The organism is Clostridiales bacterium (assembly GCA_015243575.1).
GTDB classification, from domain to species: Bacteria; Bacillota; Clostridia; order Peptostreptococcales; family Anaerovoracaceae; genus Anoxybacterium; species Anoxybacterium hadale.
On record CP042469.1, the window covers coordinates 4440287 to 4497957 of the forward strand.

General features: G+C 45.0%; 54 protein-coding genes (2 of these 54 running past the window's edge). 48 read left to right on the forward strand and 6 right to left on the reverse strand.

Annotation, left to right across the window (positions count from 1 at the left end):
• The 20 genes from FRZ06_19460 to radA form a co-directional block, all read left to right on the forward strand.
• On the forward strand, positions 1-473 hold the 3' portion of the coding sequence (locus tag FRZ06_19460; protein QOX65376.1) for an ATP-dependent metallopeptidase FtsH/Yme1/Tma family protein. It extends 1540 nt beyond the left edge of the window; 473 of the gene's 2013 nt are visible here — the last part of the coding sequence; its start codon lies off the left edge, out of view; its stop codon occupies positions 471-473.
• 79 nt (positions 474-552) lie between these two features.
• Entirely contained in the window at positions 553-2118 is a 1566-nt protein-coding gene (locus tag FRZ06_19465; GenBank protein QOX65377.1) for a PucR family transcriptional regulator, read from the forward strand.
• Between the two features lie 43 nt (positions 2119-2161).
• Positions 2162-3850 carry a hypothetical protein gene (locus FRZ06_19470; protein QOX65378.1) on the forward strand — a complete coding sequence of 563 codons (1689 nt, stop codon included), beginning with the start codon at positions 2162-2164 and terminating at the stop codon, positions 3848-3850.
• A 266-nt stretch (positions 3851-4116) separates the two neighbouring features.
• On the forward strand, positions 4117-4542 hold the full coding sequence (locus tag FRZ06_19475) for an acyl-CoA thioesterase (protein ID QOX66020.1): 426 nt from the start codon (positions 4117-4119) through the stop codon (positions 4540-4542).
• A 189-nt stretch (positions 4543-4731) separates the two neighbouring features.
• Positions 4732-6273 carry a methylmalonyl-CoA carboxyltransferase gene (locus tag FRZ06_19480; GenBank protein ID QOX65379.1) on the forward strand — a complete coding sequence of 514 codons (1542 nt, stop codon included), beginning with the start codon at positions 4732-4734 and terminating at the stop codon, positions 6271-6273.
• A gap of 52 nt (positions 6274-6325) precedes the next feature.
• Complete coding sequence (locus FRZ06_19485) at positions 6326-6769, forward strand: hypothetical protein (GenBank protein ID QOX65380.1); 444 nt, start codon at positions 6326-6328, stop codon at positions 6767-6769.
• 20 nt (positions 6770-6789) lie between these two features.
• Complete coding sequence (locus FRZ06_19490) at positions 6790-7197, forward strand: biotin/lipoyl-binding protein (GenBank protein QOX65381.1); 408 nt, start codon at positions 6790-6792, stop codon at positions 7195-7197.
• A gap of 114 nt (positions 7198-7311) precedes the next feature.
• Positions 7312-8406: a sodium ion-translocating decarboxylase subunit beta gene (locus tag FRZ06_19495; GenBank protein QOX66021.1), complete on the forward strand. Its 1095-nt coding sequence runs from the start codon at positions 7312-7314 to the stop codon at positions 8404-8406.
• A 245-nt stretch (positions 8407-8651) separates the two neighbouring features.
• On the forward strand, positions 8652-9722 hold the full coding sequence (locus FRZ06_19500; GenBank protein ID QOX66022.1) for a sodium ion-translocating decarboxylase subunit beta: 1071 nt from the start codon (positions 8652-8654) through the stop codon (positions 9720-9722).
• An 18-nt stretch (positions 9723-9740) separates the two neighbouring features.
• Positions 9741-9881 carry an oxaloacetate decarboxylase gene (locus tag FRZ06_19505; GenBank protein QOX65382.1) on the forward strand — a complete coding sequence of 47 codons (141 nt, stop codon included), beginning with the start codon at positions 9741-9743 and terminating at the stop codon, positions 9879-9881.
• Between the two features lie 245 nt (positions 9882-10126).
• Entirely contained in the window at positions 10127-10921 is a 795-nt protein-coding gene (locus FRZ06_19510) for a type III pantothenate kinase (protein ID QOX65383.1), read from the forward strand.
• Positions 10918-11874: a tRNA dihydrouridine synthase DusB gene (gene dusB, locus FRZ06_19515; GenBank protein QOX65384.1), complete on the forward strand. Its 957-nt coding sequence runs from the start codon at positions 10918-10920 to the stop codon at positions 11872-11874. The genes FRZ06_19510 and dusB overlap by 4 nt, the downstream gene beginning before the upstream one ends.
• Positions 11875-12019: 145 nt before the next feature.
• A complete protein-coding gene (greA, locus tag FRZ06_19520; GenBank protein QOX65385.1) occupies positions 12020-12493 on the forward strand; it encodes a transcription elongation factor GreA in 474 nt (157 codons plus the stop codon).
• A gap of 60 nt (positions 12494-12553) precedes the next feature.
• Entirely contained in the window at positions 12554-14101 is a 1548-nt protein-coding gene (gene lysS, locus FRZ06_19525; protein QOX65386.1) for a lysine--tRNA ligase, read from the forward strand.
• Positions 14102-14552: 451 nt separating this feature from the next.
• Complete coding sequence (asnS, locus tag FRZ06_19530; protein QOX65387.1) at positions 14553-15947, forward strand: asparagine--tRNA ligase; 1395 nt, start codon at positions 14553-14555, stop codon at positions 15945-15947.
• A gap of 142 nt (positions 15948-16089) precedes the next feature.
• Entirely contained in the window at positions 16090-16524 is a 435-nt protein-coding gene (locus tag FRZ06_19535) for a hypothetical protein (protein QOX65388.1), read from the forward strand.
• Positions 16500-16979, forward strand: coding sequence for a hypothetical protein (locus FRZ06_19540; protein QOX65389.1), 480 nt, complete (start codon positions 16500-16502; stop codon positions 16977-16979). Before FRZ06_19535 ends, FRZ06_19540 begins: the two co-directional genes overlap by 25 nt.
• 140 nt (positions 16980-17119) lie before the next feature.
• Entirely contained in the window at positions 17120-19057 is a 1938-nt protein-coding gene (locus tag FRZ06_19545; protein QOX65390.1) for an elongation factor G, read from the forward strand.
• 338 nt (positions 19058-19395) lie between these two features.
• On the forward strand, positions 19396-21024 hold the full coding sequence (gene hcp / locus FRZ06_19550; protein ID QOX65391.1) for a hydroxylamine reductase: 1629 nt from the start codon (positions 19396-19398) through the stop codon (positions 21022-21024).
• 40 nt (positions 21025-21064) lie between these two features.
• Complete coding sequence (gene radA, locus FRZ06_19555; GenBank protein QOX65392.1) at positions 21065-22444, forward strand: DNA repair protein RadA; 1380 nt, start codon at positions 21065-21067, stop codon at positions 22442-22444.
• A 124-nt stretch (positions 22445-22568) separates the two neighbouring features.
• Here radA and FRZ06_19560 read toward each other — a convergent pair whose 3' ends face one another.
• Positions 22569-22931, reverse strand: a complete 363-nt coding sequence (locus FRZ06_19560) for a hypothetical protein (GenBank protein ID QOX65393.1) — start codon at positions 22929-22931, stop codon at positions 22569-22571.
• Positions 22932-23045: 114 nt separating this feature from the next.
• Here FRZ06_19560 and FRZ06_19565 point away from each other — a divergent pair, with 114 nt between their 5' ends.
• The gene (locus FRZ06_19565) at positions 23046-24068 is read left to right on the forward strand and encodes a GNAT family N-acetyltransferase (protein QOX65394.1); all 1023 of its coding nucleotides are present in this window, start codon (positions 23046-23048) and stop codon (positions 24066-24068) included.
• A 92-nt stretch (positions 24069-24160) separates the two neighbouring features.
• Here the strand turns inward: FRZ06_19565 and FRZ06_19570 are convergent, their stop codons facing one another.
• Entirely contained in the window at positions 24161-24919 is a 759-nt protein-coding gene (locus FRZ06_19570; protein QOX65395.1) for a hypothetical protein, read from the reverse strand.
• A gap of 326 nt (positions 24920-25245) precedes the next feature.
• Here FRZ06_19570 and FRZ06_19575 point away from each other — a divergent pair, with 326 nt between their 5' ends.
• From FRZ06_19575 to FRZ06_19585, 3 genes are all read left to right on the forward strand, one after another.
• Positions 25246-25866 carry an HDIG domain-containing protein gene (locus FRZ06_19575; protein QOX65396.1) on the forward strand — a complete coding sequence of 207 codons (621 nt, stop codon included), beginning with the start codon at positions 25246-25248 and terminating at the stop codon, positions 25864-25866.
• Between the two features lie 121 nt (positions 25867-25987).
• A complete protein-coding gene (locus FRZ06_19580) occupies positions 25988-26842 on the forward strand; it encodes a lytic transglycosylase domain-containing protein (GenBank protein ID QOX65397.1) in 855 nt (284 codons plus the stop codon).
• A gap of 31 nt (positions 26843-26873) precedes the next feature.
• Positions 26874-28175, forward strand: coding sequence for a diguanylate cyclase (locus FRZ06_19585; GenBank protein QOX65398.1), 1302 nt, complete (start codon positions 26874-26876; stop codon positions 28173-28175).
• 82 nt (positions 28176-28257) lie between these two features.
• On the opposite strand, the gene FRZ06_19590 is transcribed toward FRZ06_19585, so the two are convergent.
• The 3 genes from FRZ06_19590 to FRZ06_19600 form a co-directional block, all read right to left on the reverse strand.
• Positions 28258-29661, reverse strand: coding sequence for a HAMP domain-containing protein (locus FRZ06_19590; protein ID QOX65399.1), 1404 nt, complete (start codon positions 29659-29661; stop codon positions 28258-28260).
• 4 nt (positions 29662-29665) lie between these two features.
• The gene (locus FRZ06_19595; protein QOX65400.1) at positions 29666-30337 is read right to left on the reverse strand and encodes a response regulator transcription factor; all 672 of its coding nucleotides are present in this window, start codon (positions 30335-30337) and stop codon (positions 29666-29668) included.
• Positions 30338-30669: 332 nt separating this feature from the next.
• A complete protein-coding gene (locus tag FRZ06_19600; GenBank protein ID QOX65401.1) occupies positions 30670-31914 on the reverse strand; it encodes a 6-phosphofructokinase in 1245 nt (414 codons plus the stop codon).
• 678 nt (positions 31915-32592) lie between these two features.
• On the opposite strand from FRZ06_19600, the gene FRZ06_19605 reads away from it, so the two are divergent.
• The 15 genes from FRZ06_19605 to ptsP all read left to right on the forward strand — a co-directional run bounded on the left by FRZ06_19605 (position 32593) and on the right by ptsP (position 48152).
• On the forward strand, positions 32593-33573 hold the full coding sequence (locus tag FRZ06_19605) for a sugar-binding transcriptional regulator (GenBank protein ID QOX65402.1): 981 nt from the start codon (positions 32593-32595) through the stop codon (positions 33571-33573).
• A gap of 61 nt (positions 33574-33634) precedes the next feature.
• Positions 33635-34024 (forward strand): hypothetical protein, encoded by a 390-nt coding sequence (locus tag FRZ06_19610; protein QOX65403.1) that lies wholly within the window; start codon positions 33635-33637, stop codon positions 34022-34024.
• A gap of 191 nt (positions 34025-34215) precedes the next feature.
• Positions 34216-34746 carry a PTS sorbitol transporter subunit IIC gene (locus FRZ06_19615; protein QOX65404.1) on the forward strand — a complete coding sequence of 177 codons (531 nt, stop codon included), beginning with the start codon at positions 34216-34218 and terminating at the stop codon, positions 34744-34746.
• 15 nt (positions 34747-34761) lie between these two features.
• The gene (locus FRZ06_19620; GenBank protein ID QOX65405.1) at positions 34762-35751 is read left to right on the forward strand and encodes a PTS sorbitol transporter subunit IIB; all 990 of its coding nucleotides are present in this window, start codon (positions 34762-34764) and stop codon (positions 35749-35751) included.
• A gap of 159 nt (positions 35752-35910) precedes the next feature.
• Positions 35911-36270: a PTS sorbitol transporter subunit IIA gene (locus FRZ06_19625; GenBank protein ID QOX65406.1), complete on the forward strand. Its 360-nt coding sequence runs from the start codon at positions 35911-35913 to the stop codon at positions 36268-36270.
• Positions 36271-36621: 351 nt separating this feature from the next.
• Positions 36622-37914 (forward strand): NAD(P)-dependent oxidoreductase, encoded by a 1293-nt coding sequence (locus FRZ06_19630; GenBank protein ID QOX65407.1) that lies wholly within the window; start codon positions 36622-36624, stop codon positions 37912-37914.
• A gap of 96 nt (positions 37915-38010) precedes the next feature.
• A complete protein-coding gene (locus FRZ06_19635) occupies positions 38011-38859 on the forward strand; it encodes an HAD family phosphatase (GenBank protein QOX65408.1) in 849 nt (282 codons plus the stop codon).
• 69 nt (positions 38860-38928) lie between these two features.
• Positions 38929-39930: a thiamine pyrophosphate-dependent dehydrogenase E1 component subunit alpha gene (locus FRZ06_19640; GenBank protein QOX66023.1), complete on the forward strand. Its 1002-nt coding sequence runs from the start codon at positions 38929-38931 to the stop codon at positions 39928-39930.
• Between the two features lie 86 nt (positions 39931-40016).
• Positions 40017-41009, forward strand: coding sequence for an alpha-ketoacid dehydrogenase subunit beta (locus tag FRZ06_19645; GenBank protein ID QOX65409.1), 993 nt, complete (start codon positions 40017-40019; stop codon positions 41007-41009).
• 212 nt (positions 41010-41221) lie between these two features.
• On the forward strand, positions 41222-42829 hold the full coding sequence (locus FRZ06_19650; GenBank protein ID QOX65410.1) for a 2-oxo acid dehydrogenase subunit E2: 1608 nt from the start codon (positions 41222-41224) through the stop codon (positions 42827-42829).
• Positions 42830-42941: 112 nt separating this feature from the next.
• A complete protein-coding gene (lpdA, locus tag FRZ06_19655) occupies positions 42942-44717 on the forward strand; it encodes a dihydrolipoyl dehydrogenase (GenBank protein QOX65411.1) in 1776 nt (591 codons plus the stop codon).
• Between the two features lie 258 nt (positions 44718-44975).
• Positions 44976-45236, forward strand: coding sequence for an HPr family phosphocarrier protein (locus FRZ06_19660; protein ID QOX65412.1), 261 nt, complete (start codon positions 44976-44978; stop codon positions 45234-45236).
• 251 nt (positions 45237-45487) lie between these two features.
• On the forward strand, positions 45488-45814 hold the full coding sequence (locus FRZ06_19665; protein QOX65413.1) for a hypothetical protein: 327 nt from the start codon (positions 45488-45490) through the stop codon (positions 45812-45814).
• A gap of 324 nt (positions 45815-46138) precedes the next feature.
• A complete protein-coding gene (locus FRZ06_19670) occupies positions 46139-46399 on the forward strand; it encodes an HPr family phosphocarrier protein (protein ID QOX65414.1) in 261 nt (86 codons plus the stop codon).
• 10 nt (positions 46400-46409) lie between these two features.
• Positions 46410-48152, forward strand: coding sequence for a phosphoenolpyruvate--protein phosphotransferase (gene ptsP / locus FRZ06_19675; protein ID QOX65415.1), 1743 nt, complete (start codon positions 46410-46412; stop codon positions 48150-48152).
• Between the two features lie 114 nt (positions 48153-48266).
• Here ptsP and hprK read toward each other — a convergent pair whose 3' ends face one another.
• Positions 48267-49175: an HPr(Ser) kinase/phosphatase gene (gene hprK, locus FRZ06_19680; protein QOX65416.1), complete on the reverse strand. Its 909-nt coding sequence runs from the start codon at positions 49173-49175 to the stop codon at positions 48267-48269.
• A gap of 253 nt (positions 49176-49428) precedes the next feature.
• Between hprK and FRZ06_19685 the strand changes: the two genes are divergently transcribed.
• From FRZ06_19685 to araB, 9 genes are all read left to right on the forward strand, one after another.
• Positions 49429-49893, forward strand: coding sequence for a hypothetical protein (locus tag FRZ06_19685; GenBank protein ID QOX65417.1), 465 nt, complete (start codon positions 49429-49431; stop codon positions 49891-49893).
• Positions 49894-50171: 278 nt separating this feature from the next.
• On the forward strand, positions 50172-50645 hold the full coding sequence (locus FRZ06_19690) for a CarD family transcriptional regulator (GenBank protein QOX65418.1): 474 nt from the start codon (positions 50172-50174) through the stop codon (positions 50643-50645).
• A gap of 48 nt (positions 50646-50693) precedes the next feature.
• The gene (locus tag FRZ06_19695; protein QOX65419.1) at positions 50694-51794 is read left to right on the forward strand and encodes a PIN/TRAM domain-containing protein; all 1101 of its coding nucleotides are present in this window, start codon (positions 50694-50696) and stop codon (positions 51792-51794) included.
• Between the two features lie 36 nt (positions 51795-51830).
• On the forward strand, positions 51831-53108 hold the full coding sequence (locus FRZ06_19700) for a 2-C-methyl-D-erythritol 2,4-cyclodiphosphate synthase (GenBank protein ID QOX65420.1): 1278 nt from the start codon (positions 51831-51833) through the stop codon (positions 53106-53108).
• Positions 53109-53242: 134 nt separating this feature from the next.
• Positions 53243-54976: a proline--tRNA ligase gene (locus FRZ06_19705; protein QOX65421.1), complete on the forward strand. Its 1734-nt coding sequence runs from the start codon at positions 53243-53245 to the stop codon at positions 54974-54976.
• 334 nt (positions 54977-55310) lie between these two features.
• A complete protein-coding gene (locus FRZ06_19710; protein ID QOX65422.1) occupies positions 55311-55862 on the forward strand; it encodes a chromate transporter in 552 nt (183 codons plus the stop codon).
• Positions 55862-56431, forward strand: a complete 570-nt coding sequence (locus tag FRZ06_19715) for a chromate transporter (GenBank protein ID QOX65423.1) — start codon at positions 55862-55864, stop codon at positions 56429-56431. Before FRZ06_19710 ends, FRZ06_19715 begins: the two co-directional genes overlap by 1 nt.
• Positions 56432-56448: 17 nt before the next feature.
• The gene (locus FRZ06_19720) at positions 56449-56904 is read left to right on the forward strand and encodes an NUDIX hydrolase (GenBank protein QOX65424.1); all 456 of its coding nucleotides are present in this window, start codon (positions 56449-56451) and stop codon (positions 56902-56904) included.
• A gap of 209 nt (positions 56905-57113) precedes the next feature.
• Positions 57114-57671, forward strand: partial view of a ribulokinase gene (gene araB / locus FRZ06_19725; GenBank protein QOX65425.1) — the beginning only. The gene runs 1113 nt beyond the window's last position; only the first 558 of its 1671 coding nucleotides appear in the window; it begins with the start codon at positions 57114-57116; the stop codon falls past the right edge of the window.

The following is a 57671-nucleotide window of genomic DNA, read 5'->3' on the forward strand; positions in this document are numbered from 1 at the left end:
CGAAATACGGTTTCAGTGAAAGACTGGGTCCTGTGAATTACAGCTCATCGGATGAAGTGTTCCTGGGTAAGGATTTTTCCACGAGAAAGAACTACTCGGAAGAAATGGCATCGGAAATCGACGAAGAGATCCGTACCATTGTGGAAGATGCCTATTCGACAGCAGAAAAGCTGCTGACAGAAAATATCGATATGCTTCACACCATTGCCAAGACATTGCTCGAGATTGAGACTCTTGATGGAGAGCAGTTTGAAGCGCTGTTCACAGGTGCAAAAACATCTAAGCAGCTCATCGAGGAAGTTCACCATATGGAACGAGCCATTGAAGAAGCCAATGCTTTGGAAGCAGCCATGGAACTGGAAGACGAAGAGCCTGCAGATGAAGAAAATGATGAACAGGAAGAGAGCGAAGCGGCAGGTACCGACTCAGATGAGTCAGATCCTGGAAGCATAGGACCTGAAGGAAAACGATAACTGAATTTTGGGGCAGGTAATTTACCTGCCTCTTTTATAGGAAACGCTTCCGTTGGCGTTTGCAATGGTGAGGTATAGTATGAAGGTAACAGTGAAAGATTGCCTGGAGCTTCCCGTATTTCAAAAGGCTGTGTTGATTGCGGGCAATCAGGGTTTGGATAACAGAGTAACCGCAGTTTCCTTTTTTGAAGCAGGAAGCCTAAGCAATCATATGGCCGATTTTCATAAAAAGAACGAGCTGGTTCTTACAGCATCGTTTTTTGATGTTCTCGGAGAGGAAGCTCAAATTCAGACGGTGCGATCCCTTGCAGATCATGGTGAGGCGGCACTAATCCTGCTAGCGCCGGAAACAAAGCTGGAATCTATGCCCCGCAGAGTCCTTGCGCTTGCCAACGAGCTAAAACTTCCAATGCTTGTAGTACCTCCTGAGCCGACAACCACATACAGCGACATCGTCAATGAGGTAATGGAGAAGGTTCTTTATGGGGACAACTTTGCCAACAGACTCATCAGCAACACCATTTTTCACTTGTTGAACTTTGAAAAGCACAGTAATTTCCAGTCAGCGGCCAGGGAGGCTGCTATCAACAATAATTTTCAAATGGTGATTCTGAGTGAGGATTTTAATCCAATTTTTTCGGTGGAAACCAGGCACAGAACCACAATTGCCGAAGCCATTCGTGAAGGTATTGAGCGGGATGTAGATAAATCGGCAGTTTATACCAGGATTGATATCAATGGTGCCCTGACCTATTGGGGGCCGGTTACCATAAACGGTGAAAAACATTATATGTTTATTGTGGATAATGAGGACTCCTACTCGCCGGGCGAAATTACAAAATTGGCTGAGATTCTGGAAATTGCTATGGGAATGTGGAAGTACAGCCCTGTCAAGGATGCGAAGGCAGAGTTTATAAAAGCACTTAGGCGAGGCAATAAGAGCTTGGCATATTGTCTGAAAGACGAGGCTATGTCTGAAGGTGCAGAGATTCTTAGTGTCTTCTGCATCACGGGAGTCGAACGGGATGACAGCCTGAAAAAAATCACCTCCTTCGAAAAACGAACGGGCTATGAGGTTTTGAAAATTCACGAGGGAGATGAAATCTTTGGAATGATTTTGAAACGGGATCATACCAAGTCCAGGGTTTCTTGCACAGAACTCTATCAGGAGCTGCCATTGGGACAAGGCGCTATGATTTTTCATGTGACTGGTCTAGATGGAATGGAAGGCTGCTCGGATGCTTTTCAGCTGATCAATGAAGCCTGGCCTTTTATTCAATACATTTTCCCCCATATGAATGTTTTTACTAAGTATGAACTTGCCCTGGCCAGCAATTGTATCAATATTTCCATCAAGAGTGATACGGTTAAGAAGAATTACATGGATTTAATCGCACCCTTCAAGACCTCAAAAGAAGGTAAGAGCAAGCAGCTGCTTGAGACTCTGGAAATATTTGTGCTTGATGCTGGGATGAATACATCGAAGACCGCAAAGCTCATGAATATCCATACAAATACGGTACAATACCGCCTGAAACGGATCAGAGAGATCCTTCAGGCAGATATGATGGGGACTTCCATTATTCCGGGACTTACTGTAGCCTTGGCGGTGGAACGAATTGAAAAGATAACAAGAATGCTGTAACTGACGTGATTTCGGAGAAAGAAGAGCCTTGAATAACCCAGCTATGAAAAGAACAATTACTTCAAGAATACTTATCTTATTGATGATACAAATCATTTTGCCACTGATTCAAATCATCCCTGTCTTTGCAGACGATCCGGCAGAGGCCGTCCTCTATGAAAGAGTGATTGCTCATGGCGGCGGTTCATACAAAGGTTATGAAACCACCAATTCACTAGAAGCACTGAATCATTCCATACGAAGCGGGTATCAATACATAGAATTAGATATGGAGCTTTCCTCTGACGGTAAAATCATTATGCTTCATGACTGGGATCGAACAGCGCTGCATTATTATGGGATGACATTTGATCAAAAAATCTCCTTTCATGATTTTCTGGCACTGAAAGTTCATGGCGAGTTTGAGGTACTCACCTTCGATAAACTCGTTCCAATCTTGAAAGCCCATAGAGAAGTTCGCATTATTACCGATACAAAGGGTGACAATCTGAAACTCCTGCAGACCATAGCATCGAAATATCCTGAAGTAACGAATCAGATCATCACTCAGATTTACGATTACGATCAGTGGGATGGGGCCAAAGAACTTGGTTTCGATACCATTATTTTCACCTTGTATACGATGGATGAAATCGATACAAAGCGACTGTCTTCCTTTGTCAAGGAAAAGGATATCTATGCTGTTGCCATGCCGGACTACGTCGCAGAGAAAGGGTATTGCACTGCTTTAGCAAAAGAGGGAATTCGGGTTTATGTCCATCCCGTTTCTGTATATGAGGATGCCATGTTGTATCTGAAGCAAGGAGCCTGGGGTGTGTATTCGGGAACACTTCTTCCTGAAGAGTTCGAAGGAGCTGAAAGAGATTACTACCTGGCGGTCTCAGAAAACGGCAGGCTCAGAAAATTGACAGATGAGAGAATCAAAGGTCTGGAATCTATTGTGATATACGGGCTGAAAGCGGGTGAAACAGGTACATTCTATCTGAATGACTCACCGGTTGCGGCATCGGCCACGGATCTTCTTGCTCTTTCTGAGGGAAAGCACAAGCTGATCGTGGAGATTCGCCATGGGAAGGCCAATCTGCAAAATTACAGAGCAGGACAAACCACAGGCAATCCTGCTGAATCAGAAATTAAGCTGGAATATTTGCTTTGGAAAGATTCTGAGGGACTTAGAATCCTACATAAAAAATATGAATATCGCCTGGAATCCATAAAAAGTGGAAAAGATTTTGACTCCATTGTCGCCAAATCCGATCTTACGGATGAACTTCGTGAGGTCATGGAGCAATCACTGATTGCAAAAAAGGGGGAATATTTATTCTACTTTCAAGGTAAAGCAGATACTTTTATGAATGGTGATGAGATTCTTCCTGTGCAGCAAAACCGAAGCGGCAATCTATTGCTGCCTCTGAGCACCGCAGTAAAGCGTCTCGGTGCAGCTTCCGTATCAATGGACAATCGGAAGGATATCAGCATCGTCTTGGGCGAGACACGAAATTTAATTATGGCAGATACCAACTTGGTCCGAAATGGACCATGGATTACCAGATTGAATCAGCCGGTGGTTCTGTATATGAATAAGGCGATGGCTGGAGGGGAATTCTACCAACATATCGCAGGTGTAACGTACTTTGAAGAAGGTGATCTGATCCTATTAATTCCCGGAGAGATTCATCCGGATAAGAGAAGCAGAAATCAAATGGTCCAGACTGCAGAAAAATTATTCTGAAAAACGCTCCATTAAATCTGCGCTTCTCTAAGAAAGGATAAGATTTGAGCAAGAAACAAACCTCAGCCTCCAACGCAAAGGAGAGGCCGCCAGAACATATGGTTCCGGCAAAAGAAATACCAGTCACAGAAATGGCTGTCGATCGAAAAGTAACGGTAAAGGAAAAAGCAAGCGCAAGGGAAGAACGAACAGCAAATCAGGAAACAGCTATCGATCAAGAAATGACGGTAACTCACAAAACGGCAGAAAAGAAAGGAAGTACGAAAATGAAATACTACAAAATATCTCATCTTGTAAAGTCAGAGGATTTAAATCACCACGGAACTTTGTTCGCAGGGCGTTCCGCCGAGTGGCTTGTGGAAGCAGCCTTTGTTGCTGCCGCATCGCAGCATGGAAGACCTCAGGATGTACTTTGCGTAAACATACATGGCTTTACATTTACAAAACCGGTTCAAAAGGGCGATATCATCACATTTTATTCAAGGGTTGCAAAGGTTGGAACAACCAGTATCACCGTATATGTTAAAGTCATGTCTGAAATTCACGGAACAACTCATGTAGACGGATACCTAACCTTTGTTTGTGTGGAGCCGGATACAAAACGTAAGAGGCCCCACGGGATCGTAATGGATGAGACTACCGATGAGGAGGAAATCCAGATCAGACAGAGAGCAGAGACGCTGAGCCATTAAGGAGCAGCGCCTCGAAATATAATGTATACAAGAGATATTTTGTTGTAAATTAAGCATATTTCATATATATTATCATTGATATGCTTATTTATAAGGGGAAATTTGCGATCTTTTCAACATTACAATCGAATAGTCGGCATTAGTGAAACTTTTATATAGATGCAAAACTAATTACAGGAGGAAGAATGTATGAACAAGCTTGAAGATCTTCGCACAAAAAAGGCAGCAATCGCCCTTGGCGGAGGACAGAAAAGAATTGATGCTCAGCACAAGCAAGGAAAGCTGACAGCAAGAGAAAGACTGGATCTTCTGTTTGACGAAGGCAGCTTCGTAGAAATTGACGTATTCGTATCACACAGATGCAACAATTTCGACATGGCCGATAAGCATGCTCCCGGAGATGGGGTGGTGACCGGTTATGGTACAGTTGACGGAAGACTTGTATTTGCTTATGCACAGGATTTTACTGTTCTTGGAGGTTCTCTCGGCGAATATCATGCGGAGAAGATCGTTAAAGTTCAGGGTATGGCACTTAAAATGGGAGCACCAATTATTGGTCTTAACGATTCCGGTGGTGCCAGAATTCAGGAAGGAGTCAACGCACTTTCTGGATTTGGAAAGATTTTCTACAACAATACGATTTCTTCCGGAGTGATCCCGCAGATCTCAGTGATCATGGGTCCCTGTGCCGGAGGCGCTGTATATTCCCCGGCCATCACAGATTTTGTATTCATGGTAGATAAGACAAGCCAGATGTTCATTACCGGCCCACAGGTCATTAAGACCGTAACGGGAGAGGACATCTCTGCTGAGAAGCTCGGCGGTGCTATGACCCATAACTCTATCAGCGGTGTTGCCCATTTCATAGGGAAAGACGATGCGGAGACCCTTGTGCAGGTAAGAAATCTCCTCAGCTATCTACCGTCCAATAATCTTGAGACAGCTCCGGTATATGCAACCGGTGATGATTCCAACAGACTGATACCGGAATTCAATGAAATCATTCCAGAGAATCCCAATAAGGCTTATGATATCTATGAAGTCATCAGAAAACTCGCAGACAACGGCGAGATTTATGATGTCATGCCGCATTATGCAAAGAATATCGTAACCTGCTATATCAGATTGGATGGTCAAACTGTCGGAGTAATCGCGAACCAACCCAAATTTGCGGCAGGCTGTCTCGACATTAATGCTTCAGACAAAGCGGCTAGATTTATTCGCAGATGTGATGCGTTCAATACGCCTCTTCTTACCATTGAGGACGTTCCCGGCTTCCTTCCCGGAACAGATCAGGAATATGGCGGAATTATCAGACACGGTGCGAAGATGCTCTATGCATACTGTGAAGCAACGGTACCGAAGGTCACAATGATTCTGAGAAAAGCTTATGGCGGTGCATACATCGGCATGTGTAATAAGGAACTGGGAGCTGATCTGGTGCTCGCATGGCCTAGTGCGCAGATCGCTGTAATGGGAGCAGAAGGCGCGGCAAACATCGTGTTCAAAAACGATATCAGCGCAGCGGCTGATCCAGTCGCCAAGAGGCAGGAAAAAGTTGCTGAGTACGAAGAAAAATTCAATAATCCTTATCGGGCTGCTGAAATGGGTTATGTAGACGATATCATCGAACCTGCGACGGCGCGACAGAGAGTCATCAGTGCGTTTGACATGCTTGCATCCAAGAGACAGTCACTGCCGGCTAAGAAGCACGGAAATATTCCGCTGTAAAAATGCGCCCAGCATATTGTTTAATGTTACAGAAAGGAACATGGTGACATAGATGGAATTAAGCTTGATGGAACGATTTGCCGATCCCGAGATGATTTCGGGATTGTCAAACAGCGAATTGATACAGGGTGCGCTGATCACGACCTTAATGGGAATGGGAACCACATTTGTTGTACTTACTCTTCTCTGGGCAATCATTGCATTTGTATCAAAAATCATCAATAAATCAGAAGGAAAGCCCAAAGGGCCAACCGCTGTACCGACCGCTCCAACTGCATCTTCTACCTCTGCTCCTGCAGCTGTGCAGACCACCACTGCATCAGCCGCCACAGGAACAGGAACGGAGCTGATTGCAGTAATTGCTGCAGCCATTGCTGCGCTGGAAGGCACCTCTCCCAATCGTCTGATCATCAGAAAGATCAGCAGAATTGCCGGAAACAGCACCTCTTGGAGCAGAGCCGGCGCTTCAGAGATCATTGATAGTCGAAAATTTTAATCTAAAAGGAGATCGTAACTATGAAAAAATATAACATTGTGGTAAATGGTATTTCATACGCAGTTGAAGTTGAAGAAGTCGGCACTGGTACAGCGTCTGCCCCTGCTGCAGCTCCGGCACCTGCACCAGCAGCAGCTCCAGTTCCAGCAGCGGCTCCAGCGCCTGCAGCAGCTCCAGCTCCAGCAGCGGCTCCGGCAGCAGCTCCTTCCGCAGGTGCTCAGGTGATCGAATGCCCCATGCCCGGTACCATCCTTGATATTAAAGTAAAGCCTGGCGATGCTGTTGCAGCTGGACAGGTTCTTCTGATACTTGAAGCTATGAAAATGGAAAATGAGATCATGGCTCCAGGCGCAGGTGTAGTTGATACCATTCAGGTTACAAAAGGTGCATCAGTGAATGCAGGAGATATCTTGCTCTCACTCAAGTAACCTCCATATTAACTTTTTTAATTTTAGGAGGTAGAAATAGAAATGATTTTAGCGACGATTCAAGAATTTGTACTGACGACAGGGATATTGAATATGGATTTGAAGAGCGGCATCATGATTTGTGTTGCCCTGATCTTCCTATATTTGGCTATCCGAAGAGGCTTTGAGCCCCTGTTGCTCGTTCCGATTGCCTTCGGCATGCTCCTTTCTAATTTACCGCTGACAGGTATATTTGAGCATACTGTAACGGCATTTGATGTATATATGGACCCCTCGAAAACCGAAACTTCGGGAGGGCTTTTCTACTTATTCTATTCCTTTAATAAGCTGGGGATTTTCCCTCCGCTCATCTTCCTTGGAATAGGAGCAATGACGGATTTCGGACCACTCATTGCAAATCCCAAGTCCCTGCTTCTTGGAGCAGCTGCACAGCTGGGAATCTTTACTACGTTTATCGGAGCAATTTTCCTTGGGTTTACTGCTCAGGAAGCAGCATCCATTGGAATCATCGGTGGGGCTGATGGCCCCACAGCCATCTTCCTGACTACGAAGCTGGCACCTCACTTGCTTGGTGCAATCGCTGTTGCTGCATATTCCTATATGGCGCTGGTACCAGTAATTCAGCCGCCCATTATGAAGGCTCTCACCACGAAAAAAGAGCGTATGATCAAGATGGATCAACTTAGAGTGGTGAGTCAGAGAGAGAAGATTCTCTTCCCTATCTTCGTAACGGTTGTGGTGGTTTTGATCCTTCCGCCAGCTGCTGCTTTGGTGGGTATGTTGATGCTGGGCAATCTGTTTAAAGAGAGCGGCTGTACAGCCAGACTTTCTGAAACAGCATCCAATGCCTTCATTAATATCGTGACAATCCTTCTGGGAATCTCGGTAGGAGCATCCGCTCAGGGTCCGACCTTCCTGGTTCCGGAGACGATAAAGATCATTGTACTGGGTGTGCTTGCATTTGCCATGGGCACTGCAGGAGGAGTCCTCCTTGGTAAACTGATGAATTTGCTGACAGGAGGAAAAATTAATCCGTTGATCGGTTCGGCCGGTGTTTCGGCAGTGCCGATGGCGGCTCGTGTTTCGCAGAAGGTAGGGCAGTCTGAGAATCCGACCAACTTCCTTTTGATGCATGCCATGGGGCCTAACGTAGCCGGGGTTATCGGTTCAGCTGTAGCGGCAGGCGTACTGCTTTCAATGTTTGGCTGATACTGATTGCTGAACAAAATCAATCCATATGTTGTTATAAAGACTGAGCCAAGGAAAGTATTGTTCAATCGATATTTTCAGGAATTATAAAAAACAAACGGGGGAGATTTGTATGACATATCTCCCTTGTTTTATTCTAAAAATTGCGTACGATACGCACAAAAGAGGAGGAGAATTTACCTTTGAGTGGTCTTTGGAACGAACTCTTTGCAGGAGTTCTCAATTTACAAATAAATCAAGTCATCATGTTTGCCATCGGTGGGCTACTTATTTACCTTGCGATCGCTAAGGAGTATGAGCCGATGCTGCTGCTTCCAATTGGGTTTGGAGCAATTCTGTGTAATATCCCGCTTTCCTCTGCAATAGGCGATGAAGGGTTTCTAACAATCCTGTACAATGCAGGGATCAAAACAGAGCTATTTCCTGTACTGATCTTTATTGCTGTAGGAGCGATGATCGATTTCAAACCGTTGATTCAGAATCCATTCATGCTGTTCTTCGGAGCCGCTGCACAGTTCGGAATCTTTTTTACGATGATGTTTGCCCTTGCGACAGGTCACTTTGATTTGAAGGAAGCTGCATCCATCGGTATCATCGGAGCGGCAGATGGGCCGACATCCATTTATGTTGCGAAGGAGTTTGCGCAGAACTACCTGGGACCGATCTCTGTTGCAGCATATTCTTATATGTCGCTGGTACCAATTATTCAGCCGCCGGTGATCAAGCTGCTGACAACAAGCAATGAAAGAAAAATCAGAATGAAATATACCCAGGTTGAGGTTCCAAGAGTTGTTGAAATCCTCTTCCCCATTATTATCACTTTGATCGCAGGTATTATTGCTCCAATGAGTGTAGCACTTGTAGGCTCCCTGATGTTTGGAAATCTTATCAGAGCCTGCGGGGTGCTCACCAGGCTCTCAAATGCTGCCCAGAATGAACTTGCAAATTTGGTCACATTGCTTCTTGGAATCACCATTGGTTCCACCATGACAGCAGGAGCATTCCTAAATTTGCAGACACTCATGATTATGGGTATGGGTCTAGTGGCATTTATCTTCGATACTGCTGGCGGCGTTCTTTTCGCAAAGTTCTTGAATCTGTTCCTGCCCAATAAGGTCAATCCTATGATCGGAGCAGCTGGAATATCCGCATTTCCCATGTCAGGCCGTGTCGTTCAGAGGATGGCCACAAAAGAAGATCCAAGCAACTTTATTCTGATGCAGGCTATGAGTGCAAATGTAGCGGGACAGCTTGGTTCCGTTGTGGCTGGAAGCTTGATCCTGGCACTGGTACCTGCGGTACTTGCGTCAATGTAATCGAAGGAGGTAATCGATATGGATTTGCAGTTGATTGAAGCGGGCCTTGAGGTTACTGCTTTTGGACTTGGCGGAGTTTTCGCGGTATTAATCTTATTTTACTGCGCCACAAAGATTATGCTTGCAGTCGCCACAAAGACAGCAAAGAAGGAAAAATAATAACCGAAAATGACATTTGAAACGCCTTAAAAGATCGATAGGATCTTTTTAAGGCGTTTTTCAGCGGTAGATTCGGTTTGAAAATGATTCTGTGGGGGCTCAAGCTCATCAGCACCAACAATTTACATGACATTTTTGTTGTAAAAATAAAACGTTTGAATTATACTATATTAATCGATTTGACAAAACCGTGTTCATCACTGATGACTCACGGAGATAAACTGAAGATCGAAGGGAGAACAGATATGTTACTAGCATTCGACGTTGGCAACACAAACATTGTATTAGGAGTCTTCAAAGACGGCAATCTGATTCAAAACTGGAGAATGGAAACCGATAACAATAAAAGTGCTGATGAGTACGGTATGATTATTAATCAGCTTTTTAACTACGAAGGTCTGAACACCAAAGAAATAAAGGATGTTATTATTTCAACGGTAGTTCCGTCAGTTCTGTACACACTTCAGCATTTATCCATGAAATATTTCAACCGGAGGGCCATTGTAATCGGGCCTGGGATTAAAACCGGATTAATCATCAAATATGATAATCCCAAGCAGGTCGGTGCCGATCGAATTGTAAACGCCGTGGCGGCACTTTCCAAATATGGTGGTCCGCTGATCATCGTCGATTTCGGAACAGCTACTACATTCTGTGCGATTACAGAAAATGCCGAATACCTGGGAGGAACCATAGCACCGGGAATCAAGATCGCTTCGGATGCGCTGTTTGAAAAAACTGCTAAACTCCCAAAGGTAGAATTGGAATCACCGGGACACGTGATTTGTAAGAACACAATTGAGAGCATGCAGTCAGGGCTTGTTTACGGTCATATGGGGATGGTTGATTACATCATCAAAAAGATGCGGGAAGAGTTAACGCAGCATTCCAAGACGGGAAAGGTACCGAAGGTTATTGCTACCGGCGGGCTCGCATCCCTGATCGGAAGCGGGATCGACTGTATTGACAGCATCGATAAGCTTTTGACATTGGAGGGGCTGCAATTAATCTACGAAAAAAACAAAGGTCACAGAGCATGAAAATAGGAAGTGTAACGCTGGAAAACCCCTTTTTTTTGGCACCGCTGGCGGGGATCACCGACGCTCCATTTCGTAGAATCTGCAAGGAACAGGGTGCCGGTCTCGTCTATTCGGAGATGATCAGCGGCAAAGGGCTTTACTATAACGACAAATCAACGGAACGGCTTCTTCGGATTTATGAAGAGGAAAAACCAGTTGCATATCAGATCTTCGGCTCAGAGCCGGAGATTATTGGATTCACAGCGGAAAAACTTGCAGACAGGGGAAATTGTATTTTGGACATTAATATGGGCTGCCCTGTCCCTAAAGTAGTAAAAAATGGAGAAGGTTCTGCTCTTTTGAAAGATCCGGAGCTTGTAAAAACGATTATTCGAGCCGCAGTCGCCTCAGCGGGCAAGCCTGTTACTGTTAAAATCCGAATTGGATGGGATTCGACAAGAATCAATGCGGTGGAAATCGCCAAGGCTGCAGAGGCTGCAGGTGCCAGCGCCATTGGGGTACACGGCAGGACGAGGGAGCAGTTCTATTCGGGAAAAGCAGACTGGACTGTGATCCGGGATGTTAAAAAAGCTGTATCCATACCGGTTATCGGTAACGGGGATGTCTTTTCTGGCCTGGATGCCATGAGGCTGATGGAGGAAACGGCTTGTGATTTTGTGATGATTGCCAGAGGCGCCCTTGGAAACCCGTGGATCTTCCGTGAGGCACTGGCACTTTGGGAAGGAAAACCTCTGCCGGCAGCACCGGAGATTGATGAAAAACTAGAACTTATTATCAAGCATTTTGACTTGCTCCTTGAGGAAAAAGGAGAATACGCTGCGGTGAGAGAAATGAGAAAGCACGCAGGCTGGTATTTAAAGGGGATTTCGGGATCAGCGGCGATTCGTCGCCAATTAAATACCATAGTAGACGCAGATTTGCTGAAGGAAACCCTGTCTTCCATTAAGAAGTAATGAACAGTCGGTTGGCCGTATGATAACAAGCTGGCAAAAGATTGAAAATCTTGACTTTTACTGATAAATCCATTATAATATTGCGCATACGAGCGCATCTTTCGGTCAAATGGAACCAATTATAACGTTTAAAGGAGATAATAAAATGGCAGAAGAAATGCTGTTAACAAAGGAAGGCTATGAGAAGATCGTAGCTGAGCACGAAGAACTGGTTACTGTAAGAAGAAAAGAAGTTGCCGAAAGAATTAAGGAGGCAATCTCTTATGGCGACATTTCCGAAAACTCCGAGTATGATTCTGCGAAGAATGAACAAGCGGATTTAGAAGAAAGAATCAACAAACTGGAAAATATGTTGCGCAAAGCAAAAATCATAGATGAATCTACCATGCCAAACGATCGCGTTGGAATTGGACTTAAGTGTCGTGTCAAGGAAGTAGAGTCAGGCGAAACCATGGAATTTGCCATAGTAGGCTCAACGGAGGCAGATCCATTTGAGGGCAAAATCTCAAACGAATCACTCGTAGGCGCTGCTTTACTTGGCAAGAAAGCAAATGAAATTGCTGAAGTACAGGTGCCGGACGGAGTCGTGAGCTATCAGGTTCTTGAGATATATAAATAGACTGTGCGAAGTTCCGTACAGTAAAAATACATCGAAATAGTCTAGGAAAGAGGAATTGATATGAGTACAGAAGACAACAGCCAGGTGCAGGCAGTGAATGGCGCTGATGCAGAAGTTGAAATTTCAGAAGAAGGCTTAAACGAGCTGAGACAAGTCAGACGTGATAAACTGAAAAAACTTCAGGAGATGGGAAGAAACCCATTTTTGGTTGAGACCTGGGACGTAAAAAACCATAGTATAGACATCAAGGACAACTTTGAGCAGATGGAAGGTCAGGAGGTTAGCTGCGCAGGCAGAATCATGGCCAAACGTCAGATGGGGAAAGCTTCTTTTATTGATATTCAGGATAAACAGGGCAGGATTCAGTGCTACATCAGACAGGATGCAATTACACCGGAAGAATATGAGATCTTCCTTACCTATGATATCGGCGATATTGTAGGGATTGTCGGTGAAGTATTCAAGACAAAGCATGGCGAAATCTCCATCAAGACCAGTGAAATCAAGCTGCTGTCAAAATCTCTGCAGATTCTTCCCAATAAATTTCATGGATTAAAAGATCAGGATATCAGATACCGTCAACGGTATGTGGATCTCATTATGAACCCTGAAGTAAGACAGACATTTGTTCAACGTTCTAAGATCATTCATGCGATAAAGGATGTACTGGAAAACGATTATGGCTATCTGGAAGTAGATACTCCAATATTGACCACGATTGCAGGCGGCGCGAATGCCAGACCCTTTGATACCCATCACAACACCCTTGATCTGGACATGAAGCTCCGTATCTCCAACGAATTGTTCTTAAAAAGATTGATCGTTGGCGGTCTGGATCGTGTTTATGAAATGGGCAAAATGTTCCGTAATGAGGGTATGGACAGAAACCATAACCCTGAGTTTACCTCCATGGAATGTTATATGGCCTACGGCGATATGGATGACATGATGGAAGTTACAGAACAGGTAGTCTCCAAAGCAGCCCTGGCTGCAACCGGTAGTATGGTCATCGAATATCAAGGAAAGACCTTTGATCTGACGCCCCCATGGAGAAGACTGAACATGGCAGATGCCGTGAAGGAAATAACAGGTGTGGACTTTGCTGCCATCGTCACCGACGAAGAAGCAAGAGCAGCAGCCATCCAGCAGGGTATGGAAAAAGACGATGTCAAGGGACTGACAAGAGGAAAGATCCTTGCGGAAATGTTTGAAACGTTCTGCGAAGAGGTTCCAGGATACCTGGATGGTCCTGTTTTTGTTATCGGACACCCTGTAGAGATTTCTCCTCTTGCAAAGAGAGATCCGATTGACCCGAGAATCACCAGAAGATTTGAAGCCTATGTTAACTGCTGGGAAATCGCCAACGCATTCTCTGAATTAAATGATCCCATCGATCAGTACGAACGATTCAAGGAACAGCAGGCTCAGCTGGATGACGGAACAGACGATGAAGCCCATCCAATGGACGAGGATTTCGTAAATGCACTGGAAGTTGGACTGCCTCCGACAGGAGGACTGGGAATCGGTATCGACCGCGTGATCATGCTGATTACCAATGCGCCGTCGATTAGGGATATTATTCTCTTCCCGACGATGAAACCCCTCTAAGGCTTGTCTATTTTGTCCGTGGCGTTGCCTTTTTTCCGCAGCTTAAGCTGCAACGGAAAAACGGACAGCGTAGCGCAGCGGAGGAGCAGACTTGTCTGCGTTGTCACTGCGCTGCGAATCCGATTCTCACGTAGCATTAAGTACGTTCCGATTTGTTTCGCGTCACGTTCCTAGCCACGAACAAAATATCCTGCGCCTGCGGCTTGCGGCCTTGAAGGCGAACAAGGTTTTAACTGAAGAATGCAAATTGCCCATCGAGGTAATACAATAAAAGTTTGGGAAAGTTTGCTTCGGCAAACTTTTCTTTTGTCCTGGAACATGGCTCTGCGCCAGGATGGATAAGGCTAAGAAGCCTTAAAAAATGGAACCACGGGAAGCATTTGATTCAGGTAGCGATAAATGATCAGTGTTTCCTATATCTATCAAAATAATAATGAAGGAGAATTTTTGGATGAAGGATGTACAGTTGAGGAAGCTCTTTACCGATACCGATCAGTATGCGGGGAAAGAGGTCGTAGTGAGGGGCTGGGTCAGAACAAACCGAAGCTCCAATAAATTCGGTTTTGTTGAGATCAATGACGGCAGTTATTTTAAATCGGTGCAGGTGGTCTACGAGGAAGAAAATATTGAGAATTATGAGCAGATCGCAAAAGCACCCATCGCTGCGGCCCTATGTGTCATCGGTGAGCTAACTCTGACACCGGAAGCCAAGCAGCCCTTTGAAATTAAGGCGACCAAAATAGTCGTTGAGGCAGATTCTGATGCGGACTACCCTTTGCAGAAAAAGAGGCATAGCTTGGAATTCCTGCGAGAAATTGCCCATCTGAGACCAAGAAGCAATACCTTCTCCGCTGTATTTCGGGTGAGATCCCTTGTGGCCTATGCCATCCACAGATTCTTTCAGGATCAGAACTTTGTTTATGTGCATACCCCCATCATAACAGGAAGTGATGCAGAGGGTGCTGGTGAAATGTTTCAGGTAACCACACTGGATCTGGACAAGCTTCCGAGAAATGACGATGGAAAGATCGATTACAGTCAGGACTTTTTTGGTAAAGAGACCAATCTTACGGTAAGCGGGCAGCTGGAAGCAGAGACCTTTGCGCTGGCATTCAGAAATGTATATACCTTTGGCCCCACCTTCAGGGCTGAGAATTCCAATACTGCAAGGCATGCATCCGAATTCTGGATGATTGAACCGGAAGTGGCTTTTGCTGATATCAACGACAACATGGAGCTCGCTGAAAGCATGATCAAGTATATCATCAACTATATTCTTGAGCATGCTCCGGAAGAAATGAAGTTTTTCAATGAGTTCATCGATAAGGGCCTCCTTGATCGGCTGAACAATATTGTAAGCAATGAATTTGCTCGAATCACCTATACCGAGGCAGTGGAGATTCTGAAGAAATCCGACAAGGAATTCCAGTTCCCTGTGGAATGGGGCATTGATCTGCAGACGGAGCACGAGCGGTATATCACGGAAGAAGTATTTAAAAAACCGGTATTTGTTACCGATTATCCAAAGGAAATCAAAGCATTCTATATGCGCCTGAATGAAGACGGAAAAACGGTAGCTGCTATGGATCTTTTGGTGCCCGGAGTAGGCGAAATCATTGGAGGAAGCCAGAGAGAGGAACGCTACGACAATCTGGTTGCGAGAATCAATGAGATGGGACTCCACGAAAAGGATTACTGGTGGTACCTGGATCTGAGAAAATACGGCGGTGTAAAGCATGCAGGCTATGGCCTCGGCTTTGAGCGAATCATCATGTATATCACAGGCATGAGCAATATCAGAGACGTGCTGCCTTTCCCAAGAACACCCAAGACCGCAGAATTTTAAAAACAATTCACAGTACAATATCTTCTGCTTAAGTGTTGAATCACTCCCTTGAATTCAGCATCTGCCTGATATTTCAGCAGCCTTCCCGACGTTTTCTGCGACGGGTAGGCTGCTATCCCATATTGCTTTAAGAGGAACCATTATGAATTTATTTGCAGCAACGGTTAGAGACGGAGCGCTAAAAGGAATCAAAACAGCAGGTATGCTGCTAAAGATTGTTCTTCCCATCTATGCACTGGTTGTGTTACTTAAGTACTCCCCGGTTATGCCTTTTTTACAAAATCTTTTTTCTCCCGCCATGAAGTTTTTCAATCTTCCCGGTGATGGAATTGTTCCATTGATTACAGGGTTTTTCACCGATGAATATTCCACCATTGCGGTAATGAGTACCTTTCGATTTACCTCTGCGGAGATTACCACCATCGCTATGTTTGTTCTGGTGGCACACTCCATTCCTGTTGAGGCCGCCATTGCCCAGAAGATCGGAATGTCTGCTGCAAAGTTTGCAGTTTTCAGAATCGTTGCTGCCATTGCAGTGGGCCTGCTTGTGGGATGGATCGGGAGGTGGTTTGCATGAGTACCTCTTTTGACATCATTCTTCGGGAAATCTTCTTCGGGGGGATTGGAACAGCACTGAATATGCTGAAAATACTCATTCCTCTAATGATTATTGTCGAAATTCTTCTTGTCTACAATGTTATGGAAAAAGTAGCGGATAAGCTCCAGTTCCTTGCAGGAGCCCTTGGATTGGAGAAACAGTCCGTATTCCCACTTTTGGTAGGCATTGTCATGGGGGTTACCTACGGTGCTGGAACCCTGATTGAAATCAATCGAAAAACTCCCATTCCTAAACGGGATTTTGTGCTCATAGGTATCTTTATGTTCCTTTGTCATGGGATCATCGAAACCGCATTTATTTTTGGAGTCGCTGGAGCTAATCTTGCAGCCGTGACAGTGGGCAGGCTTGTGATTGCTTTCGCAGTTACCGCAGCTGCAGCTAGATTGCCTGCAATCAGGAGGATCGTGAAATAAGGATACGCATTGATTTGAAGCACAGAAAGTGATTAGTACCTTGAATTCTTGGCATAATTCTATTATCTATTTCATTGCTATTTCAATTTGGAAATGATATACTGAAACCATTAACTGAATATTTTATGGGAGGTCTGAAAATGAAAGGCTATACGAGCGACACGATAAGAAATGTTGCACTTGTAGGACATGGTGGATGTGGAAAGACTACATTACTAGAAGCCGCATTACTAGCTACAGGAGTAATTAACAGACTAGGTAAGGTAGAGGACGGTAACACTGTATCTGATTACGACAAGATGGAAATTGATAAGGGATACTCCATCAGTACTTCCATCGTGCCGGTTGAATACAATAAAGTTAAAATTAATTTTATTGATACTCCGGGCTATTTCGATTTTATCGGAGAAGTAAATTCTGCTATGAGAGCTGTTGAAGCAGCAGTGATCTTGGTAGATGCCTCTGCAGGTGTTCAGGTTGGAACAGAAAAAGCCTGGAATTCCTGTAAAGAGTACAGCAAACCCACCTTCATTCTCATCAACAAGATCGATAAGGAAAATGTCAACGTTGACCAGGTTATTGCCGATCTTAAGGACAAGTTTGGCACATCTGTAGTTCAGCTTTCTGAAAAGGATGCTTTGACGGAAGCCGTAGCTGAAAGTGATGAAGAACTCCTGGAAAAATATTTCGGCGGTGAAGAATTCACCGAAGAAGAATTCAATCGTGGACTAGTTGCAGGCATTGCATCAGGAAGCATCGTTCCCATTTTGACCAGCTGTGCACTTAACGGTACAGGGATCAAAGAGTTCATGGATGCTCTGATCAAGTTTGTACCGAAAGCCAAAGATCAGGAATACAAAGGCGAAGACTCCAAGGGAGATGAGGTTGCCAGAAAGTGTGACGCTTCCGCTCCGTTATCCGCTTTTGTTTTCAAAACCATTGCCGACCCATTTGTAGGAAAGATTAATTTATTAAAGGTTATAACCGGAAAATTGAATTCCGGAATCGAAGTATATAATACAAGAGCCGAGAAATCGGAAAAGCTTGGGGCCATCTTCTTTATGAGAGGAAAGAACCAGGCAGAAGCCGATGCAGTTGTTGCAGGTGATATCGTAGCAGCAGCCAAGCTTCAGTTCACACAGACAGGGGATACCCTCTGTGAGAAAGCTCACTTCATAAAATATCCGCCCGTTTCCTTCCCGGAACCATCACTCTATATGGCGGTAGAACCCAAGGCAAAAGGCGACGAGGAAAAGATCAGCTCCGGCCTTCACAAGCTTATGGAAGAAGATCCCTCCTTCGTTATGACAAGAAATACAGAAACCCATCAGACCCTCATCGGGGGCCAGGGAGAAATACAGATTGGAATCATTACCGCTAAGCTCAAGGATAAGTTCGGCGTTGGTGTTGATCTGGTAGATCAGAAAATCCCTTATAGAGAAACGATAAAGGGAAGCTCTGATGTTCAGGGAAAACATAAGAAACAATCCGGCGGAGCAGGCCAGTACGGAGATGTCCATATCAAATTTTCACCATCTCAGGAAATCTTTGAATTCTCAGAAGCACTATTTGGCGGATCGGTACCAAAGAACTATGTTCCCGCAGTTGAAAAGGGCCTTAGAGACTCCATGGAAAAAGGACCACTTGCAGGATTCAAGGTAGTGAATGTCAAGGCAGTATTCTATGACGGTTCCTACCACGATGTTGACTCCAACGAAATGGCCTTCAAGATCGCAGCTTCGCTGGCGTTCAAGAAGGGTATTGTTGAAGCAAAACCGATTCTGCTGGAGCCAGTGATGCATGTTGAAGTTCTTGTTCCCGATGAATACATGGGTGATGTCATGGGCGACATGAACAAGAGAAGAGGAAAAATCCTCGGTATGGAACCTCAGACCGGCGGCGGACAGAAGGTTCTTGCAGAGGCTCCCCAGGCAGAAATGTTTAAGTACGCCATCACGCTTCGCTCTATGACGCAGGCAAGAGGAAGCTTTACGATGAAATTTGAACGCTATGAAGAAGTGCCGGCTCATCTGGCTGAGAAGATCATAGCTGAGCATAAGAAAGAATTGGAAGAATAATAATCGATTTCTAAGAGATACAGCTGATGTTTCACTGAAACATCAGCTGTTGTTGTTCTGGCTGTTATGTCCGTTAACGCTGATATTTTCTTGAGCAGATGCCACATACCGCAAAGAATATTTTATCATATGTTGCATTTGCAATGGAGATCAAATGAATTTGTCGGTATAATCATCATGGACATTGGAATAAACTGAATAATCTAAGAAAGATGAAATCAGCCCGCTTCATGTCACCGGCCTCCAATTAGATCGGAGGTCTCTGCCGGAAACGGGCTGAACTTCAATTAGCATCAAGTGGTAAAAGACCGGGAGAGGAATGAAAGGAGGACCAGTATATGGGTATGTTTTGCTATCAGTGCCAGGAAACAGGGCGGGGAACCGGCTGTGAATATGGCGGAGTATGCGGAAAAAGTGAAGAGCTGGCTGATTTCCAGGATCTTCTGATCTACACGATCAAGGGCATCGCGGAGATCATTGTAAAAGGAGGCCTCGATACATCGGTATTGTCAGATGTAAATCGGGAGGTGCTTAGAAGCCTTTTTATGACGATCACCAACGCAAATTTTGATGAAGAGGCCGTCATCGGCCAAATACAAAAAATGATTGGGGAAAGAGACAAACTACGGGAGCTAATCGATGCAGTTGAATTGCATGACGCTGCCACTTATGAGATCGGCACCATGCGAGACATGATTTTTAAAGCTTCCTATGCGGATATGACGGGAAGAGAAAACAAGGATGTCCGTTCCCTGAAACATCTGATTCTCTTTGGAATCAAAGGACTGGCTGCATATACATACCATGCCTTGCAGCTGGGAAAAGAAAAGCAGGAGATCTATCAATTCATATATGAAGCCTTGAATGCGACACTGGATGATAGGGAAAATGTAGAACATCTCACATCCCTTGTAATGAAAACGGGACAGTTCGGTGTTGAGGCTATGGCACTTCTTGACGCAGGTAATACAGAGCGATACGGAAATCCGGAAATCACAGAAGTCAGTATCGAAACTGGTGAAAACCCAGCTATTCTAGTGTCAGGACACGATCTGACTGACCTGGAGGAGCTTCTTGTGCAGACGCAAGGAACTGGTGTAGATGTCTATACCCACGGTGAAATGCTGCCGGCGCATTATTATCCAGAATTTAAAAAATATAAAAATTTTGTTGGAAACTATGGGAATGCGTGGTGGCAGCAGGAGGAAGAATTTAAAACCTTTCATGGTCCTATCCTATTTACGACAAACTGCATTGTGCCTCCCATCAGCGAAGAGGTCAGGAACCGGATTTTTACCACAGGTGCCACCGGTTATCCCGGATGTACTCACATTGGAGCAGGAGCTGATGGAAAAAAAGATTTCTCTCAGCTGATCGAACTTGCAAAGAAGCTTGAATCACCGCTGACAATCGAGCATGGCAGTATCATCGGAGGCTTTGCTCACGCACAGGTATTTGCTTTAGCAGACAAGGTGGTAGATGCAGTAAAGTCAGGTGCCATTCGAAAGTTTGTGGTTATGGCAGGCTGTGACGGCAGAATGCAGTCCCGGGAATACTATACAGAGTTTGCGGAAAAACTGCCTAAAGATACCGTTATCCTAACGGCGGGATGTGCGAAATATCGTTATAACAAGCTTTCCCTTGGAACCATCGGAGACATCCCTAGAGTACTGGATGCCGGTCAGTGCAACGACTCATATTCCCTGGCGCTCATTGCTTTGAAACTGAAGGAAGTCTTTGATTTATCGGATATCAATGAACTGCCGATCGTTTATAATATCGCGTGGTATGAACAGAAAGCAGTGATCGTGTTACTTGCACTGCTGTATCTGGGGGTAAAAAACATCCGGCTGGGACCCACACTCCCTGCCTTTTTATCTCCCAATATCCTGAAATTTCTCGTGGATCACTTTGGTATCTGCGGAATCAATTCTGTTTCAGAGGATTTGTTGAACGTCTGTTCTTAATGTGTTACAATAGAAAAAACACGATTAGGAGGCCCCTTGAATGAGCAAAAAATCAAAAACGGTTTTCATTTGTCAGGAGTGCGGGTATGAGAGTCCCAAATGGCAAGGCCAGTGCATCTGCGGCCAATGGAATACCATGGTGGAAGAAAAAGTTGTTGAAATAAGAGAAGATGATAAGCGTCACCGGGGTGCTTCTGGAGAGAAATTAAAGGCAAACAGACTTTCTGACATCAAATCGGGAAGCGAGACAAGGATTGATACCGGCATCGGGGAACTGAATCGTGTTTTGGGAGGCGGCCTTGTGGTTGGCTCCCTGACGTTGATTTCCGGTGAGCCGGGTATCGGCAAATCCACCATAATTATACAAGCAGCGTCGAAGATAGCAGAACGCTGCGGAAAAGTACTTTATGTGACGGGAGAAGAATCGGCGGAACAGGTGAAAATGCGTGCGGACAGAGTTTGCAAGGGCAGCCTTGATGACTTATTTCTGCTTTCGGAAACAAACATGGAACATATCGTCAAAATTGCTGAGGAGCTGAATCCGGCCTTTTTAATCATAGATTCCATCCAGACCATGTATACTGATGCACTGGAATCGGCACCGGGCAGTGTTTCTCAGGTCAGGGCCTGCGGAAATGAGCTCATGAGAATCGGCAAGGGAAAGAAAATACCGATCTTTATCGTGGCGCATGTTACAAAGAGCGGAGATCTTGCAGGTCCGAAGATCATTGAGCATTTGGTAGACTGCGTGCTTAACTTCACAGGAGAGAGGGATCAGGATCTGAGAATCTTAAGAGCATACAAAAATCGATTCGGAACCACAAGCGAAATCGGTGCTTTTGAGATGGCGGAGGAGGGACTGACCGAGATTCATAATCTCTCCGAGTGCTTCCTGGAAGGCATGGAGGAGGGAACAGAAGGAGCGGTGGCAACGGCACTATATGAAGGAACCCGCCCACTGCTTTTAGAGGTTCAGGCGCTGACCTCTCCGACGAATATTGGTTTCGCACGGAGAACTGCTATCGGTGTGGAACTCTCCAGACTGAATATGATTCTGGCTGTTCTGGAACGAAAGGCTAACCTTTCGCTGATTAACCAAGACGTTTATGTCAATATCGTAGGAGGCATGAGGCCGGAAGGCACCTCTATTGATCTGGCGGTTGCTTTAGCAATCTATTCCTCCTGTAAAAGGATGAAAGGATTAAATCGGGTTCTTGCAATCGGAGAAATTGGACTCACCGGGGATCTTAGATCCATTCGGAATGCAGATAAGATCGTGAGAGAGGCAGCTCGGCTCGGCTTTAGAACGGTCATTATGCCGCAAAAAAATGCCGCCAAGCTTGCAGAAATGCCCGGCGGCCTTAAGGTGGTGGGGGTGAACAGCCTGAACGAAGCAATCCAGACCGCTTCGCAAACCTAGCGCACAACATCTTGAATGCGACATAATGTATTTTATGTAAAACTTGATACAACGCATCGGTATCACAGTCATCGCCGCTAGGTACACCAGTGAAACAGCCATTTCTCTTTCGTAATACATGACATCAGTAATATCTTCTTCTTCGACGCCTTCTCCCGAAGAGTTCGTTAAGAAGCATGATCGTGATCAGGTCATTGAAGACTCCTCCCTGACCGACCTGCTGGTATTCTACATTGCCATAAATTTTGTACGCAGCAGCAGCTTCTTGTGACATTTCCCGGAAGGGTTCGGAACCCATACATTCCGGATGCATCCTGCAGACTTCGGAATAAATCTGATCTGACATTTGTATGACCATGTCTGAGGATGGCATTTCAAAGTCATCATAGATGTCAATTTCATCGCAAGCCATCAAGATATAAGGTTGGACCTTATAATATACCTCGGGGTAAATCCGATGGTTTGAGAGGTTCAGTGCCGTTGGCATTAGAAAGTCCTCCATTCTATTAAGGAATTTAAAAACAGATCCTTTATTATTATATGTTGAATTGGGTAAAGGGTTAATGATTTCACATATTATTATAAAAGACGCAGAGGCAGCATGAAGATCGGGTTCAGCTGTTCCATTGGTGATTTTATAGAACAAAAGAAAGGGATTAAGAGAATGAATGAGCAAGACGGGAGCAACAAAAGATATCTTAGCAACGACTGCGCAGCATGCAATACTGAAATGCGGATTGCAAAAACTGGAGACTTAGAGAAGCTTAAATTGATTTGGAAGCTTTGCTTCGGTGACGAAGACCAGTATATTGATACCTACTTTAACTACAGAAATTGGAAAGAAGAAACGGCAGTGCTTCTGAAAGATGGCCAGATTGTCTCGATGCTGTCAATGATACCGGCTGATATCGTTCTTGAAGAGGGTACCCGACAAAAGTCAGCCATGATCTATGGGGTTGCCACACATCCCGATCATCAAAAAATGGGACTTGCAGATGAGCTGATGCGCTTTTGCAATCAATATCTCGCTGCACAGGAGATCGGTACAACGTTCCTCGTTCCTGCCGGTGAGAGTTTGTTTCGTTTTTACGAGAAAAGGGGCTATAAGGAAGCGTTCTATCTTTGTCAGAGAGAATTAACCGGCATTCAGGCTAGAAAACTGGAGGTCCCCGATCGTCTATCTTTGAAACTCTGTGTTGCAGAGCCTGTGGAGTATAATGCTGCCAGAAGAAGCTTTCTTGCAGGCAGCACTTATATAGACTATAGAGATGAGGAAATCAGACATCAGAAAAGAATCTCAAACCAAAGCGGCGGAGACCTCTATTTGATTCAGAGGGATGGTGAGACGGCGACAGCAGGGAAAGCTTCCGTCATCGGCTGTGCCGTGATAGAACAAAGCTCTGAGCTTACGGTGATAAAGGAACTACTGGCAGAAGAACAGTACCTTGCATCTGCAGTCAAGCATATCGGAGGAATTATCCCTGCGGATCGATATCTTGTCAGAACACCTGCTTTTTCAGGAAGATCCTTGGGAGGAATTGTTTCGGCGTTTGGGATGGTTCGCATCAACAACGGGGATATGTTTCCCTCAGATCAAGCGTACCTTGGAATTGCGTTTGATTGATGTTAAGGCTGCTGCCCGCCGCCATATGAGAGGTGGGCAGACTTTCCTAAAGCAGCAGCTTTCTTAGGGAACGCTGATGGGCCAGCGCTTCCTTAGACAAATAGATATCCCTGATCCTTTTTGATCCAGATTCCATCCTTTAAACCTTGCATCGCCCCCAACTGGAAATGCGCCATCGATATGCCAAGATCGATTTCTTCATTATCACGATTTTTCTTTGCGGCATAAACAAATACTTCGTTCTTCAGAAAACGATATGCGGTAGGTTTTTTATTTACTGCTGAAGGTGCAAAACGTGCAGCTTCAATTCCCCTAGCAACCCAAAGCGGTGGTGTGCTATCCTTTTCGGACAGCAGTTCTTCAAAGCTCGGTTTTGATTTGCCCATCTGGGAGATCAGGTTTTCTTTGATCGTTTTATTATTTGGCACAAGACCCACAGCGATGACACAGACAAGTTCTTCTGCTTCCGCAAGCTGTATTGCTTTCCTGCATTCCTGCCGGTCAAAGGTACCGCTTAACCAGCAGGTGCCAAGACCAAGTGAGACGCATTCCAGAACAAGAAACTCACCATAATACCCTATCTTACGTTTCAATTCGGGATCGGATGGATTTCCCACCAGGGTAATCATGGAAGGTCTTCCGCTGATCATCCCATAGGAAGCTTTGAAGCCGCTGAGGAACCTGCGTCCATCATGAACAAATTGAATGTGAAGCCCTGACTCATCATTTAGTAATTGAATCAATGCTTCGATCCGGTCAATTTTCTGCTGCTCCATACTTTGATTTTTAAATGCCCTTCTTGATGTCCTTTGCTCAATGGCATTGAACCAACTGTTTTTTAGCTTCATCATGATCCCCCTAATTTTCTTTAAATAAAATTCCAATATCCATTCCACCTATCAACTTACCCTTATTTTAATTCAAATGGAAAAAATTATCAACCAACAAGTATCCCTGTTTTGTTGAAAGGTTCCAGTTATATTGAATCTATAAATGCACAAAATAGGAATCAGGCAAATAATTATTGAAGGAGGCGGATGAGATTGTTTTTTAAAGGAAATAAGCGAAACAACAAAAAAGAAGATGGCAAATTTGGCTCAAAGCATGTAAAGCATGATCCTCAGGCAGAAAGTGCAAGGGCGGTATTCGGTCTAAAGAAGACAGGCGGGAGTGATAAATGGTAGGAAATACACAATTGTTTTGTGAGATGGAGCAGCATTTGCTGAAGGATGCTGCTCCATCTGAGTATTTCAATCACATCTGCGAGAGTGACGCTTTTGCCCAGCATCCTTTCTCATTGCTCCTTCGCTTAAAGGATGTCCCCCAGTCTCCAATTCATCATCCTGAGGGAAATGTTTGGAATCACACGATGCTGGTAGTGGATGAAGCCGCCAAGTATAAGCACGAAAGCAATGACCCGACAGCACTTCTTTGGGCAGCGCTGCTGCACGATATTGGCAAAGCGGAGACTACTAGAACCCGTAAGGGAAAAATCACAGCATATGATCATGACAAAGCAAGCGCAGTAAGAACACGGGAATTTCTGGGCAAATACATGAAAGATGAAAAGTTGATTGATAAGATTACAGCGCTGGTACGCTGGCATATGCAGATTTTATTTGTAATCAAATCAATGAAGTTTGCTAATATAGAGGGAATGAAACGGGACACAGATCTAAAAGAGATTGCACTGCTGGGCTTTTGCGATCGGATGGGCAGGCTGAATGCAGATGAGCACGCTGAGCGGGAGCATTTAAGACAGTTTTTGGAGAAGTGTGAACCACTTGACAACAATTGATAAAACATGTTATTTTTAATATATATAAGGAAAAATAAGGGAACTTGTCGAATCTTGTTATAAAATTGCTAAAATCAATCATATCGAACACGATAAATCCTTTTAGAGAGGTCTTTTTTAGATGACGATCAACATTATCAATCCTAATTTAGTCAATCGTATCTTCGCATCAGGGCAGGGGCAGAGCAATCCTGCCGGTGGTAAAACGAGCGGAACAGATTCCATTAGTAGCTTCGCTGAGATTTTGGATACTGTTATTGAGAAAGAGAAAAAAAGCGAAGCGGCGGTGCCGGAAACCGCGCGGTCTACTGACTCTCGTCAGCTTAATCTGGATGAGATCTTTCAGAAGGCATCTGATACATACCAAGTTTCTGTGGAATTGCTGAAAGCTGTAGCCAAAGCAGAATCAAATTTTAATCCTGCAGCACAGTCTCGCGCCGGTGCGCAGGGAATCATGCAGCTTATGCCGGGAACGGCAAAAGGTCTCGGTGTAACCGATTCTTTTGATCCGGAGCAAAACATCATGGGAGGCGCCAAATATCTTCGTCAGATGCTGGACAGATATGACGGAAATACGACACTGGCACTGGCAGCTTATAATGCAGGACCGGGGAACGTAGCAAAATACAATGGAATTCCACCATTTAATGAAACACGGAATTATATTACGAAAGTGCTTGGCTATGCCGGAGAAACATTGTCTGCCGGCACGACAGCAGTGGGAGTGCAATCTGCAGGCCGTAGTATTTCACAATCAGCTAGCCCAATCGCCAATCTCACTTCACAATATGAGAGCTTACTGCGGAATCTTGAAACTGGAAGCTCTGACGGGCTTGACGGGATTGCTGGGCTTGACGGGGAGCTTGACGTCAAAGATTACGAACTGCTTCTGAATTTATATCGCTACAGGATGCAGCTCAGCATTTTAGCCGAACCAAACACGAGTACGGATTCTTTATTTGGCAGCATTGTGTAACAAAAAAATGAATGATGAGGACGAAGCCTACATGCTGCACTATTTGAAAAAACAATGGAAGCGTATCACCAAGCGCCACAAGTATCAGGGAGAAGCGATTAAGATTTGCCTGATTTACTTTGTGCTTGGTTTTTTATGGATTTATTTCTCAGACAGAATCGTATATTTTCTAGCACCCAATGATTTGCTGGAGGTCAATACTTATAAGGGCTGGGTATATGTTATTGTAACGACCATGATCTTATACGTTCTGATCCAGAGCCTCCTGAAAAAAGTAGAAAAGTCAGAACAGGAGAATCTATATCTCAGTTTTTACGACGTTTTAACAGGACTTTATAACCGAAGATACTATGAAACACAAATTCAACATTTTGATGTGGCAGAAAATCTACCCCTTTCTGTAATCATAGCGGATGTCAACGGACTTAAAATGATTAATGACGCTTTCGGACATCAGTCAGGGGATCAATTGCTGAAGAAGGCTGCCGATGTGATCAAGCGCGTCTGTCCAGCAGTAGATACGATTGCGCGATGGGGCGGAGATGAGTTTGTAATTTTTTTGACCAATACATCCTACGAAGAAGCAGAGCGGATGGTAGAAGAGATAAAGGTGGGCTGTAGTCAGGAAAACGTCAATCGGGTACGTGTCAGTCTCTCTCTTGGTTGGGATACAAAGGTATCCTCGGATATTGCGCTTGCTGAGGTAATGATCAACGCAGAAAATGAGATGTATCAGAATAAGATCATACAGAACGAGGGCCTGCGGGGAAATATTATCAACACGATAGTGACTACTTTATATGAGAAGAACCCGAGAGAAGAGGAGCATTCTCAGCGAGTTGGAGATGTAGCTCAAAAAATCGGAGAGGCAATCGGGCTTTCCTCCATTGAGACCAGTAAATTGAAAGTGATCGGACATCTTCACGATATTGGGAAGATCGGGATTGAAGAGGGGATTTTGAATAAGGCTGGCCGGTTAACAGAAAGAGAGCAGGAAGAGATTCGGCGTCATCCTGAAATCGGATATCGCATCTTGAGTTCTTCGGCTGAAATGCTTGATCTTGCAAACTGTGTCCTGGCCCATCATGAAAGATGGGACGGACTTGGCTATCCGAGGGGTCTTGTCGGTGATGAGATTCCGCTCGAAGCGAGAATTATCGCCTTGGCTGACAGTTATGATGCCATGTCCAGTGAGCGGCCTTATCGTAAGGCACTCAATGAAGATGTGATACTGCATGAAATCAGAAAGAACGCAGGGCGTCAATTTGATCCGAATATTGCAAGGGCCTTCGTAGAAAGGGTTCTGAAAAAGTCGTGGGAAAACGTAAAATAAAAAGGGTATCCATTCAATCAAAACGCGAGCTCTGCTTTCTGATTGGTGGGTACCCTTTTCATATTACTCCAAATACATTTATTTATTTTTCAAGTTCAAACCAAAAGGTGCTTCCTGTCCCGACTTTGCTCTCAACTCCGAATTTTGCATGATGAAGCAGCAAAATTTCCTTTACAATGGAAAGACCCAATCCTGTGCCCGAAGTATTTCTGCTGACATTTGAGCTTGACTTATAATAACGATCCCAGATGTGCTCCAACTCATCGTCAGGGATTCCCTGTCCTGAATCTGACACTTCACAGCGAACCCTGCCTGCGGACTCGCGAACCCTGATTTTAATACTTTTCTGATCTGTGCTATATCGAACTGCATTGCTGACCAGATTGGATATTACCTGCCTGATTCTGAACTCGTCACCGGTAACGATAATGTCTGAATTGCAATCTATGCTGATCTCAAATCCCTCCTGTTCGAACAGGAGATAATAGGTGTTTAGTATGCTGATGATAGTATCTCTCACTGCAAATTTGCTGAGGTGAAGAGACTCTACCCCAGACTGCATCTTTGAAAGAACCAACAGGTCGCTGACAAGCAGGTTCAGGCGGTCTGCTTCATCGATGATGACCTGAAGATGTGCTGTCCGTTTCTCCGGATTATCACCAGAGAGATCTCGAACCATTTCAGCATAGGACTTTACCATGGTAAGGGGCGTTCTCAGGTCGTGAGAAACGTTGGCGATCAGATCTTTGTGGAGGTTATCGGACTTGGCAAGCTCTCTCGATGTATAGTTCAAGGTATCGGCTAGTCTCGCGATTTCCGAATACTGCCCTCCTTCAAAGGTTACGGCATAATTGCCCTCCGCAAGCTTCGTTGCCGAGTTAGTTATGTTGACAATTGGTCTTGAAACACGGTTCGATATTAAAAATGACAGAATAAAGGCCAAAATTAAGGAGATCAAGGTAACATACATTAGCTGATTTGCAAGGATATCTACCGTTGATTCAACAGGAAAAAGGGGTGAGAAGATATAAAGGATCACTTCGTTGCCTGGTGTATTGTCCAAATATGCGCCGTAAGCAAGGGTGTTGTTTTTTCTTCCCGGATCTGTCAGCATGATGGAAGTGGTGTTTCCGCCGCTATTGATTAGATTCTTGCGAATTACCGACATTTCCGAAAGGTAAGCATTGCCTGGAATTCTCTGTTGAAGGCTGTTTCCTGGTGAAAAGATGATAGTCCCATCACTGGACTCGATATGAATGAAGATATCATTCTTATAGGAGATGGATGAGATATACTCAACAAGTCCTTCATTGCCATATTTTGAAATGATAGACCGGGCGACCTTCCTTGTTTCGGATATCTTCATTTCTTCATAATAAGTATCGAGAAAGAAAATCTGAAGAAACCAGAGCAATGCCATGAGCAATGCGGCAAACATAAGAAAATAGACCCATATTTTAAATTTTAAACTTTTTCTGTCAATCATAAAATCAAGCTTCAAATTTATAACCTACCCCTCGCAGTGTAACAATATGATCACGATAATTACCGAGATTATTTCTCAAGTTTTTGATGTGAGTATCGATGGTTCTGTCATCCCCAAAGAAATCATATCCCCACACATCTGACAGCAGCTTATCTCTCGAAAGCGCAATGTTTTTATTGTGAACCAGGTAGAAAAGAAGTTCATATTCTTTGGGAGTCAAATCTACCTTTGTGCCGTCAACAGTAACAGACCTTGCAGAAATATTAATCTCCAGCCCTCCGAATTTCATAAGGCCAGTCTGGTCTGCTGCAGCAATGTTTTTCCGGTTCAGGACAGCATTAATCCGGGCCATCAGCTCTTTTGGGCTGAATGGTTTTACAACATAATCATCAATGCCAAGCTCAAAGCCGAAGAGCTTATCATATTCCTCCCCTCGAGCGGAAAGCATGATGACGGGAATGTCCTTTAACTTTCTGATTTCCTTACACGCGGAGAACCCGTCCAACTTTGGCATCATGATATCCATGATGATCAAATCGTAATCGTTCAATTTACATAACCCGATGGCTGCCATACCGTTCTCTGCTTCTTCGACCTCATACCCGTTAAATTCTGCATATTCCTTGATTACCTCACGGATTTTCTGCTCATCATCAACAATTAGTATTTTATACATAGGCTAAAACCTCCAATCAATACGAATCTTATTCAGTTTGCTGAATTGGCTGGTGCCAAATCCAGAGAAACTGCCTCGCTTTACAGTGAGTTTCTTTTATTCTATGCCTATAATATGTAGGTTCTGTGATGTACTTATGAGTATATAGCAAAAAAGACTGTTTTCACAGTCTTTTTGCTCTCCGGATCGGAAGTATCGATTCCGACCGGGGGCAGCTGCGTTTTACCGCTTCTGCCAATGTTAATGATGTAGGAAAAGTAGATGTACGCGTCGTAATATTCCTGCCCAACTTTTATGAACAGGGTTTTTGATTGATCGGATCTCTTCTATGCCTATTTCGCCTGAATTTTCTTCAGTGTTGCAAATCTAGGCACGCCGTCTTCCATCGGAACTTTGCTTTCGCCCTGAATAAGGGGAAGGGTATAATCGATGAACGGCTGCAGCAGGCCATTTCCTGCTTCGTTGATCCATTCTCTTGGAACTTTCTTTTCGAAGTTAGCAACCTCTGTCAGGTTAACCAGAACTGTCTCGCAGCTATATTCTGCGCCTGCACCTCTTTTGAATGCAACCATCTTGTCTGTTTCGCCTGCTTCAGCAGCCTTGAAAGCAGCAGCGCCTGCTGCGTAAGCTTCTGTTACGTCAGTTTCTGATGCGAGATGTGCAGCGCAGCGCTGGATAATCCCGAATTCAAGCCCTCTGACCTTTGCTTTTATTTTAGTATTGGCGTAGTTTGCAAGGTTAGCAGCTAGGCCGCCCATCTGCACGTGACCGAATGCATCCTTGGATTTTTCGCCTGATGCAAGAAGTTCAGAAATATATTTACCGTCTTTATCAACAATTCCTTCTGAAACTGCAACAAGAACGTCACCTTTTTCATTATAGACTCTTTCGATGTCACTGATAAACTGCTCCAGATCAAACGCAACTTCAGGCAGGTAGATCAGATCCGGTCCCATTCCTTTATATGTTGCGATCGCAGAGGCTGCTGTGAGCCATCCTGCATTTCTTCCCATTACTTCCACAACTGTTACGGAACCTGTACCGTAAACTTTTGCATCACGATAAACTTCCATGCAGGTTGTTGCTACATATTTTGCAGCACTTCCGAAGCCGGGGCAGTGATCTGTCAGCGCCAGATCGTTATCAATAGTCTTGGGGATACCCATTACTCTGCACTCATAATCGTTCTTCGCCATAAACTGGCTGATCTTGTTGCAAGTATCCATTGAATCGTTTCCGCCGTTATAGAAGAAATAGCGGATATCATATTTTCTGAAGATCTCCAGAATGCGCTTATAATCAGTCTCGTCAACCTTGTAATCCTTCAGCTTATATCTGCAGGTTCCCAGAACGGAAGACGGTGTAAAACGCATCAGTCCCAGCTCAGCCGGATCTTCCTCGTTCATATCGTAGATGATGTCATCCAATACTCCCTTAATCCCGTGGGCGGCTCCGTAAACTCGTGTTACGACATCAGATTTTAAAGCAGTTTCAATACATCCAAGTGCACTGGCATTGATTACTGAAGTCGGGCCTCCTGACTGGCCGATCAGAACTGCTCCTTTTAATTGTGTCATAGTTTTCCCTCCTAAAACAAAATTTCATTACTCTATTCATAGTGTGATTTTTTTACTTGACCCTTATGCATCCACGTTGTTTCATGATGCACTCAATCCGCATTTCTCTCTGAAAAAGCCATGGCGGAATCAGTCTCTTATTTTTATATCGATATCATTTTATCATATGTTGAAAAAATCGCAAGGTAATTTGATGATTTTATTGGTAACTTGAAGATAAATTTTTGATCATGTCTTAGACAAAATCAAAATATTTTATCAACCATAATAGAGTTTTTTGAAAAAAACATATCGGCGCAAAAAAGGCAATTCTATCATTTCGGCATAATCGAAATGAAGGAATCTGAAATTTTGTAAAAGTAGATTTTGCAGAATTCCAAATAAAGCTGTAGTTATTGGTGGGAATAAATTACATTCCCATTCGGATAGTTAATAAATTAACTGGACAGCATATAGGAAGGAAATCTGTAATGGATACCTCTCATTAGCGCACATACGAAATCATTCCGATCACCAATTCGTGAAAACGTTCGTTTTTCAATAAAATCAAGGTGTGGTTAGTTAATTAAATAACGATGAAATTGTGCGATTAAGGTATTGACAACAAACCGTTCATAAGTATAATAAAGATAATTTTACTGAACAAAATTTGTGAGTCTGAACAAATGTAAAAGTAAAATGAAATTAATCTCGCGAGGTTTACAAATGTTAAAGCATGTTGGTAATGAAAAGCTCATGGTCAAAGTATGTAATCTCTATTACATGGATGACATGAAGCAGGAGGAAATCGCAAAGAAGTTAGGCATTTCAAGACCGACGGTATCAAGACTGCTGAAGGACGCTAAGGAGGCAGGAATTGTTAAGATCGAAATCATCAGCCCCTATTCCAATGATTTCAGTGAACTGGAACGAGCACTGGAGGAAAAATACGGACTGAGGCATGTGATTATTGTCAACGATCAAAATGACAACTTAAGCCAGAAGCGTGAACTAGGCAGAGAAGCGGCGTATTATCTGGAGCGGATTCTAAAGCCGAAAGATATTGTCGGACTATCAATGGGAACTACATTAAAAGAAATTCCGCAATTTGTAAGCAGCAGGAAGGACAGCAAAATTACCTTTGTCCCAATTCTTGGAGGCGTAGGGCAAGCGAATATGGAGATCCATCCGAATCAGATTGTGATGGAAATTGCAAATGCGTTTGGCGGAAAATATATGCTGCTTCATGCTCCGGCGGTAGTTTCCGATCCAAGTATCATCAAATCATTTCAGGAAGAGCTTGGAATCAAAAGCGTTATGGAATTAATGAGAAAAGTCAACGTTGCAGTTGTAGGTTTGGGGACGCCCTTCGATACGAATTCAACGATGATGGCAACAGGTTACTACAATAAGAACGATGTAGAGCTGATGCGAAAGCTTGAGGCAGTAGGAGACATCTGTATGCAAACCTTTAATAAAGACGGAGAGACAAAAGGATTTGCATCCAATCAAAAGGTCTTTGGTTACCATCTGGAAAATCTGAGAAAAATAGATACGGTGATTGGAGTTGTCGGCGGAACCAGCAAGTTGGAAGCGATTAAAGGAGCAATCAAAGGCGAATACATCAACGTCCTGATTACAAACTACTCAAACGGATTAGCCCTTGACGGGCGGCAGTAATGTCCTCTGCTGTTTGTGAAGATGTCTGCCGGCTTGGTACTGATTTTGAAAGGAAAGAGGCATGGGAATCGAAAAACTAATTCTGATCCTGTTCGGATTGATTTTTATCCAAGGACTTTTCACATTCGTTCAAGTAAAAAATTATAATAAAATGATTCGGCAGATGAAAAACTACGGTATGGTAGGGATTGGCATGAAGAAAGGAAGACTGACACCCGGAAGAATTATACTCCTGGCAGTTGATGAAAATGGCATTGTGGTCAAAGGTCTCAATATGAAAGGATTCTCTGTATTTGCTAGATTCAGAGAAATAAAGGATATTGGAGGCACAGATCTCCGGGTACTGAAAGAAAGCGTCAAGCAAAATTTAAAATATAATAAAAAGGGCATTGCAAAACCGGACCCGCTGCTTCAGGCAATTGAGGGTCTTGAGAAAAGGCTGGCATCTTGACAGTCTCTCTGGCAAAACACTTGATATCATAGGAAACCGTTTTAGGAAAGGTCGGCTCCGGATATTGGCTCATTGACGGAAGCGCGGCATCATAAAAACTGTTATAGGTCTTGTTCATGTATATGATTCCAATTTATGGAATTTATATAAATATTAATTTTCAAAGATAATTTTTGAAAGGAGAGGAAAAAATGGACATTTTGGCAAAAATAGCAGAGGGCTTTATTGGACTTTTCCAGGCAGGCGGAGAAACCTTCATGGGGATGGTTACGGGAATCCTGCCAACACTCATCGTACTTATTACTTTCGTTAATGCGATCATCAAGCTGGTCGGTGAAGAAAAAGTTGAAAGATTTGCGGCTAAAACTTCACGTTTTGCGATCACAAGATATACGATCTTTCCGGTATTGGCCGTATTCTTTCTGACGAATCCAATGTGCTATTCCTTTGGTAAATTCCTGGATGAAAAATACAAACCGGCATTCTACGATGCTGCCGTATCCTTTGTTCATCCAATTACTGGACTTTTCCCACACGCAAATGCAGGCGAACTCTTCGTTTATATGGGGATTGCTGCAGGACTGCAGACTCTGGGACTTTCTTTGGGCGAAATCGCGATCAGGTACTTTATCGTAGGCGTCATCGTCATCTTCATCAGAGGCATGCTCACAGAGAGAATTTACGCAGTTTTAGTTTCTAAAAATCAGGCTAAGGAAGCATAGGAAGGGGGAAGAGCAATGTATCGCGCAGTAAAAATTTCCAAAGGCTCCAGTGGTTGGGGCGGACCGCTCATCATCAAACCGACGGATGAGAAGAATAAGATCGTTTCCATTACAGGAGGCGGAATTGACCCTATCGCAGAGAAAATTGCAGAGCTTACAGGTGGGATTGCTGTTGACGGATTCAGCAAGGGCGTTCCGGAAAATGAAATCGCAGTCGTTGTAGTAGACTGCGGAGGAACAGCCAGATGTGGGGTGTATCCGAAAAAAAGAATCTACACCGTTAATCTGACTCCTGTAGGTCAGTCCGGACCCTTGGCAAGTTTCATTAAAGAGGATATCTACGTGTCAGGCGTCAAAGAAAATAATATTGCACTATATGACGGTGAGGCTCCCGAAGCTGCACCTGCTGCTAAGCCAGAAGTAAAGAGCTCTCAGAATCAAGCGAAATCAGCTTCTGAAAAGCCTGCGAAAAAATCCGGATTTCTGACAAGACTGGGAAAAGGGACCGGAAAAGTTGTCGGAGACTTTTACCAGGCAGGACGTGATACCATAGATACCGTAATTAGAAATATTCTGCCGTTTATCGCATTTGTATCCATGCTGATTGGTATTATCTCAGCATCCGGTGTCGGTGATATTATTGCCAAAACAATTTCGCCGTACGCAGGTACGCTTCCAGGCTTGCTTGGCATCTCCATCGTGTGTGCCCTTCCGTTCCTTTCGCCGTTGCTGGGACCTGGCGCAGTTATTGCGCAGGTAGTCGGTGTACTGGTTGGTGTTGAAATTGGGAAAGGAAATATCCCTCCCCAGTATGCACTTCCGGCACTGTTTGCCATCGACCCACAGGTTGGCTGCGATTTCATACCTGTCGGCTTGAGCCTTGGAGAAGCAGAACCCGAAACCATCGAATTTGGAGTACCCGCGGTACTGTTTTCCAGATTGATCACAGGACCACTGGCTGTTGCAATTGCGTATCTGTTCAGCATCGGACTTTACGATTCCTAATAAAGAAATATGTGGGCGGATACTCATTACTGAGTATCTGCCCTGATTTGAGGCTTATGAAAGAACGTCTTTCTCAAGCACCATTGCCTCGTAAGGCATTCATAGACCACATTTTATTAGGTCTGCCACAGCCTGATGATAGAAAGGAGACTAAATTCTATGGATTACAAATCTTTAATAACCGGCATCGGTCCAATGGCGCTGGACTTTCTTTCGGAAGATATGATTATTGTATTTAATGAAAATGCGCCGGCTGAACTGGCGGAGCTTTCCATACTTCATAAGGAATGTCAAGTGGAAAGAGAAATTCGGGAAGGCGACGTTGTCGCATTCGGTAACAGCAGCTACGTTGTAACTGCCGTAGGAGAAGAAGCAAACCATACCTTCCGGGCAATGGGACATTGCACCTTTAAATTTACCGGAAAGCCTGAAGTTGAGCTGCCCGGTCATATTGAACTATCGGGTGAAGGCCCCCCAGAAATCAAAATCGGCGATATGCTGGAAATTATGTTTACTTAATCCGGACGTTACAAGACCTGATCCGGGGGAAAACTCTGATAAAGTTGAGAATAGCGAATGAATCGTAATCGTACTAATGAATTCAATTTGTGATATAAATTCGTTCAATCCAGCTTTTTTATCACTGAAAATTCTTCCCGCCGGTCAAATATGACCGGCGAAGTCTTTTTCAGAGGAGATTCATATAGGAAATGCTGATTCATTCCATGCGAACATTTCATTAAAGCAGTGCTTCCTGAGATAAAAGAGCTGATCAAATAATTTAGTTTAATTAAGGGAAGTACCGATGAATTCCATGTATACATGTCGATTCAATCAGTACTCCTATATAACAGAAAGGCAGAGCATATTATGTGGGGATTAAATGAAAAATTAGCTGCTCTTGAACGCAGCGGTCAAAAAATTCAGGCCAGTATTGTTGGCGCAGGACAAATGGGAAGAGGTATGGTAAGTCAGATGATGCTGATGAAGGGCATGTCTCCTGCCATCGTAGTCGATATTAATCCGGAACTTGCAAAGACAGCATATTTACATGCGGGGCTTAAAGAGGATGACATTCGCTTTGTTAAGACGGTTGCTGAAGCCAATACATGGATGGAACAAGGAAAGTATATTTATACCGATAACGCAGACATTGCAGCAAAAGCAAATCTGATCCAGGTTGCCATCGATGCCACAGGCGTTCCTGAAGTTGGTGCGAAATTTGCAGTCGACAGCATCAACCACAAGAAACATATTGTAATGTTAAATGTAGAAACCGACGTTGTAATCGGGCCTTATTTAAAGCAGCTTGCAGACAATGCGGGGGTTGTTTACACAGGTTCTGCCGGAGATGAACCCGGTGCCGTAAAAGAGCTCTACGACTTTGCTGATGCGCTTGGCTTCGAAGTAAGGGTAATTGGTAAGGGAAAAAATAACGCTCTTGATCTGGATTGCAATCCGGACAGCCTCTATGAATATGCTACAGCAAGAGGTGTTAGTCCTAAGATGCAGACAGCTTTCAGCGATGGAACAAAGACAATGGTTGAAATGACAGCCATGGCAAACGCCACCGGATTTATTCCTGACGTACGAGGCGGTCATGGTGCAGTCGCAACTGTAAAGGAACTTCCTGAGCTTTTCAGACTGAAGGAAGAGGGCGGAATTCTAAACCAGTATGGAGTCATTGACTACATCAATGGTGTTGCTCCCGGTGTATTCCTCATCGTTTCCACAAGTCTGCCGGATGTTGTTCATGAAATGCAGTATCTGAGCATGGGACCTGGTCCAAACTATGTGCTGTACAGACCATACCATCTGACTAGCCTTGAAACTCCGCTGTCAGCAGCACTGGCAGTCATCGATCATCAGCCCACAATCGTGCCTTCCTTTGGACTGGTAGCTGAAACAATCGCAGTAGCAAAGAAAGATCTGAAAGCTGGAGATATGCTTGATGGAATCGGCGGATTCACAGTTTACGGAACCTTCGAAAAAGCCGATGTTGCAAAGCAGCTTGGAGCGGTTCCTCTGGGATTGATCAACAAGAATACCAAGCTTCTGAAGGATGTTAAAAAGGGTGAACTTGTCACCTATGATATGATTGAGCTGGACCAGAACTCATTGATCGTACAGCTTCGAAAGCTCCAGGATCGATTCTTCTTATAGGTAAAAAATTACAAGGCACAGGTTCATCGATAATGGAATTTGTGCCTTGTTTATTAGGGGTAACAAATCGGCGGGAGCTTCCGCTGAATTGGTCGAATGGGAATCGTAATAAATGGAGAAAAAATTATGTATAAACTGATTGCTATGGATTTGGATGATACTTTGCTGAATGACTCCGGCACCATCAGTGAGCGGAATAAAGATGCAATACGCAGGGCTGAAGCGGCCGGCGTAAAAATAATAATTACTTCAGGAAGAAGCTATGCTTCCACAAAGCAGTTTATTCAGGAACTGGGACTTGCAGATCTCACCATCAGCCTGAATGGTGCATATATACAGGATCCAAGGGACGATCGGCTTGTAGGAGATTTTTCGATAGAAAAGGAAATCACTGGTAAATTGCTGAAGGCAATTGAGCCGTACGGAATCCATGTAAATTTTTATAACGGAGAACACGTATATTGTCAGGAACCTACGGAGCATGCTTTGTATTATAGCCAATTAAACCGAATTGAGATCGATTATGTGGATTCGCTTTGGGAATTGAGTAAAAAGAAACCCGCAGGGAAATTGCTGCTGATTAATAATGAAGGTAAATTGGAGGCGATACGGGACCTGCTTCGTGAGAAATTCGGCGATCACTTAAATTTTCTGTTCTCAAAACCCTTTTTCCTTGAAATATTTGATCGGTCTACTTCTAAGGGAGCAGCACTGCTTAAGGTTGCCGAAATGTACGGGATCAAGCCGGAGGAAATTATCACTGTCGGTGACGGGGAAAATGATTTGTCTATGATCAAAATGGCAGGGATTGGAGCAGCAGTTTCCAATGCGAAGGAAACGGTAAAACAGGCTGCTGATTATATTACGCTTTCCAATAATGAAAGCGGTGTTGCCCATCTCATTGAAAAATTTATACTGGGCAATACGGGAGACGTAGGGAGGTAAAATAAAATGGCAAAGGAAAAAATGATAGAAAACGGTAAAACAGCGAAAATGCAAATAAAAGGACAGGGTATGACTGAGAAGGAACTTGACGCCGCACAACAAGGCAAGGGACAGGAGACTCTCAGCAAAGAACTGCTTGAAGATATGTATATTAAAATGCTGCACACCAGGCTGTTTGAAGAAAAGGTAGCATACTTTTTCTCCATGGGCATGGTACACGGAACGACCCACCTTTATGTGGGGGAAGAAGCCTCAGCGGTGGGAGCTTGCAGCGCCCTTGAAGTGGAAGACCTGATCACAAGTACGCACAGAGGCCACGGCCACTGCATCGGAAAGGGAATCGATCTGAACAAGATGATGGCAGAACTTCTGGGAAAAGAAACAGGATACTGCAAAGGAAAGGGCGGCTCCATGCACATCGCCGACCTGACCCGAGGAAACATTGGAGCCAACGGAGTGGTCGGCGGAGGTCACGCCATCTCGGTAGGAGCAGCACTGACCTTGAGAATGAAGAAGCAGGATAATGTGGTGCTGTGCTTCTTCGGAGACGGAGCATCCAACGAAGGAAGCTTTCATGAAGCGCTGAACCTGGCGTCAGTGTGGAAGCTGCCGGTAATCTTCCTGTGTGAAAATAACCTGTATGGAATGTCGGTTCCGGTAAGCAAATCCATGAACGTGCAGGATGTAGCGGTAAGAGCAGCGGCTTATGGAATCGAGGGGCGTGTGGTGGATGGAAACGACGCCATCGCAGTATATCATGCAGTAAAAGAAGCGAAAGAATACGTAAAAGAAAACGGACCGATCCTCATCGAGGCAAAGACATACCGCTGGCTGGGCCATTCCAAGAGCGATGCCAACGTGTATCGAACCAAGGAAGAGATCGCATCGTGGAAAGAAAAGTGCCCCATCAAGAGGCTGAGAAAGTACCTGGAAGAAGCAGGCATCAGCACAGCAGAAGAGCTGGACAGCATTGAAAAACAAGCCAAAGAGGACATCGATAAGGCGGTGGAGTTTGCCCAAAACAGCCCTTACCCCTCACTGGATACCATAATGGACGACGTATACGCATAAAAAGGACAGAATACGAAGGCAAAATGAGAAGCAGAGAGAAGTCCGGAAGGAAATGCAGCAGAAGCCTTCAGAAAGGAAGAAAGAAAATGAGTGAAATAACATACGCACAGGCGATCAAAGAAGCAATGAGCGAGGAAATGAGACGGGACGAGAACGTGTTCCTGATGGGAGAAGACGTAGGACTCTATGGAGGAGCCTTCGGCGTATCCGTAGGAATGTTTGAAGAATTCGGAGAAGAGAGAGTAAGAGATACGCCGATCTCCGAGGCAGTAATCGCCGGAGCAGCGGCCGGAGCAGCAGTAACAGGAATGCGTCCCATCGCAGAAATTATGTTCAGTGACTTTACGACGATCTCCATGGATCAGCTGGTGAACCAGGCAGCCAAGATGAGATACATGTTCGGAGGAAAGGCGAAAGTACCGATGGTGCTGAGAACACCGGGAGGATCAGGAACCGGAGCAGCAGCCCAGCACTCCCAGAGTCTGGAAGCATGGTTCTGCCATGTACCAGGGCTGAAGGTGGTAATTCCCTCCACACCATATGATGCAAAGGGATTACTGAAGGCCGCAATCCGGGATGATAACCCTGTGATCTTCATCGAGCAGAAGCTTCTTTACCGGAGAAAGGGAGAAGTGCCGGAGGGCGACTATATCATCGAGCTTGGGAAGGCCGACGTAAAGAGAGAAGGAAAAGACGTAACCATCATCAGCTACGGAAGGATGATACCCCCCTGCCTAAAGGTAGCAGAGGAACTTGCAGCAGAAGGAATTGACGTAGAAGTGGTAGACCCAAGAACCCTGCTTCCGCTGGACAAAGATACCCTGATTCAGTCAGCAAAGAAGACAGGAAGAGTGCTGATCGTCCATGAAGCAGTACAGACCGGAGGCTTTGGAGGAGAGATTGCGGCAGTGCTTGCAGACAGCGAAGCCTTCTACTACCTGGATGCACCCATCAAGCGGCTTGGAGGACTGGATATCCCAATCCCATATTGCCCGGAGCTAGAGAAAAACGCAGTGCCGACCGAAGAGAAAATCAAAGAAGCGATCAAGACGCTCATGAAGGGCAGCGCCAAAGCGTAAAAAAGCCTGAGGCAGGAGGCTGGGACCGTCAGAGTACGGCGAGCATAAGCGTAGACTGCCGTGTGACACAAAATGGAGAAGAGCATGGTGGACAGATTGAATGCAGCCACGAGGAGCGCGCAGGCCGGTCAATACAGCGGATAAGAAGGACCGAGAGAGAAGGCAAGGGTTATGGAAAAGATGACCTTGCCTGTTAGGTAGGAGGGAAGAACATGGCGACAGAAATCATCATGCCGAAAGCCGGGATGGCCATGGAGGAAGGAACCATCCTCAAGTGGCTGAAGGCAGAGGGAGAAGCAGTAGAACAGGGAGAACCGCTGCTGGAAATCCTGACAGATAAGGTAAATATGGAAGTGGAGGCCCAGGTATCCGGGACACTGATTAAGATATTGAAACAGGAAGGGGAGGTCGTCCCCGTCATAACGAACATCGGATATATCGGCGAGGCAGGAGAGGCTGCACCGGAGGCAGGAGCAGGAACCGGGCCAGTGATCTCCCAGACCACAGGTTCACCGGAGGCAGCCATCGCAAAGACAGCCGCAGCCGAAGCAGAAAAGGCAGAGGCCTCCGAAATAGCTGCGGGAACAGGAACTGGCATATCCCCAAGGCACAGCGGCGTAGGAATCCTGCCAGAGGATCGGGAAAGTGCAGACCCGAGAGGAATGGCAGGAAACCGGGTAATCGCCGAAAGTGAAGCGGAAAGATCTGATGCGGCATCAAATTTCTCCGGCAAAATAGCTGCAACGCCCGCTGCAAAGCGAATGGCAGCAGAGCGAAACATCAACCTCAGCCTTGTAAGGGGAAGCGGCGCGAACGGAGAAATCTACGCAAAGGATGTAGAAGAATATAGAAGCGTGGTCATTAGTCCGCTGGCAAGAAGAGCGGCGGAAGCGGAAGGGCTGGACGTAAACGAACTTACAGGAAGCGGATACGGAGGAAAGATCCTGCTGCAGGATGTGGCATCAAAGCTTGCTTTCCGGAATGCAGAAAGAGAAGGCGGACAGCCGGCAGCCGCTGCAGCACCAGGAGCAAATGCCTCAGCCGCGGGTTCGGCAACAGGATATTCATCTGGTGCAGCAGCGTCAGGAAGCCTTGCAGCAGGCCAGATGACAGCAGACGGCAAGGAGATTGCAGAAGTGGTTTCCTACAGCGGAATCCGTAAGGTGATAGGAGACCGTATGGTGCAGAGCAAGTTCACCGCGCCCCACCTGTATTTCAGTCAGAGAGTTAATCTTGAAAAGCTGCTGGAAGTAAGAAAACAGATCAACGAAGCCCAGGAGAAAAAGACCTCAGTAACAGACTACATCGCAAAGGCAGTCGTAAAGACCCTGAAGAAATATCCGGACTTCAACGTATCCCTGATGGGAGACAAGATCGTAAGATACGGGAGCATCAACATCGGAATCGCAGTGGCAGCACCTGGAGGACTGATCGTACCAGTGATCAAGAATGCAAATGACAAATCGGTGGTCGAGCTGTCAATGGAAGCAGGGACCTTATTTGAAAAGGCAAGAGCAGGCAAGCTGAAGCAGGAAGAGTATACAGGAGGAACCTTCACAATATCCAATCTGGGAATGTTCGGTATCGACAACTTTACGGCAATCATCAATCAGCCGGAAGTGGGAATCCTTGCAGTAAGCGCAACGAAGGACGAAGCAGTGGTTGTCAAGGATGAGTCGGGAAACAAGGTGATCGCCATCAAACCGATGATGAACATAACCCTGACAGCAGATCACAGGGTGGTGGATGGTCTCATCGCAGCACAATTTGTGACAGAAATTCAGAGACTACTTGAAAATCCAATAGAGCTGCTGATTTAGTACAGAGCATTCTAATTAGGATATTCCCATATACGATGTACCAGGATGCTGACCGGTTGACATTTGATTTCAGTCGGTCAGTACACTAGTAGGAGTGAGAGGAGGGCAATTCATGGCAACAGAAATCATCATGCCGAAGGCCGGAATGGCCATGGAGGAAGGAACCATCGTCAAATGGCTGAAGGCCGAGGGCGATGTGGTCGAACAGGGAGAACCCCTGCTTGAGATATTGACCGACAAGGTAAACATGGAAGTGGAGGCGCAGGTATCAGGAACCCTGCTGAAAATATTAAAGCAGGAGGGCGATGTGGTGCCGGTCATCCAGACCATCGGATATATCGGAGCACCGGGAGAAATTCTGGAAGAGGCAAAGGCAGAAAATACACCTTCAAAAGAGGTGACAGTGAAGAATGAAACATCAAACGGAAATCCTTCTTCGGCAGCGGCTGGTGATAGCATAGCTTCCGGAGGAGCCGCAGCGACAAACGGGAACGCATCAAAAGAAACCGGATATGACGTGGTGGTCATCGGCGGCGGACCGGCAGGATATGTGGCAGCAATCAAAGCAGCCCAGCTGGGCGGGAAGGTTGCACTGGTGGAACAGGATGTGGTGGGAGGAACCTGCCTGAACCGGGGATGCATACCGACGAAGACATATCTGAAAAACGCAGAAATTCTGGACACCATAAGACATGCGTCACAGCGAGGAATTCATCTTGCGGGAGCAGAGGTCAGCCTTGATATGGATCGGATCGTAGCAGTAAAAAATGAAGTGGTGAAGACCCTGACAACAGGCGTAGCCGGATTGCTTCGAAGCTATGGTGTGACCACATATCATGGAATTGGCAGAATCACCAGGGAAAAGAAGGTAAGTGTAGACGGCAAAGAACTACTGGAAACAAAAAATATCATCATAGCGGGAGGCTCAAATCCATCAAGACTAAAGATTCCAGGAATGGAAAGCAGCCTTGTGCTGACAAGTGACGAGATCCTGGATCTTAAGGAAGTACCAAAGCATCTGGCCATTATTGGCGGAGGAGTTATTGGAATCGAGCTGGCCACAGTATTTGCAGCCTATGGAAGCAAGGTAACCATCATCGAGCTGGAGGACCGGCTGGCACCGTTTATGGACGGAGAGATTTCAGCAGAACTGAGGAAGTATGCGGAGAAAAAGGGCATCATTCTGATGACAGGAACCAAGCTGGAGAAGCTGGAAGAAAGAGATGGAACGCTTCTGATCACAACGGATAAAGAAGTGCTTGAAGCAGATAAGGCCCTGCTGTCCATTGGACGTGTGGCGGATCTTGAGGCACTGGGGGAACTGGAGCTGGAAACAGAGCGAGGCAAGATCAAGGTCAACGAACGCATGGAGACCAGCGAAGCAGGAGTCTATGCGGCAGGAGATATCACCGGAAAGCTGATGCTTGCCCACGCAGCGTTCAAGATGGGAGAAATCGCCGCCGCCAACGCTATGGGAGGCAAAGAAGCCGTAGACCTGCGGTATACACCAAGCGCGATCTATACCTCACCGGAAATCGGAAGTGTGGGACTGACAGAAGAGGCTGCAAAAGCGAAATATGAGGTATCGGTTGGAAAATTTTACTTCGGAGCCAACGGAAGAGCGTTGGCATCAGGAGAAGGAACCGGATTTGTAAAGGTTCTTGCAGACAAGAAATATGGGCAGATCCTGGGAGTTCACATCGTGGGGCCTGCGGCAGCAGAACTGATCAATGAAGCAGCGGCCCTGATGAGCATGGAAATCACAGTCCACGAGCTTTCCGAGATCATCCACGGCCATCCGACCTTTTCGGAGGCCCTGATGGAAGCCGCAGCCGACTGCCTGCAAAAGTGCATCCATAAGCCGCGCCCCAGCAAGTCGGGCCAGTAAGGCCTGAATTGCGTGGGGGCCGGCAATCCAGGGGCGTGGGCGGCTCCGGCTTTTGAAAGTAGGAAAAGTAGAAAAGCCGAAAGCCCGCCAGCCATCGGGCAAGCCGAAGGCAAACTAGGCAAAGGTAAGCCGCGCCCCAGCAAGTCGGGCCAATAAGGCCGGAATTGCGTGGGGGCCGGCAATCCAGGGGCGTGGGCGGCTCCGGCGATCCAGAACCGGAATGATTAATAATTGTTAAATTGAGAGGGAGAAGAACATATGCTGAGGAAAGAAATCGAAATTACAAACAAAACCGGACTTCATGCAAGGCCTGCAGCGGAATTTGTGAAGGAAGCTTCTAAGTTCGCATCTTCTGTGACCATAGAATTCAAAGGGAAAAAGCTTAATGCAAAGAGTATTCTTCATGTACTGTCGGCCGGTATCTCAGCCGGGAGCACCATCGTCCTTGCAACAGATGGAGAAGACGAGACAACGGCACTCGAAACGTTAGCGGAATTGATTGTAAATTTCAAGGAATAATAGGAACATTAAAGGGAGGTGGTGTGGCCTTCTAGTGGGATTGGCAATTGCAAAAGTAAATTTGCTTAGCCGATGTTTCGTTGAACTTTACAATGGGGTAATATTATTATATACTCATTGCAATGAAGTGTACGATAGTGAGTCTGCCGCTGGAAGGCGGAAGACCTCTATTAGGCGAGATGTCAGCGGCAGCAATAGAATCGAGCAGATGTATGCCGTATGAAATTCATGAATGAAAGGTGGCTGATAGAATGGATATCACAAAGGTTAATATGGATTTGTTCTGCGAGACATGCAATGAGGAAACCGTCCATGTCATCACGTACGCCGGACAGAAAATCATCAAAATTAACTGCACAAACTGCCACAGAGAATTCCATGCAAGCAAGGAAACAGCATTTGCCGCATATACGGACGAAGTGATGCACAGGATTAAAACCAAGCCCGAACGAGTAAAGGAAGAAATCAAAAGCGCTCCGGTCAAGTCCGTCATGTCGATGCCGGGAAGACTGATTACTAAGTTTTTCCGGATCGAAAAAGAGTACAAAAGTATAAAAAAAGAATTGGATCAACGTTAAAGAATTTGAGGGATAATAATTAATCTTAGTGGACACATTGAAACAATCAAAAGATAAGTAAATGAATTAAAAAGTAACAGTGTGGTATCGCTGTTGCTTTTTTATCTAATAATATCGGAATGTTGGTAATCGACAGCATTACAGCTCGGCACAATTTGTGAAAGAAATACAGAGACTACTTGAAAATGCAATCGAATTACTGATATGATATAGGGAATAAAATACACTGGCGACAGAGATCATCATGCCGAAGGACGGAATCACCATGGAGAAGGCACCATCGTTGAAAAACACCATGAGAACACCAGAAGGAGATAGAAGGAAATGTTAAGCAGAGAAATTGCCGTCATGAACAAGACCGGACTTCATGCGAGGCCTGCGGCGGAATTTGTGAAGGAAGCCGCCAAATTTACGTCAGCTATAACTATTGAATCGAAACAAAAGAAGATAAACGCAAAGAGTATCTTGCATGTACTTTCCGCTGGCATCGCTGCCGGGAGCACCATTGTCATATCCGCAGACGGAGATGATGAAGTGCAGGCCATAGAGAAACTGGCGGAAGTGATTTTGAATTTTAAGGAATGAGGAGAAAACAATGAGGATAGGTGTGGCCTGTTCGCCGGGATTGGCGATTGCAAAAGCATATATATTGGAAGAACCGGAAATCAATATCGATTGCAGGTGTATTCCGGAGAATGAGAAAGAGGAAGAGCTGAGAAAACTGGAGCATGCATTTGAACAGTCCAGAGAACAGCTTGAGGCGGTGTACGAGAAAACCTTGCTATCCGTTGGAGAAAAGGATGCGGAAATCATACAAGCCCACCAGATGATACTGGAAGATCCGGTGTTTTATGATGAAATCAAAGATGCTGTAACACATGAACTTCTTAGGGCAGAGCATGCCATCTCAAAGAAGGTAGAAGAGCAGGTAGCCATGTTTGAGCTGATTGACGACCCCTATATCAGGGAGCGTGCAGCAGACGTGAGAGATGTGGGCAGTAGATTGCTTAAAAATGCACTGGGAATTGAGATTCGAGATATCTCTAGTATGAAGGAAAACGTCATTGTGATCGGTCATGATATTACGCCGTCTTTGATGGCAACCCTGGACCGCAATCACGTGAAGGGAATCATAGCTGAAGTCGGAGGCGCTACGGCACATACAGCCATCCTTGCAAGAAACATGGAAATCCCTGCGATTCTTGGCGCATCGGGAGCGCTAGGCCTCACCTGTGAAGGGCAGATGATTGCAATTGACGGCAGCAAAGGTGAGGTGACCATCAATCCAAACGAGGAAGAAATCAAAGACATCGAGAAGAGAATCGAACATGCTGCCGTAGTGAAAAATGAACTGCGTCAGATCAAGGATAAAGAAAGTAAGACCCTGGATGGGCATGCTATTGAATTGGTTGCCAACATCGGCCTGCCCATGGATGCAGAAAAAGCGGTGGAATACGGAGCGGAAGGCGTTGGGCTTTTCCGTACGGAATTTCTATACATGGATCGATCCAGCCAGCCTGATGAAGAAGAGCAGTTTGAAGCTTATAAAAAGGTATTGATCGATATGTGCGGGCGCCCGGTGATCATCCGAACCCTGGATGTGGGGGGAGACAAAGAAATCCCCTATTTCAAGCTGGAAAAAGAGGAAAACCCCTTCCTTGGATATCGAGCCATCAGGATCTGCCTGGAGGACAGAGAACTGTTCAAAACGCAGTTGAGAGCGGTTTTGAGAGCCAGCATCTACGGAAAGGCACTGATCATGTTTCCCATGATCTCTGGCGTGGATGAGGTGGTGGCGGCAAAAGCTGTGCTGGAAGAAGCAAAGGAAGAGCTCAGGACAAAGGGACAGGACTTCGATGACCAGATCAAAGTGGGCATTATGGTAGAAATCCCGTCTGCAGCAATTGCAGCGGATTTATTCACGGGAGAGATTGACTTCTTCAGCATCGGAACCAATGACCTGACCCAGTATGCACTGGCAGTAGACAGAGGAAACACAAAGATTACCCACATTTACAACAGCTTCCATCCTGCATTGCTGAGATTATATAAAAATGTAATAAACGCATCAAAGAAGGATGGGAAATTTACCGGGATGTGCGGGGAACTTGCAGGAAACCCGCTGGCATCACTGCTTCTGTTGGGAATGGGTTTTGATGAGCTGAGCATGAGCCCGGGCTCCATTCTGAAGGTAAAGAAGATTATTACCTCAGTGAGCATGGAACAGGCACAGAAGGTTGCAGAACATGCCATGGGCCTGCATAGTGCAGCAGAAATCGAAGCATATTTGAAAGATGAATTGAAGGGTTTGGGTCTTGATTATATTCTCGAATTATAATCATATGAGATAAGAAAGAATCATTCTTCTTGTTAATGAAGCATCAAAAACAAGGCCATGATCTGGTCTGTTGGGGGTTAAATCCTCACAGATTGGGATCATGGCTTAATTTTTTTATTTACTTAAATTCTTGATGGCATTGCTCAGTTCTCTTGCTGCATTATAACCCATCATATTTTGCCTATAATTTAATGCTGCAATTTCCACTATGGCGGCAATGTTTCTTCCGGGTTTTACAGGGATTCTGATGTAGGGAAGTTCGATTCCGAGGATATCTATGGTTTCATACTCTTCGCCAACCCTGTCGTAGTAGGTGCTTTCGTTCCAAACTTCCAGATTCATTACGATTTCGATATTTTGTTGGAGGCGAATTGCGCTTTTGCCAAAGAGGGAATTGATGTTAATGATGCCGATTCCCCTGATTTCCATCAGATTCTTGGTCAGCTCACTGCCGGTTCCAACCAGCAGATCCTGACCAATTTTTTTGATCATAACCGCGTCATCCGCAATCAACAGATGGCCATTTCTCACGAGATCCAGTGCTGTTTCGCTTTTTCCGATACCGCTTTTTCCTGTGATAAGAACGCCAACTCCATAGACATCCACCAAATCACCATGCTGAGAGATGCTTTCTGCGAGTTCACTTTGAAGGTATAGCGTGATGTCCACCCAGAATCTGGAGGTTGTATTTGTGGTGGATAGAATCCATCGCCCATGCTTTTTTCCGATGGTTTCGATGGGACTGGATACATCTAGTCCGTTGGTGATGATGATGCAAGGAACATTGCGGCTGATCAGTTCCTCCAGTGCCTGCTGCCGTGCTTCTGGTGAGAGGCTCTGAAGATAGCCATTTTCTGCATTTCCAATCAGCTGTATTCTTTTTTCTTCAAAGTAATCATAAAATCCCGATAGCTGAAGACCGCTCCGGTTGCTTTCTATCAGGCTGATTTCTGTATCGTCTGCACCTTGACTGAGAATTTTTAAATGAAAGATATCAACAAGATCAGTGACTTTTACACCCATTTTTGACCCCTCCGATTTCTGTTCCCTTCGAATTTTGTAATTACAATTATTATACAATAATTGGAGCGTTTATGAAAGCTGATGAATTAAGCTTGGATACTATATTATTTTTTCAATTGATATGGTCTTGATATTGGTTCCACTTTAACACTTTTGCCAACCTCTTCATATAATTATACTATACCAAAATAGCATCGTATTAAGTCTTGTCCGAGCGATGCTGAGGTGAATCTAATATAAAAAGGTGATTGGAATGTATAGAAATAAACTTTGTGATTGCAGCCAATGCAAACAAGTGGATTCAATCGAAGAAATCCAAAAAGGCATATACAAAATAGAAGATGGAATCAAAATGATTCAGAAGGGTTTGGACCTCATTTGCTGCTGCAGAATACGGGAAGGTATTAAGTGCATCGAAGAAGGGCTCTGTAAGGTTGAAAAGGGCTTGGAAGACGTAATTGCCGGACTGTCTGATTTTGAGTTTGAATGCGACTACAGAAGTAATGAAGCGATCAAAGCAGGCGTTTGTGGTATCAAAGACGGCGTAAAGGGAGTAAAACAGGGTCTGTGCGAGCTCCAAAACTGCTGCCTCTGCGAAGGGATCGAAAGTGTTCGTGAAGCAATTCCTGAGCTTGAGGAAGGGCTATGCATGCTTGTGAAAGGTGTTAATGACGTTATTGATGAAAGGGATTCGAGAAAAAAGAATAAATGTTACTAGGAGAGCCCTGAGCGACTTGGGATGATTCTTCGTTCATTTTACTTATACAAGGGGTTAGGTTATCTCTCCGCACAAGAAGATAAGAGATAGATTAGGATCAACAATTTCTCCATCAGCCGTTCAACGAATTACTTCGGTGCGGCTGTTTTTTTTTGCACTGCTAAAATCTTGTTGACAGGAAAATAGTGATGTGATAGACTAAAAAATTGTTTAATTGATTGCTTGACAGTACCTTTCAGTTTGGCTTATACTTATAAGTAAGACTGGAGGACTCTACCATGTTTGTCATAGGAGAAAAAATCGTGTATCCTATGCACGGAGCCGGAATTATCGAAGAAATTGAAGAAAAATTAATTCTCGGCGAAAGTAGGAAATATTATATTTTAAAGGTCCCGTTCGGAGACATGAAAATTATGATTCCTGTCGATAGCAGCAATGATATCGGTGTCAGGTCTATTATTTCAGTTGATGAGATTGACGCGGTCATGGATATTCTGAGCGCGGGTTCCAGTGAAATGTCGAACAACTGGAACAGAAGGTACCGTGAGAATATGGAGAAATTGAAGACCGGCGACATTTATAGTGTTGCTGAGGTCGTCAGGAACTTAATGCGGACAGACCGGGAGAAGAAACTTTCTACCGGTGAAAAGAAAATGCTTTCCAACGCAAAGCAGATTCTCGTCAGCGAAATCATTCTGGTCAAGGAAATTGACCCGGAAGCTGCAGAGGAGATCATAAACAAGTCTGTATAAAGAGTGTCCGGTTGAAAAACAGAATATAAGGGGGATTAAATAGGGTTAATGATAAAAAAACTAATTAGAATTATTTTCAGCCTAGTCGGAGTATTGTTTGGATACGGAGTTTTTTTGCTAGGGAGATTTTTGATTGAGGGGTCCAGTCTCGCAGGCAAGATTATGGCTACTGAGACACAGGAATTTATTGCAGCATTAGGCTGCTCCTTATTATTTGGACTTATTTTTTATTTATTGACGCCTGTGTTTGGCCGTCATGGTCAAAACTTGGCCAAGAATATTGAGACAGATCTTCAAAAGGTACCTACCAACGAAATCGTAACCGGAACATTCGGATTGATTATCGGCTTAGTCATCGCATTCTTGATCAGCCAGATTTACAGCGGAATCGATATCTTCTTTATCGGAACCGTGCTGTCGGTTTTTACCTATATTTTTCTGGGTTATCTCGGGATTGTGGTTGCTACCAGAAAAGGCAAAGACCTTATACCGGTTTGGCTATCTGTAAAGAAAGGGACGCCTTCGAAAACCAAAGGCAAATCAGGGGATGCAACGCCTAAAATCTTAGACACCAGCGTCATTATTGACGGGCGAATTGCTGATATTATGAAGACCGGTTTTATCGAAGGAAATATCGTTATTCCGGAATTTGTACTTGTGGAACTTCGTCATATTGCCGACTCCTCTGATGGCCTTAAGAGAAACCGCGGCCGCAGAGGATTGGATATCCTGAATCGGATTCAGACAGAATACGGAATTGAAATTTATAACACAGTAGCAGAAAAAGCTCTGGATGAAATTCCTGAGGTAGACGTTAAACTTTTGAAACTGGCGCAGATGATGAATGGGAAGGTCGTAACCAATGATTTTAACCTGAATAAGGTTGCTGTGATCAAGGGCGTAGAAGTACTGAACATTAATGAGCTGGCCAATACGCTAAAGCCAGTGGTACTTCCGGGTGAAGACATGACTCTATTCCTCGTCAAGGAGGGGAAAGAATCCAATCAAGCGGTAGCATATCTGGATGATGGAACCATGATCGTTGTAGAGGAAGGCAGAAGATTTATCGGTCAGACCATTCACGTGACGGTAACCAGCGTGCTGCAAACTGCAGCGGGAAGAATGATTTTCGCAAAACCGAAACGATAGTCGGAATAAATTTTTTATTGAAACGAGAATAGACAAATGACAAAGGAAGTCAAAACTGCTGTCATTATACCTGCCGCCGGTTCCGGATCAAGAATGGGCGGCGGTATTCCGAAACAATACGGAAAACTTGGCGGTATGTCCATCCTAGCAAGAACTGTAAAAGCCTTTGCCGATCAGAACGAAATTCATGACATTATTATTGTTACAAACGGGGATTTTATCGGTCGGTGCCGCAAGGAACTTAGTGCCTTGCGACTACTCGGAAAAGTCAGGGCGATTATTCCGGGAGGCAAGGAGCGACAGGATTCCATTTATGAAGCGGTCCGCCAGCTTCCCGATGATGTGGACATCGTGCTGGTGCACGATGGGGTAAGGCCTTTTGTCACAGGCGAGTTGATTCGGCGCACCATAGAAATAGCAAAAGAGCAGGGGGCGGCTGTAGCAGCTGTTCCGGTGAAGGATACTGTAAAAACTGTTGAGAATAACTATTTGACAAAGACGCTTGATCGAAAGCGTCTATATTCTGTTCAGACCCCGCAGGGTTTTCGAAGAGAGCTTCTGGTTCGTGCTTATGAGGAGGCGTTCCGAAACAATTATTATGGAACGGATGATGCTTTTTTGGTAGAACGGATCGGAGAAAAATCCCATATTGTGAGAGGCGATTATTATAATATCAAGATAACTACTATGGAGGATATCGTATTTGGAGAAGCAATTCTCGGCGGTCGGATTGAAACAGGAACCGGTCAGCCTGAAGAACTGCTGCATCGTGAACAATATAACACGCCGATTGATGAAGAGAATGGGCTGATGACGAATTCTTCACCAGTTGATGACATTCGAGTTGGATCGGGCTACGACGTGCATAAGCTGACGGAGGGAAGAAAGCTGATTCTCGGTGGCGTAGAGCTTCCGTATGAGAAAGGGCTTTTGGGTCATTCCGATGCGGATGTACTTCTTCATGCCATTATGGATGCCATGCTCGGCGCAGCAGCACTAGGCGATATTGGCCGCCACTTTCCGGATAATGACGAAGCATACCGGGGAATTTCCAGCCTTTTATTATTGAAGGAAGTAAATAACCTTTTAAAGGAAAAGGGTTTTTATGTTGTTAATCTTGATGCGACGGTGATTGCAGAAAGACCGAAGATTGCACCCTATGTAAGTCTGATGACCGATAAAATTTCAAATATGCTCCAAATTGATGGAAGCAGAGTCAATATAAAAGGAACAACCACCGAAGGCCTAGGGTTTTGCGGAAGAGGAGAGGGCATCGCCTCACAGGCAACCGTTCTAATTCGACGCAGAGGATAAGATCAAGGACCTAGTTTGCAACCTAACATTTGCAAAGAGGTCCGTTTTATCGGCTGTGCAGTACCGCGGAAAAGGCCTGCGGCACGAATGAAAAGAAAATAAACCGATTGAAAATCAAAGGAGAGATTAAATCAATGAGACTTTCAAAAATGTATATTAGAACGTTAAGAGAGGTTCCTAACGAAGCAGAGATTCCAAGCCATATCTGGCTGCTGCGGGCCGGTATGATCCGCAGGCTGGTGTCCGGCGTATACGGCTTCATGCCTCTTGGTTTTCGCTCCGTAAGGAAGATTGAAGATATTGTTCGTGAGGAGATGGATGCCAAGGGCGGGCAGGAAATTCACATGTCGGCTCTTCAGCCTGCTGAATTGTGGCAGGAGTCTGGCAGATGGTATGCTTACGGGCCGGAAATGTGGAGATTAAGGGATAGAAATGAAAGGGAGTTCTGCCTGGGGCCAACCCATGAAGAAATCTTTACTGATATTGTGAGAAGCGAAGTAAGCTCATATCGTCAGCTTCCTCTGAATCTTTATCAGATCCAGACGAAGTACAGAGATGAGAAAAGACCTCGTTTCGGCTTAATGAGAAGCCGGGAATTCGTTATGAAGGATGCGTACTCCTTTGACAGGGACTGGGAAGGTCTTGATCAGAGCTATCGTGATATGTATGATGCATATGAAAGAGTATTCACGCGCTGCGGGCTGGTATTTCGTGCGGTAGAAGCGGATACTGGTGCCATCGGCGGCAGTGCTTCCCATGAATTCACTGCCCTTTCCGAAGTAGGAGAAAGTGAAATCGCTTACTGTGGAAGCTGTGATATGGCCGCTACCTCCGAGAGAGCAGAATGCGTGAACGATACTCCCTCCGATGAAGCGGAGCTGCCCCTGGAAAAGGTGGTAACACCTGGAACCAAAACGATTGCAGAGGTGGCTGGCTTCCTTAAGGTGGACGAAAAGCAGACGATAAAAGCGCTTCTTTTTAGAGTCTACGGCGAAGCAGAGGAGTCTGTTTCCTATGTTGCTGCATTTATTCGGGGTGATCGTGAGCTGAATATGACAAAGCTGGTCAATGCACTGGGTGTTCCTGAGCATGCTGTGGAATTTGCGGATGAAGCAGAAATGGGTGCTGTCACTGGAAGCGTGGGAGGTTTTACAGGCCCGGTAGGCTTGCATGACTGTAAGATCCTCGTGGACAGTGAATTGGTCGGTCTAAAAAACCTAGTGGCAGGTGCCTGTGAAAAGGATCACCATCTGATCAATGTAAACTACGGTCGAGATTATAAAGGTGATATCGTTACGGATCTTAAGCTCATCAAGGCCGGAGACAAGTGTCCGGTCTGCGGTGCTCCGGTTAAGATGGCAAGAGGGATCGAAGTTGGACAGGTATTCAAGCTTGGAACAAAATACAGCAAATCCATGGGTGCTTATTATAAGGACGAAAACATGAATGACCAGCTGATCATCATGGGCTGCTACGGAATCGGTGTTACAAGAACCCTTGCAGCAATCGTCGAGCAGCATCATGATGAAAACGGAATCATTTGGCCTATGTCAGTTGCGCCATATCATGTCATTGTCACTGTTGTAAATACAGAAGATGAACAGCAGACAGTTCTTGCGGAGACCATCTATCAGGAACTGCTGAAGGCTGGAATTGAAGCATTGATCGACGATCGTAAGGAACGGCCCGGTGTGAAATTTAAAGATGCCGACGTTCTTGGTATCCCTGTAAGAATCACTGTGGGCAAGAAAGCAGCCGAAGGAGTAGTGGAATATAAACTGAGAAAAGAGTCTGCTTTCTCTGAAATCAGTGCGGAAGCAGCTGCCTCCGATGCAATCGCTTATGTAAGAGCGGAACTAAGTAAGTGATGATTTAATGGAGTGTCCACAGAAGAATCAATGCCTCAAAGCAAATAGAAGGCGTTTTCCGTAGAAACCGCAGTACTGGGTCATAGATCTGAACTACCATGGTTCCTTTGGAGCCGCGTACTTAGATCTGTGGCCTTTCTATATGCGCAAACGGTAAAATTCTTCTCGTTTCCTTCAATTGTAGGAGCAGTCTGCTGCATTATAATCAATCCTCATCTGGGGAATACTACGGTTGCTTTGTATTGCATTGCTTAGCTGAAATAAGTAGGATCCGTCTCAGTCAACCGAAATGCAATCTGCCGCTGAAAAAGAGAATTAGAAAGGACAGCAAGGAATGAAACTGATCTGGGAACTATTCATCACATTTTTTAAGGTAGGGGCTTTTACTATTGGAGGAGGCCTTGCCATGCTGCCGGTAATACGAAAAGCGGTGGTTGAAGAACGAGGCTGGCTGACGGAGGAGGAAATCGTTGACTGCTTTGCGGTGAGTCAGTCTCTGCCCGGCGTTCTGGCAATTAACGCAGCCATTTACGTTGGCAATAAGAAAAAAGGCTTGCAGGGAAGTCTGGCGTCTCTTCTTGGTGTGATTCTCCCTTCCTATATCAGTATCATTGTAATCTTGCTGTTTCTGGGAAGCATCGAAGAAAATACTCATGTATTGGGTGCATTTGAAGGAATTAAAGCGGCTTCAGCGGCAATGATTCTGGTTGCAGCCTATAAATTAGGAAAGCAGATCCTCAAAGGAAAAGTAGAAATTTTCATTGCCGTGATTTCTTTTGCAGTAATCGTGTTTGCAGGAATCAACGCAGTTTGGGCCATCCTGTTCGGAGGGTTGACCGGTCTGGTGGTATACCAATACAATAAAAGAAAGGGCAGGGCTGAATAATGGCATACTTTAATTTATTTTATATGTTCTTTAAAATCGGTATGTTCAGCTTTGGGGGAGGATATGCCATGCTGCCTTTGATCTTCCAAAGTGTTCAGGATTTTGGGATCATGAGTGCAGCGGAATTCTCAAGGCTGGTGGCTATTTCTCAGGTAACACCTGGTCCCATTGCAGTGAATGCCGCAACGTTTGTTGGATTTCAGTACAGAGGGTACCTTGGTGCTGCTGTAGCTACTGCAGGCGTTGCACTTCCATCGCTGCTTCTGATTCTTATCACGATGCATTTTATGAAAATCTTTCAGGAGAATCAATCTGTGGACGCAGTATTGAAGGGAATCCGGCCTGCAACTGTTGGACTGATTGCATCCGCAGTGATTTTTCTGGCGGAAAATTCCATTCTCAACGGACCCGTATTTACACAGGATCTATTCACAAACTACAGAGAACACATTAATCTGTTGCCTATGGTCTTTTTCCTTGCTACAATTGTTTTGGCGGGAAAATTTAAAATCAGTCCCATCAAGCTTACTCTCCTGGCGGGCTTAATCGGGGCTGTTGTGATCAGGTAAATAGGAGGGATGATATTATGTGGACTGGCGGAGTCAGGGTGATTTTGCCCGATGAAGAAGGAAGGATCCTGATGGTAAAGCAATGCCATGAGGGTAAGGATATCTGGATGGCACCCGGAGGGGGAATTGAGGAACATGAAGACGCAGCACAGGCTGCCGTTCGGGAAGTCATGGAAGAGACAGGCCTTGAAATCAGCGTGAAGCGGCTTCTGTGGCACGTGGAAGAGGTATCGGAAGAAAGAGGCCAAAGGTTTGTCAACTTCTTTCTGGGAGAAGTGACTGGCGGAACACTTGGATTGGGCTCTGATCCTGAGTTTGATGAAGCCGGGCAGGTTCTGCGAGAAGTAAGGTTTCTTACGAAAAAAGAACTTCTGAGTCTGGAACATCTTTACCCGGAATACCTTCGGACAGAGCTTTGGGAGGCGCTGGAACCGGTTCACTACCCCAATGAGGTATTTCGATTGCGAAAGTAAGGGACGAAGGTTTTGTAAAATCTGGATGACAGGCGGCAACGGAAAAAAGCGATGCCGCCATTTTATATAAGTGGCGTCAGCCACTTATTTTATTTCACCAATTTCTGTTTTTTCCCTTGTGTGCGAAAAAGAACCATGATATTATGATTTCAAAGTTGTACGTACTAATTATCATTAAACAACAAAATTGTATTTAAGAGGTGCGCAATATGACGAAATACGTAATCGGTGTTGACTATGGAACCTTATCGGGACGCGCGGTATTGGTGGAGGCTGCTACGGGAACAGAGCTCTGTTCTTCCGTCTTTGACTATCCACACGGTGTTATTGACAGAACCTTGCCAACGGGTGAGCCTCTTGGTCATGACTGGGCGCTTCAGCATCCGCAAGACTATATTGAGGTGCTTGCCCACACCGTGCCGGCAGTCCTGAAAGAAGCTGGAGTAAACCCGGATCAGGTGATTGGAATCGGAACAGACTTTACCGCTTGCACGATTCTTCCCGTTACCGAAGAAGGGATTCCTCTCTGCACAATGCCCCAATATGAAAAAAACCCTCACGCCTGGGTCAAGTTATGGAAGCATCATGCAGCACAGGATAAAGCAAATGAACTGAATCGGATCGCAGAAGAGCGGGAAGAACCATGGCTCAAAAACTATGGAGGAAAAATCAGCAGTGAGTGGGCGATTCCGAAAATATGGCAGGTCTTAGACGAAGCGCCGGAGATTTATGCGGCAGCAGACCGCTTTATTGAAGCGGCGGATTGG

What these genes read in the sequence shown, in the direction of transcription:
- FRZ06_19465 (QOX65377.1), top strand. Translation starts at nt 553, where the DNA reads ATGAAGGTAACAGTGAAAGATTGCCTGGAGCTTCCCGTATTTCAAAAG.
- FRZ06_19470 (QOX65378.1), top strand. Translation starts at nt 2,162, where the DNA reads ATGAAAAGAACAATTACTTCAAGAATACTTATCTTATTGATGATACAA.
- FRZ06_19475 (QOX66020.1), top strand. Translation starts at nt 4,117, where the DNA reads ATGAAATACTACAAAATATCTCATCTTGTAAAGTCAGAGGATTTAAAT.
- FRZ06_19480 (QOX65379.1), top strand. Translation starts at nt 4,732, where the DNA reads ATGAACAAGCTTGAAGATCTTCGCACAAAAAAGGCAGCAATCGCCCTT.
- FRZ06_19485 (QOX65380.1), top strand. Translation starts at nt 6,326, where the DNA reads ATGGAATTAAGCTTGATGGAACGATTTGCCGATCCCGAGATGATTTCG.
- FRZ06_19490 (QOX65381.1), top strand. Translation starts at nt 6,790, where the DNA reads ATGAAAAAATATAACATTGTGGTAAATGGTATTTCATACGCAGTTGAA.
- FRZ06_19495 (QOX66021.1), top strand. Translation starts at nt 7,312, where the DNA reads ATGATTTGTGTTGCCCTGATCTTCCTATATTTGGCTATCCGAAGAGGC.
- FRZ06_19500 (QOX66022.1), top strand. Translation starts at nt 8,652, where the DNA reads ATGTTTGCCATCGGTGGGCTACTTATTTACCTTGCGATCGCTAAGGAG.
- FRZ06_19505 (QOX65382.1), top strand. Translation starts at nt 9,741, where the DNA reads ATGGATTTGCAGTTGATTGAAGCGGGCCTTGAGGTTACTGCTTTTGGA.
- FRZ06_19510 (QOX65383.1), top strand. Translation starts at nt 10,127, where the DNA reads ATGTTACTAGCATTCGACGTTGGCAACACAAACATTGTATTAGGAGTC.
- dusB (QOX65384.1), top strand. Translation starts at nt 10,918, where the DNA reads ATGAAAATAGGAAGTGTAACGCTGGAAAACCCCTTTTTTTTGGCACCG.
- greA (QOX65385.1), top strand. Translation starts at nt 12,020, where the DNA reads ATGGCAGAAGAAATGCTGTTAACAAAGGAAGGCTATGAGAAGATCGTA.
- lysS (QOX65386.1), top strand. Translation starts at nt 12,554, where the DNA reads ATGAGTACAGAAGACAACAGCCAGGTGCAGGCAGTGAATGGCGCTGAT.
- asnS (QOX65387.1), top strand. Translation starts at nt 14,553, where the DNA reads ATGAAGGATGTACAGTTGAGGAAGCTCTTTACCGATACCGATCAGTAT.
- FRZ06_19535 (QOX65388.1), top strand. Translation starts at nt 16,090, where the DNA reads ATGAATTTATTTGCAGCAACGGTTAGAGACGGAGCGCTAAAAGGAATC.
- FRZ06_19540 (QOX65389.1), top strand. Translation starts at nt 16,500, where the DNA reads ATGGATCGGGAGGTGGTTTGCATGAGTACCTCTTTTGACATCATTCTT.
- FRZ06_19545 (QOX65390.1), top strand. Translation starts at nt 17,120, where the DNA reads ATGAAAGGCTATACGAGCGACACGATAAGAAATGTTGCACTTGTAGGA.
- hcp (QOX65391.1), top strand. Translation starts at nt 19,396, where the DNA reads ATGGGTATGTTTTGCTATCAGTGCCAGGAAACAGGGCGGGGAACCGGC.
- radA (QOX65392.1), top strand. Translation starts at nt 21,065, where the DNA reads ATGAGCAAAAAATCAAAAACGGTTTTCATTTGTCAGGAGTGCGGGTAT.
- FRZ06_19560 (QOX65393.1), bottom strand. Translation starts at nt 22,931, where the DNA reads ATGCCAACGGCACTGAACCTCTCAAACCATCGGATTTACCCCGAGGTA.
- FRZ06_19565 (QOX65394.1), top strand. Translation starts at nt 23,046, where the DNA reads ATGAAGATCGGGTTCAGCTGTTCCATTGGTGATTTTATAGAACAAAAG.
- FRZ06_19570 (QOX65395.1), bottom strand. Translation starts at nt 24,919, where the DNA reads ATGATGAAGCTAAAAAACAGTTGGTTCAATGCCATTGAGCAAAGGACA.
- FRZ06_19575 (QOX65396.1), top strand. Translation starts at nt 25,246, where the DNA reads ATGGTAGGAAATACACAATTGTTTTGTGAGATGGAGCAGCATTTGCTG.
- FRZ06_19580 (QOX65397.1), top strand. Translation starts at nt 25,988, where the DNA reads ATGACGATCAACATTATCAATCCTAATTTAGTCAATCGTATCTTCGCA.
- FRZ06_19585 (QOX65398.1), top strand. Translation starts at nt 26,874, where the DNA reads ATGCTGCACTATTTGAAAAAACAATGGAAGCGTATCACCAAGCGCCAC.
- FRZ06_19590 (QOX65399.1), bottom strand. Translation starts at nt 29,661, where the DNA reads ATGATTGACAGAAAAAGTTTAAAATTTAAAATATGGGTCTATTTTCTT.
- FRZ06_19595 (QOX65400.1), bottom strand. Translation starts at nt 30,337, where the DNA reads ATGTATAAAATACTAATTGTTGATGATGAGCAGAAAATCCGTGAGGTA.
- FRZ06_19600 (QOX65401.1), bottom strand. Translation starts at nt 31,914, where the DNA reads ATGACACAATTAAAAGGAGCAGTTCTGATCGGCCAGTCAGGAGGCCCG.
- FRZ06_19605 (QOX65402.1), top strand. Translation starts at nt 32,593, where the DNA reads ATGAAATTAATCTCGCGAGGTTTACAAATGTTAAAGCATGTTGGTAAT.
- FRZ06_19610 (QOX65403.1), top strand. Translation starts at nt 33,635, where the DNA reads ATGGGAATCGAAAAACTAATTCTGATCCTGTTCGGATTGATTTTTATC.
- FRZ06_19615 (QOX65404.1), top strand. Translation starts at nt 34,216, where the DNA reads ATGGACATTTTGGCAAAAATAGCAGAGGGCTTTATTGGACTTTTCCAG.
- FRZ06_19620 (QOX65405.1), top strand. Translation starts at nt 34,762, where the DNA reads ATGTATCGCGCAGTAAAAATTTCCAAAGGCTCCAGTGGTTGGGGCGGA.
- FRZ06_19625 (QOX65406.1), top strand. Translation starts at nt 35,911, where the DNA reads ATGGATTACAAATCTTTAATAACCGGCATCGGTCCAATGGCGCTGGAC.
- FRZ06_19630 (QOX65407.1), top strand. Translation starts at nt 36,622, where the DNA reads ATGTGGGGATTAAATGAAAAATTAGCTGCTCTTGAACGCAGCGGTCAA.
- FRZ06_19635 (QOX65408.1), top strand. Translation starts at nt 38,011, where the DNA reads ATGGGAATCGTAATAAATGGAGAAAAAATTATGTATAAACTGATTGCT.
- FRZ06_19640 (QOX66023.1), top strand. Translation starts at nt 38,929, where the DNA reads ATGACTGAGAAGGAACTTGACGCCGCACAACAAGGCAAGGGACAGGAG.
- FRZ06_19645 (QOX65409.1), top strand. Translation starts at nt 40,017, where the DNA reads ATGAGTGAAATAACATACGCACAGGCGATCAAAGAAGCAATGAGCGAG.
- FRZ06_19650 (QOX65410.1), top strand. Translation starts at nt 41,222, where the DNA reads ATGGCGACAGAAATCATCATGCCGAAAGCCGGGATGGCCATGGAGGAA.
- lpdA (QOX65411.1), top strand. Translation starts at nt 42,942, where the DNA reads ATGGCAACAGAAATCATCATGCCGAAGGCCGGAATGGCCATGGAGGAA.
- FRZ06_19660 (QOX65412.1), top strand. Translation starts at nt 44,976, where the DNA reads ATGCTGAGGAAAGAAATCGAAATTACAAACAAAACCGGACTTCATGCA.
- FRZ06_19665 (QOX65413.1), top strand. Translation starts at nt 45,488, where the DNA reads ATGGATATCACAAAGGTTAATATGGATTTGTTCTGCGAGACATGCAAT.
- FRZ06_19670 (QOX65414.1), top strand. Translation starts at nt 46,139, where the DNA reads ATGTTAAGCAGAGAAATTGCCGTCATGAACAAGACCGGACTTCATGCG.
- ptsP (QOX65415.1), top strand. Translation starts at nt 46,410, where the DNA reads ATGAGGATAGGTGTGGCCTGTTCGCCGGGATTGGCGATTGCAAAAGCA.
- hprK (QOX65416.1), bottom strand. Translation starts at nt 49,175, where the DNA reads ATGGGTGTAAAAGTCACTGATCTTGTTGATATCTTTCATTTAAAAATT.
- FRZ06_19685 (QOX65417.1), top strand. Translation starts at nt 49,429, where the DNA reads ATGTATAGAAATAAACTTTGTGATTGCAGCCAATGCAAACAAGTGGAT.
- FRZ06_19690 (QOX65418.1), top strand. Translation starts at nt 50,172, where the DNA reads ATGTTTGTCATAGGAGAAAAAATCGTGTATCCTATGCACGGAGCCGGA.
- FRZ06_19695 (QOX65419.1), top strand. Translation starts at nt 50,694, where the DNA reads ATGATAAAAAAACTAATTAGAATTATTTTCAGCCTAGTCGGAGTATTG.
- FRZ06_19700 (QOX65420.1), top strand. Translation starts at nt 51,831, where the DNA reads ATGACAAAGGAAGTCAAAACTGCTGTCATTATACCTGCCGCCGGTTCC.
- FRZ06_19705 (QOX65421.1), top strand. Translation starts at nt 53,243, where the DNA reads ATGAGACTTTCAAAAATGTATATTAGAACGTTAAGAGAGGTTCCTAAC.
- FRZ06_19710 (QOX65422.1), top strand. Translation starts at nt 55,311, where the DNA reads ATGAAACTGATCTGGGAACTATTCATCACATTTTTTAAGGTAGGGGCT.
- FRZ06_19715 (QOX65423.1), top strand. Translation starts at nt 55,862, where the DNA reads ATGGCATACTTTAATTTATTTTATATGTTCTTTAAAATCGGTATGTTC.
- FRZ06_19720 (QOX65424.1), top strand. Translation starts at nt 56,449, where the DNA reads ATGTGGACTGGCGGAGTCAGGGTGATTTTGCCCGATGAAGAAGGAAGG.